General features: G+C 50.6%; 57 protein-coding genes, 5 tRNA genes, 2 rRNA genes, 1 riboswitch and 1 other annotated feature (1 of these 66 running past the window's edge). Of the genes, 49 read left to right on the top strand and 15 right to left on the bottom strand.

Annotated elements, in window-relative coordinates:
* The 12 genes from K7397_RS04185 to K7397_RS04240 form a co-directional block, all read left to right on the top strand.
* Positions 1-125: ribosomal RNA gene (locus tag K7397_RS04185) — 23S ribosomal RNA — on the top strand; the annotation flags it as partial.
* Between the two features lie 156 nt (positions 126-281).
* Positions 282-398 (top strand): 5S ribosomal RNA (gene rrf, locus K7397_RS04190).
* A gap of 33 nt (positions 399-431) precedes the next feature.
* Positions 432-506, top strand: a tRNA-Glu gene (locus tag K7397_RS04195).
* Between the two features lie 16 nt (positions 507-522).
* A tRNA-Asp gene (locus K7397_RS04200) sits at positions 523-599 on the top strand.
* A 32-nt stretch (positions 600-631) separates the two neighbouring features.
* Positions 632-719: transfer RNA gene (locus K7397_RS04205), tRNA-Leu, on the top strand.
* Between the two features lie 9 nt (positions 720-728).
* A tRNA-Pro gene (locus tag K7397_RS04210) sits at positions 729-805 on the top strand.
* 10 nt (positions 806-815) lie between these two features.
* Positions 816-889, top strand: a tRNA-Gly gene (locus K7397_RS04215).
* Positions 890-1,284: 395 nt separating this feature from the next.
* On the top strand, positions 1,285-1,566 hold the full coding sequence (locus tag K7397_RS04220; RefSeq protein WP_223066699.1) for a holin: 282 nt from the start codon (positions 1,285-1,287) through the stop codon (positions 1,564-1,566).
* Between the two features lie 279 nt (positions 1,567-1,845).
* Entirely contained in the window at positions 1,846-2,607 is a 762-nt protein-coding gene (locus K7397_RS04225) for a DeoR/GlpR family DNA-binding transcription regulator (protein WP_223066700.1), read from the top strand.
* A gap of 15 nt (positions 2,608-2,622) precedes the next feature.
* Positions 2,623-3,564: a 1-phosphofructokinase gene (gene pfkB / locus K7397_RS04230; protein WP_223066701.1), complete on the top strand. Its 942-nt coding sequence runs from the start codon at positions 2,623-2,625 to the stop codon at positions 3,562-3,564.
* Positions 3,565-3,591: 27 nt separating this feature from the next.
* The gene (locus K7397_RS04235) at positions 3,592-4,959 is read left to right on the top strand and encodes a PTS fructose transporter subunit IIC (protein WP_223066702.1); all 1,368 of its coding nucleotides are present in this window, start codon (positions 3,592-3,594) and stop codon (positions 4,957-4,959) included.
* A gap of 24 nt (positions 4,960-4,983) precedes the next feature.
* Positions 4,984-5,439 (top strand): PTS sugar transporter subunit IIA, encoded by a 456-nt coding sequence (locus K7397_RS04240; RefSeq protein WP_223066703.1) that lies wholly within the window; start codon positions 4,984-4,986, stop codon positions 5,437-5,439.
* Positions 5,440-5,530: 91 nt separating this feature from the next.
* Here the strand turns inward: K7397_RS04240 and K7397_RS04245 are convergent, their stop codons facing one another.
* Both K7397_RS04245 and K7397_RS04250 read right to left on the bottom strand, forming a co-directional pair.
* Entirely contained in the window at positions 5,531-6,502 is a 972-nt protein-coding gene (locus tag K7397_RS04245; protein ID WP_223066704.1) for a DMT family transporter, read from the bottom strand.
* A gap of 119 nt (positions 6,503-6,621) precedes the next feature.
* Positions 6,622-6,768: riboswitch (FMN riboswitch) on the bottom strand.
* Positions 6,769-6,859: 91 nt separating this feature from the next.
* A complete protein-coding gene (locus K7397_RS04250) occupies positions 6,860-7,171 on the bottom strand; it encodes an ArsR/SmtB family transcription factor (RefSeq protein ID WP_223066705.1) in 312 nt (103 codons plus the stop codon).
* Positions 7,172-7,411: 240 nt separating this feature from the next.
* Between K7397_RS04250 and K7397_RS04255 the strand changes: the two genes are divergently transcribed.
* Together K7397_RS04255 and K7397_RS04260 are read left to right on the top strand one after the other, a co-directional pair.
* Positions 7,412-7,855: a MarR family winged helix-turn-helix transcriptional regulator gene (locus tag K7397_RS04255; protein WP_223066706.1), complete on the top strand. Its 444-nt coding sequence runs from the start codon at positions 7,412-7,414 to the stop codon at positions 7,853-7,855.
* A 6-nt stretch (positions 7,856-7,861) separates the two neighbouring features.
* Entirely contained in the window at positions 7,862-9,379 is a 1,518-nt protein-coding gene (locus tag K7397_RS04260) for a DHA2 family efflux MFS transporter permease subunit (protein ID WP_223066707.1), read from the top strand.
* Positions 9,380-9,442: 63 nt separating this feature from the next.
* Here the strand turns inward: K7397_RS04260 and K7397_RS04265 are convergent, their stop codons facing one another.
* Positions 9,443-10,351 carry an extracellular solute-binding protein gene (locus K7397_RS04265; RefSeq protein ID WP_223066708.1) on the bottom strand — a complete coding sequence of 303 codons (909 nt, stop codon included), beginning with the start codon at positions 10,349-10,351 and terminating at the stop codon, positions 9,443-9,445.
* Between the two features lie 189 nt (positions 10,352-10,540).
* Here K7397_RS04265 and K7397_RS04270 point away from each other — a divergent pair, with 189 nt between their 5' ends.
* On the top strand, positions 10,541-11,170 hold the full coding sequence (locus K7397_RS04270; RefSeq protein ID WP_223066709.1) for an SGNH/GDSL hydrolase family protein: 630 nt from the start codon (positions 10,541-10,543) through the stop codon (positions 11,168-11,170).
* Positions 11,171-11,212: 42 nt separating this feature from the next.
* Here the strand turns inward: K7397_RS04270 and K7397_RS04275 are convergent, their stop codons facing one another.
* Positions 11,213-12,115 carry a C40 family peptidase gene (locus K7397_RS04275; RefSeq protein ID WP_223066710.1) on the bottom strand — a complete coding sequence of 301 codons (903 nt, stop codon included), beginning with the start codon at positions 12,113-12,115 and terminating at the stop codon, positions 11,213-11,215.
* Between the two features lie 180 nt (positions 12,116-12,295).
* Here K7397_RS04275 and K7397_RS04280 point away from each other — a divergent pair, with 180 nt between their 5' ends.
* On the top strand, positions 12,296-13,288 hold the full coding sequence (locus K7397_RS04280) for an aldose 1-epimerase (RefSeq protein WP_223066711.1): 993 nt from the start codon (positions 12,296-12,298) through the stop codon (positions 13,286-13,288).
* A 101-nt stretch (positions 13,289-13,389) separates the two neighbouring features.
* Here the strand turns inward: K7397_RS04280 and K7397_RS04285 are convergent, their stop codons facing one another.
* Positions 13,390-13,716 (bottom strand): hypothetical protein, encoded by a 327-nt coding sequence (locus K7397_RS04285; protein ID WP_223066712.1) that lies wholly within the window; start codon positions 13,714-13,716, stop codon positions 13,390-13,392.
* A gap of 253 nt (positions 13,717-13,969) precedes the next feature.
* On the opposite strand from K7397_RS04285, the gene K7397_RS04290 reads away from it, so the two are divergent.
* Together K7397_RS04290 and K7397_RS04295 are read left to right on the top strand one after the other, a co-directional pair.
* Positions 13,970-14,968, top strand: a complete 999-nt coding sequence (locus K7397_RS04290; protein WP_223066713.1) for a Gfo/Idh/MocA family protein — start codon at positions 13,970-13,972, stop codon at positions 14,966-14,968.
* 115 nt (positions 14,969-15,083) lie between these two features.
* Positions 15,084-16,169 carry a lactonase family protein gene (locus K7397_RS04295; protein WP_223066714.1) on the top strand — a complete coding sequence of 362 codons (1,086 nt, stop codon included), beginning with the start codon at positions 15,084-15,086 and terminating at the stop codon, positions 16,167-16,169.
* A 68-nt stretch (positions 16,170-16,237) separates the two neighbouring features.
* Here the strand turns inward: K7397_RS04295 and K7397_RS04300 are convergent, their stop codons facing one another.
* Positions 16,238-17,323 (bottom strand): bifunctional 3-deoxy-7-phosphoheptulonate synthase/chorismate mutase, encoded by a 1,086-nt coding sequence (locus tag K7397_RS04300; protein ID WP_223066715.1) that lies wholly within the window; start codon positions 17,321-17,323, stop codon positions 16,238-16,240.
* A 54-nt stretch (positions 17,324-17,377) separates the two neighbouring features.
* Positions 17,378-17,617: a binding site (T-box leader), on the bottom strand.
* Positions 17,618-17,831: 214 nt separating this feature from the next.
* On the opposite strand from K7397_RS04300, the gene K7397_RS04305 reads away from it, so the two are divergent.
* Complete coding sequence (locus K7397_RS04305; protein ID WP_223066716.1) at positions 17,832-18,914, top strand: AI-2E family transporter; 1,083 nt, start codon at positions 17,832-17,834, stop codon at positions 18,912-18,914.
* Positions 18,915-19,044: 130 nt separating this feature from the next.
* Here the strand turns inward: K7397_RS04305 and K7397_RS04310 are convergent, their stop codons facing one another.
* A complete protein-coding gene (locus K7397_RS04310) occupies positions 19,045-19,584 on the bottom strand; it encodes a hypothetical protein (RefSeq protein ID WP_223066717.1) in 540 nt (179 codons plus the stop codon).
* 210 nt (positions 19,585-19,794) lie between these two features.
* Between K7397_RS04310 and K7397_RS04315 the strand changes: the two genes are divergently transcribed.
* The 4 genes from K7397_RS04315 to K7397_RS04330 all read left to right on the top strand — a co-directional run bounded on the left by K7397_RS04315 (position 19,795) and on the right by K7397_RS04330 (position 24,969).
* Complete coding sequence (locus tag K7397_RS04315; protein ID WP_223066841.1) at positions 19,795-20,814, top strand: FUSC family protein; 1,020 nt, start codon at positions 19,795-19,797, stop codon at positions 20,812-20,814.
* 216 nt (positions 20,815-21,030) lie between these two features.
* A complete protein-coding gene (gene helD / locus K7397_RS04320; protein ID WP_223066718.1) occupies positions 21,031-23,418 on the top strand; it encodes an RNA polymerase recycling motor HelD in 2,388 nt (795 codons plus the stop codon).
* Positions 23,419-23,781: 363 nt separating this feature from the next.
* Complete coding sequence (gene rpiA / locus K7397_RS04325; RefSeq protein WP_223066719.1) at positions 23,782-24,456, top strand: ribose-5-phosphate isomerase RpiA; 675 nt, start codon at positions 23,782-23,784, stop codon at positions 24,454-24,456.
* A 72-nt stretch (positions 24,457-24,528) separates the two neighbouring features.
* Positions 24,529-24,969, top strand: a complete 441-nt coding sequence (locus K7397_RS04330) for a GNAT family N-acetyltransferase (RefSeq protein ID WP_237690670.1) — start codon at positions 24,529-24,531, stop codon at positions 24,967-24,969.
* Positions 24,970-25,044: 75 nt separating this feature from the next.
* Here the strand turns inward: K7397_RS04330 and K7397_RS04335 are convergent, their stop codons facing one another.
* Positions 25,045-25,719 carry a tetratricopeptide repeat protein gene (locus K7397_RS04335; protein ID WP_223066720.1) on the bottom strand — a complete coding sequence of 225 codons (675 nt, stop codon included), beginning with the start codon at positions 25,717-25,719 and terminating at the stop codon, positions 25,045-25,047.
* 76 nt (positions 25,720-25,795) lie between these two features.
* Positions 25,796-26,416, bottom strand: a complete 621-nt coding sequence (locus K7397_RS04340; protein ID WP_223066721.1) for a class I SAM-dependent methyltransferase — start codon at positions 26,414-26,416, stop codon at positions 25,796-25,798.
* A gap of 292 nt (positions 26,417-26,708) precedes the next feature.
* On the opposite strand from K7397_RS04340, the gene K7397_RS04345 reads away from it, so the two are divergent.
* From K7397_RS04345 to K7397_RS04360, 3 genes are all read left to right on the top strand, one after another.
* Positions 26,709-27,809: a glycerol dehydrogenase gene (locus tag K7397_RS04345; protein ID WP_223066722.1), complete on the top strand. Its 1,101-nt coding sequence runs from the start codon at positions 26,709-26,711 to the stop codon at positions 27,807-27,809.
* Positions 27,810-28,151: 342 nt separating this feature from the next.
* Positions 28,152-28,865 (top strand): hypothetical protein, encoded by a 714-nt coding sequence (locus tag K7397_RS04355; protein ID WP_223066723.1) that lies wholly within the window; start codon positions 28,152-28,154, stop codon positions 28,863-28,865.
* Between the two features lie 200 nt (positions 28,866-29,065).
* Positions 29,066-30,493: a sensor domain-containing diguanylate cyclase gene (locus tag K7397_RS04360; RefSeq protein ID WP_420488751.1), complete on the top strand. Its 1,428-nt coding sequence runs from the start codon at positions 29,066-29,068 to the stop codon at positions 30,491-30,493.
* A gap of 89 nt (positions 30,494-30,582) precedes the next feature.
* Here the strand turns inward: K7397_RS04360 and K7397_RS04365 are convergent, their stop codons facing one another.
* Positions 30,583-31,254 (bottom strand): SOS response-associated peptidase, encoded by a 672-nt coding sequence (locus tag K7397_RS04365; protein ID WP_223066725.1) that lies wholly within the window; start codon positions 31,252-31,254, stop codon positions 30,583-30,585.
* A 544-nt stretch (positions 31,255-31,798) separates the two neighbouring features.
* Here K7397_RS04365 and rsmD point away from each other — a divergent pair.
* Positions 31,799-32,392: a 16S rRNA (guanine(966)-N(2))-methyltransferase RsmD gene (gene rsmD, locus K7397_RS04370; protein ID WP_223066726.1), complete on the top strand. Its 594-nt coding sequence runs from the start codon at positions 31,799-31,801 to the stop codon at positions 32,390-32,392.
* A complete protein-coding gene (gene coaD / locus K7397_RS04375) occupies positions 32,389-32,931 on the top strand; it encodes a pantetheine-phosphate adenylyltransferase (protein WP_223066727.1) in 543 nt (180 codons plus the stop codon). Before rsmD ends, coaD begins: the two co-directional genes overlap by 4 nt.
* A 31-nt stretch (positions 32,932-32,962) precedes the next feature.
* Here coaD and K7397_RS04380 read toward each other — a convergent pair whose 3' ends face one another.
* Positions 32,963-34,180, bottom strand: coding sequence for a nucleoside recognition domain-containing protein (locus K7397_RS04380; protein ID WP_223066728.1), 1,218 nt, complete (start codon positions 34,178-34,180; stop codon positions 32,963-32,965).
* A 233-nt stretch (positions 34,181-34,413) separates the two neighbouring features.
* Here K7397_RS04380 and K7397_RS04385 point away from each other — a divergent pair, with 233 nt between their 5' ends.
* Positions 34,414-35,439 (top strand): SepM family pheromone-processing serine protease, encoded by a 1,026-nt coding sequence (locus tag K7397_RS04385; protein ID WP_337926670.1) that lies wholly within the window; start codon positions 34,414-34,416, stop codon positions 35,437-35,439.
* On the opposite strand, the gene K7397_RS04390 is transcribed toward K7397_RS04385, so the two are convergent.
* Positions 35,405-36,673 carry a nucleotidyltransferase gene (locus K7397_RS04390; RefSeq protein WP_223066729.1) on the bottom strand — a complete coding sequence of 423 codons (1,269 nt, stop codon included), beginning with the start codon at positions 36,671-36,673 and terminating at the stop codon, positions 35,405-35,407. The two genes, K7397_RS04385 and K7397_RS04390, sit on opposite strands and share 35 nt — an antisense overlap.
* Before the next feature lie 224 nt (positions 36,674-36,897).
* On the opposite strand from K7397_RS04390, the gene K7397_RS04395 reads away from it, so the two are divergent.
* The 20 genes from K7397_RS04395 (at position 36,898) to K7397_RS04490 (ending at position 54,861) form a co-directional block, all read left to right on the top strand.
* Complete coding sequence (locus tag K7397_RS04395) at positions 36,898-37,407, top strand: YceD family protein (protein ID WP_223066730.1); 510 nt, start codon at positions 36,898-36,900, stop codon at positions 37,405-37,407.
* 51 nt (positions 37,408-37,458) lie between these two features.
* Positions 37,459-37,632 (top strand): 50S ribosomal protein L32, encoded by a 174-nt coding sequence (gene rpmF / locus K7397_RS04400; protein WP_082926944.1) that lies wholly within the window; start codon positions 37,459-37,461, stop codon positions 37,630-37,632.
* Between the two features lie 276 nt (positions 37,633-37,908).
* Positions 37,909-38,505, top strand: coding sequence for a transcription factor FapR (gene fapR / locus K7397_RS04405; RefSeq protein WP_223066731.1), 597 nt, complete (start codon positions 37,909-37,911; stop codon positions 38,503-38,505).
* Entirely contained in the window at positions 38,489-39,487 is a 999-nt protein-coding gene (gene plsX / locus K7397_RS04410) for a phosphate acyltransferase PlsX (protein ID WP_223066732.1), read from the top strand. Before fapR ends, plsX begins: the two co-directional genes overlap by 17 nt.
* Positions 39,487-40,473, top strand: coding sequence for a beta-ketoacyl-ACP synthase III (locus K7397_RS04415; protein WP_223066733.1), 987 nt, complete (start codon positions 39,487-39,489; stop codon positions 40,471-40,473). Before plsX ends, K7397_RS04415 begins: the two co-directional genes overlap by 1 nt.
* A gap of 122 nt (positions 40,474-40,595) precedes the next feature.
* Positions 40,596-41,534 carry an ACP S-malonyltransferase gene (fabD, locus tag K7397_RS04420; RefSeq protein WP_223066734.1) on the top strand — a complete coding sequence of 313 codons (939 nt, stop codon included), beginning with the start codon at positions 40,596-40,598 and terminating at the stop codon, positions 41,532-41,534.
* Positions 41,535-41,772: 238 nt separating this feature from the next.
* Positions 41,773-42,522, top strand: coding sequence for a 3-oxoacyl-[acyl-carrier-protein] reductase (gene fabG / locus K7397_RS04425; protein WP_223066735.1), 750 nt, complete (start codon positions 41,773-41,775; stop codon positions 42,520-42,522).
* A gap of 82 nt (positions 42,523-42,604) precedes the next feature.
* A complete protein-coding gene (gene acpP / locus K7397_RS04430) occupies positions 42,605-42,838 on the top strand; it encodes an acyl carrier protein (RefSeq protein WP_068694558.1) in 234 nt (77 codons plus the stop codon).
* A 135-nt stretch (positions 42,839-42,973) separates the two neighbouring features.
* Complete coding sequence (gene fabF / locus K7397_RS04435; protein ID WP_223066736.1) at positions 42,974-44,212, top strand: beta-ketoacyl-ACP synthase II; 1,239 nt, start codon at positions 42,974-42,976, stop codon at positions 44,210-44,212.
* Positions 44,213-44,226: 14 nt separating this feature from the next.
* On the top strand, positions 44,227-44,925 hold the full coding sequence (gene rnc, locus K7397_RS04440; protein WP_223066737.1) for a ribonuclease III: 699 nt from the start codon (positions 44,227-44,229) through the stop codon (positions 44,923-44,925).
* A gap of 125 nt (positions 44,926-45,050) precedes the next feature.
* On the top strand, positions 45,051-48,620 hold the full coding sequence (gene smc, locus K7397_RS04445) for a chromosome segregation protein SMC (protein ID WP_223066738.1): 3,570 nt from the start codon (positions 45,051-45,053) through the stop codon (positions 48,618-48,620).
* Positions 48,621-48,754: 134 nt separating this feature from the next.
* The gene (ftsY, locus tag K7397_RS04450) at positions 48,755-49,768 is read left to right on the top strand and encodes a signal recognition particle-docking protein FtsY (RefSeq protein ID WP_223066739.1); all 1,014 of its coding nucleotides are present in this window, start codon (positions 48,755-48,757) and stop codon (positions 49,766-49,768) included.
* Positions 49,769-49,800: 32 nt separating this feature from the next.
* Positions 49,801-50,448, top strand: a complete 648-nt coding sequence (gene trhA / locus K7397_RS04455) for a PAQR family membrane homeostasis protein TrhA (RefSeq protein WP_223066740.1) — start codon at positions 49,801-49,803, stop codon at positions 50,446-50,448.
* Positions 50,449-50,579: 131 nt separating this feature from the next.
* Complete coding sequence (locus K7397_RS04460) at positions 50,580-50,933, top strand: putative DNA-binding protein (protein ID WP_223066741.1); 354 nt, start codon at positions 50,580-50,582, stop codon at positions 50,931-50,933.
* Between the two features lie 54 nt (positions 50,934-50,987).
* On the top strand, positions 50,988-52,373 hold the full coding sequence (ffh, locus tag K7397_RS04465) for a signal recognition particle protein (RefSeq protein ID WP_223066742.1): 1,386 nt from the start codon (positions 50,988-50,990) through the stop codon (positions 52,371-52,373).
* 58 nt (positions 52,374-52,431) lie between these two features.
* Entirely contained in the window at positions 52,432-52,704 is a 273-nt protein-coding gene (rpsP, locus tag K7397_RS04470; RefSeq protein ID WP_223066743.1) for a 30S ribosomal protein S16, read from the top strand.
* A gap of 22 nt (positions 52,705-52,726) precedes the next feature.
* Positions 52,727-52,957, top strand: a complete 231-nt coding sequence (locus K7397_RS04475; RefSeq protein ID WP_223066744.1) for a KH domain-containing protein — start codon at positions 52,727-52,729, stop codon at positions 52,955-52,957.
* 149 nt (positions 52,958-53,106) lie between these two features.
* Entirely contained in the window at positions 53,107-53,625 is a 519-nt protein-coding gene (gene rimM, locus K7397_RS04480) for a ribosome maturation factor RimM (protein WP_223066745.1), read from the top strand.
* A 2-nt stretch (positions 53,626-53,627) separates the two neighbouring features.
* On the top strand, positions 53,628-54,398 hold the full coding sequence (trmD, locus tag K7397_RS04485) for a tRNA (guanosine(37)-N1)-methyltransferase TrmD (RefSeq protein WP_223066844.1): 771 nt from the start codon (positions 53,628-53,630) through the stop codon (positions 54,396-54,398).
* Positions 54,399-54,498: 100 nt separating this feature from the next.
* Complete coding sequence (locus K7397_RS04490) at positions 54,499-54,861, top strand: YkvA family protein (RefSeq protein ID WP_223066746.1); 363 nt, start codon at positions 54,499-54,501, stop codon at positions 54,859-54,861.
* A gap of 87 nt (positions 54,862-54,948) precedes the next feature.
* Here the strand turns inward: K7397_RS04490 and K7397_RS04495 are convergent, their stop codons facing one another.
* The 3 genes from K7397_RS04495 to K7397_RS04505 form a co-directional block, all read right to left on the bottom strand.
* Entirely contained in the window at positions 54,949-55,860 is a 912-nt protein-coding gene (locus K7397_RS04495) for a DUF4097 family beta strand repeat-containing protein (RefSeq protein WP_223066747.1), read from the bottom strand.
* 233 nt (positions 55,861-56,093) lie between these two features.
* A complete protein-coding gene (locus K7397_RS04500) occupies positions 56,094-56,309 on the bottom strand; it encodes a hypothetical protein (protein ID WP_223066748.1) in 216 nt (71 codons plus the stop codon).
* Between the two features lie 99 nt (positions 56,310-56,408).
* A protein-coding gene (locus K7397_RS04505) for a hypothetical protein (protein WP_223066749.1) crosses the window boundary here: on the bottom strand, positions 56,409-57,491 show its 3' portion. 78 nt of this gene lie beyond the right edge of the window; only the last 1,083 of its 1,161 coding nucleotides appear in the window; its start codon lies beyond the right edge, outside the window — the gene reads right to left on this strand; its stop codon occupies positions 56,409-56,411.

Below are 57,491 nucleotides of genomic sequence, written 5' to 3' on the forward strand. Positions count from 1 at the left end.
CCCCCCTCAAGATGAGATTTCCCAAATCGTAAGACCCCTTGAAGACGACGAGGTAGATAGGCTGGGGGTGGAAGTGCAGCAATGCATGGAGCTGACCAGTACTAATCGGTCGAGGGCTTATCCAAAAGAACCCCAAAAAGTGAAGCGGAGGCTTCGAAGAGTATGCCGAATACTTTTCGGGGACCCCGGGGATCAAGTAAGGGGATAAGACGCAAATGAAGTTTCGTATCCAGTTTTCAAGCGATCAAGCTTGAAACAAGCATTTGTGAAGCAAATGCCCGTTTGGTGGCGATGGCGGAGGGGTTCCACACGTACCCATCCCGAACACGACCGTTAAGCCCTCCAGCGCCAATGGTACTTGGACCGAAGGGTCCTGGGAGAGTAGGACGCCGCCAAGCGAACCCTTTTGGGATTACATATTATTTTAGCAAGGCCCGTTGGTCAAGGGGTTAAGACACCTCCCTTTCACGGAGGTAACAGGGGTTCGAATCCCCTACGGGTCACCATTCTTATTTTTCTCTTGGAACCGTGGTGTAGAGGCCTAACATGCCTGCCTGTCACGCAGGAGATCGCGGGTTCGAATCCCGTCGGTTCCGCCATTTAAATATGAAATGGCTAATTAATTGCATATGCGGTCGTGGCGGAATTGGCAGACGCGCACGGTTCAGGTCCGTGTGGGCTAACCCCCCGTGGAGGTTCGAGTCCTCTCGACCGCACCATCTTTTTAACGGGACGTAGCTCAGCTTGGTAGAGCACCTGGTTTGGGACCAGGGGGTCGCATGTTCAAATCGTGTCGTCCCGACCATTTATAAAATGCGGGTGTAGTTCAATGGTAGAACTCCAGCCTTCCAAGCTGGTAGCGTGGGTTCGATTCCCATCACCCGCTCCATACTAAAAATGTGTTAAACCCTTGCTGTGCAAGGGTTTTTTTGTTTGTGTGAATTTCAGCAAACGGCCGATTTGTTTTAAACATATGGGGCAATCCCAAGAACTCTTGTATCTAGCTGCCCAGCGATTTTCTACTTAAAATCAATTGAAAGACAGTAAGCCCCAATTTAATAGCGCAGAAAGTGCATTTGTTCGATCATGGGCTGAAGCATGAGCTCCGCTTGGAGTCGTTACTTGGACAAGAAGTCTAAGCCTTTAGCAGAACAACCTGCAGTTTAAAATGTTCAAATCTATGAAGAAACAGCATATGTTCAATTACAGACATCTTTGAAACCAGGTTGTTTTGGAGCCCGGATGAATCAGCAGCCAAACTGTAATAAAGGAGGGTATTTGATCATGCAAAATGAAGTATTTCAAAATGTTCTGACCTTTGCATCAACGCTTTCCGTCATTATCATGGCGCTCGTTCAACTCATCAAAAATACATGGCCGATTCCCAAAAATTATGTGCCGATGGTAGGCGTAATTGTAGGTTTACTGATCGGCGCCGCCGCTTATCCCTTTACGGAGCTTACCCTGGTTCTTCGTCTTTGGTCCGGCGGATTAGCCGGCCTTTCTGCTACGGGTCTGTTCGAACTGGCGTTTAATAAACGTGAGGGCACGACCAAAAATAACTGATTCCTCGTTCTGCTGACCTGGGTCGGCAGATTTTTTTTTGCGTGTCTGTATAAGCTGAACAAATGATGAATCATGTGTTTTCTTTGAATGGGCTGATTAGTTATGGAGAAATCTGAGAACAAAGGCGAACGCTTCGTTTTTTCGGAATCCATATTAACAGATTTCTATTTACAATTCATGAAAGCGCTGTTATAATCATAAATGAGCAGAGATGATCACAAATGATCATGAAATCATTTAAATAACGGTCAAACTCGCTCACTTACTGGGGGAATACAAATGTTTGAGGAAGAAAGAAAACAAAGCGTTCTTCAGTATTTGCAGAAAAATCAGCGTGCTTCCGTACAAGAGCTAAGCGAAGCGTTTGAGGTGTCCGAATCAACCATTCGCCGGGACCTAAAGGAATTGGAAGAGGCAAGACTGCTGAAGAGAACCCATGGCGGGGCTGTAAATCTGCAGAATGCGAACTTCGAACCGAATGTGCTGGTGAAGGAGGACTATTTTCGGGAGGAGAAGGCTAGGATTGCCCGCAAGGCTGCCGAGATGATTGAAGAGGGTGATACAATTCTGCTGGATTCGGGAACAACGACTTTGCATCTGGCCAGAGAACTGCGTCACATGTCCAATATTAAAGTTATAACAAATTCTTTGATTGTTCTGAATGAACTAAGGGAATGCAGAAATGCAGAGGTTTCTTTGTCCGGAGGGATTTTAAGGCCTGAAACACTCGCTTTTGTCGGACCGATGACGGAAGCTTCGCTGGAAATGATCAGAGTAGATAAATCCTTCATTGCCGCCAATGGAGTAGATATACGCAATGGTCTGACAACGCCGAATCTGCTTGAAGCCTCAACCAAACGCAAAATGATCGAGGTGGCCAAGGAAGTCATTCTACTTGCTGACCGCAGCAAAGTTGCCCAAATCGCTTACGCCAAATTTGCCGAAATAAATCAAGTGAACCGGCTGGTTATAAACCTGGAAGCCCCTGTCTCTTTTACAGATGAGCTTGGCAAAATGGGAATAGCCGTGACACTTGTATAGATTGGAGCAATGATCATGAAAAAGTCTGTTTTGACCGTTACTTTAAATCCCGCACTCGATAGAACGGTTACGTTGCCTTTCTTGCAGGTCGGGGGATTGAATCGTATCAAAGAAATGCGAACCGACCCCGGTGGAAAAGGAATTAATGTGACCAAAGTCCTTCAGCAATTTGGCGATCAAGTGACAGCCGTGGGTCTGGCAGGAGGATATGCGGGAAAACAATTAATCGCCTATTTGAAAGCGCTTAATATTAATTGTGAGTTTATTCCGATCCAGGGTGAGACAAGGACCAACCTCAAAATTGTGGACGAAGACCAAGGACTGACCACAGAAATAAATGAACGGGGCGCGGAGGTAAATGATGCGGAAAAAGAACTGCTGCTAAGCAAAATGGATCTGCTGCTGGATCAAGCCTCTGTTCTTGTACTCGGAGGAAGCCTGCCGCCGGGATTGCCGGTGTCCATTTACAAAGAGCTGATCGAAATGGCGACAGCCAAAGGAGTCAAAACGATTCTGGATGCCGATGGCAGCGCTTTGTCCGAAGGATTGAAAGCGAAACCTTTTGCTATAAAGCCCAATATCCATGAGCTTGAGGAACTGCTGGACATGAAGCTTGAAACCGATCAGCAAATTGTCGAAGCGGCAAGAAGGCTCCTCGGCGAAGGCACAAAGTGGATAATTGTATCTATGGGCGGCGCCGGCTCCATTTTTATAAGCGAGGATCAAATCGTTAGAGCGAGACCGTTCCCGATTGTGCCGCAAAGCACAGTGGGAGCCGGGGATTCCATGGTTGCAGCGATCTCCTCCTGCTTGCTCAGAGAGCGCAGTCTGGAAGAAACGGCCAGGTGGGCAACCGCGGCGGGCTCCATTACGGCATCCAAACCGGGAACGGAAGTATGCAGTTTGGAAGAGGTTAACGCTCACTTGAAGGATGTTATCATCTCAGATGGATACTAATTTGTAAAATTAAAGGGGAAGTTAATAATGAAAAAATTGCTTGCTGTTACCGCTTGCCCGACCGGAATCGCCCATACGTACATGGCAGCCGAATCAATAGAAAAAGCAGCAAAAGACAGAGATGTCCCGATCAAAGTGGAGACCCGGGGCGCCGTCGGAGTCGAAAATGAATTGACACCGCAGGAAATAGCAGAAGCTCACGCTATTATTATTGCTGCTGATACCGATGTGGATGAAGCCCGTTTCGCCGGGAAACCGGTCGTAAAAGTTGCCGTATCCCAAGGGATCCGCATCCCGGGTGAGCTGATTGAACAGGCGCTGGCCAAAACACCGTCCGCAGGCAGCCCGGCAGCTTCGTCCGAGGCACCGGTGAAGGAGAATGCTGCAAGAAGAGGCGTTTACAAGCATTTGATGAACGGTGTATCCAATATGCTTCCGCTCGTCGTTGCAGGCGGCCTCATCATTGCGATCAGCTTCCTGTTCGGCCTCCATCCAGCAGAAGGTTCAATTGGAGCGAAGCTTGCCTCCATTGGATCCGCAGCGATAAGCATGATGGTACCGATTCTTGCCGCTTACATTTCATATTCCATCGCAGGCGGCAAGCTTGGGCTTGCTCCGGGGCTTGTAGGCGGCCTTTTGGCTACGCAAGTAGGCGGCGGCTTCCTGGGCGGCATTATCGCCGGCTTTCTGGCCGGGTATGTGACCAAATGGATGATCAAATATATCAAGCTTCCAAAAGTAATGGAAGGCCTGAAACCGGTTCTTATTATTCCGCTTCTGTCTGTGCTCATTGTCGGATTGCTTATGGTGTTCGTCATCGGCACGCCGCTCAGTTGGCTGATGAACGGATTGACATCCTGGCTTGAAGGCATGGGTCAGGCCAACGCAGTTATTCTTGGCGGCGTCCTTGGAGCGATGATGGCTATCGATATGGGCGGACCTTTCAATAAAACGGCTTACACGTTTGCCACAGGACTTCTGGCAAGCCATATCTATGGACCGATGGCCGCAGTAATGGCGGCCGGAATGACTCCGCCGCTTGGCATTTGGCTGGCAACTGTAATCGCCAAGAAGAAATTTACGAAAGAAGAACGTGAAGCCGGTAAAGTTGCTTCAGTCCTCGGATTGTCATTTATAACGGAAGGAGCCATTCCTTTCGGGGCTGCGGATCCGCTGCGGATGATCCCGGCCTTCATGATCGGATCGGGTGTAACGGGTGCGTTGTCTATGCTGTTCAAAGCTACGCTCATGGCGCCACATGGCGGAATCTTCGTTCTGCTGATTCCAAATGCGATCGGCAACCTGCTGATGTATGTGCTGGCGATTGCGATCGGTACAGTCCTGACCGCCATCCTGGTAACATGGTTCAAAAGAAACAAACCAATCGAAGAGTAAATTACAAAACTGGAGTGAACGATAATGAATATACATGATCTGCTTACGGAGCAAACAATATTTCTGCCGCTTGAGACAAGCGCGAGCAAAGAGGACATTATACGCCAAATGGCTGCTGGGTTTAAAGAAGCCGGCGTGGTTGAAGATACCGAGAAATATGTACAGGCCGTTCTTGCCCGGGAACAGTCGAGTTCAACGGGAATCGGTTTTGGAGTAGCGATTCCGCATGGGAAATCCGCCGGAGTTGTGAAGGCAGGGCTTGCCTTTGCAAAACTGGCGGAACCCGCAGAATGGCAGTCTCTTGACGAACAGCCGGTTTCGATCGTGTTTATGATCGCCGTACCTGAAGCGAACGTCGGGAACGAACATTTGCAGATTCTTGTAGCCTTGTCCCGAAAATTGATCCATGAGGATTTCAGAAACAAGCTGCTCCATGCCAGTTCTGCAGAAGAAGTGATCGATACGATTAAAAATATGTAACGCAAAAAAGGGGGTTGCTCCAAGGTTCAGTGAAACCTTGGGCAACCCCCTTTGGTTTGAAAAGGACAGCACCATGGCCGAAAACCGTTTCTTAAAAGGACGGACTCGCCGTGTCAATTTGGGCCTTCGCGCTTTGCTGGCGGGAAATCATAAACAATACAATCCAGATCAGCAGGAATCCGATGAGCTGGGTGAGCGTAATGGCCTGGTCGTATAGAATCCAGTTAATCAGGACACTTACCATCGGGAAGCTGAGTTCAGCCAAAGTGGCGAGCGATGCTTTTGTATTCATCAGGCCTTTGTAATAAAGAAGAAGGCTTAATAGTCCAGGCAGTACGGCTTGCAGGATGATGTTAATGGTTAAGCCGGCAATCACACCTCCGTCCGAGGGGATATTCCACCCCGATCCCTGGGTTATGGTGATCACAAACAGAAGTGGTAGAGCAAGTATAAACCGCAAGGAGGTTACCGTCCCGTATTCCATCTTGTCTACCATCATACGGCCCATAACCGTAGAACCGCCCCACAGGGCAGCGGCGCCAAGGGACAGCAGACTGGCAACCTGAACGAACTCATTCATCTGGGTAAAAGGAATTTTCCAACCGAAAGTCAGCAGGTAAGTACCAATAAGAGCTACAATGAGCAGCCACCCAAACCGCTTGGGTAGTGTCTCCTTAAGAATCACTCTGGCCAGAATAATGGCAAACAGCGGCTGAACCTTTTGGAGAAGCAATACTGAGTTGAAGTTAACGGCTGTCGCCAAGGCTTGCGTGAACATAATGGTAGCGAGTGCGGAACCGCCCCAGGAAATAAACAGCAGCGCTCCAACATGGCGCGGATGAAGTCCGCGTAGCTCCGCGCGGTGAGTCCAAAGAACAGGAGCGGCGAACAGGAACAGAATGAGATGTTCCAGAAGGACAATTTGCGACGAAGTGAGGTACTTCGAAAGCAGAATCCGGAACACGGGATCGACACCCCAAAGGGCGGCACCGAGAACCACGAGCCAGAATCCGGATTTTGCGCGTTCTTGCGGGTAAAGTAAAGCTTGGTTAATACTTGTCATTACAGCCTCCTCACGGATCTTGAAAAGGAAAAACCCCCGAATGCCTGATAAGGAAGACGGGGGCTGATCATATAAGCATGAATGAACATGGCAAAAAAACCATGGCGAACATGTTTATGTATGATCTTCTACCATCCGGACTTTACCGTCGGCCTTGGAATCGCACCAAGTCAGTCGCCGCAAGAAATAGAAGGCAGCGAGTCGCGGGCTTAGCTTCTTCAAGCATCACCGCCGGTCAGGAATTTCACCTTACCCCGAAGATCCTAAATATGATATATGGTAAATCAAGAATACACGATTTGGAGAAAAAAAGATGCCAACAAAATCACTGGCGATTCAAAAAAGGAAAAGACTTGCTTAAAGCTCTTTTCCGATCCAGTCTGACAATTGCCTTAAAGTCTCTTGATTTCTCCGATAGTACGTCCATTGTCCAACTCGTTTGGCTTCAAGCAGTCCGGCTCTCTGAAGCAGAGACAGGTACTGGGAAGTTGTAGACTGGGATAACCCGGCTTTATCCTGTATTTTTCCGACACAAACGCCATCAGTGAATTCCGGGTCCGCGGACGTACCCGAATTCTTTGGAAAATGAACGTCCGGTTCCTTCAGCCATTGCAGCATTTGAAGCCTTATCTCATTGGAAAGGGCTTTGAAAATTAAAGTATAGTCCATACGTACATTATATCGGCCTTTTTCGATATGTCAATGAAAAGTCATGCCAGCAGACGACATTTATATTTTGAAGATCTGAATTGTCTTCTGGAGCTGGAATACAGCTTGGGTCATCGCTTCGGTTTCGCGGGCCACGTTCTACAGATTGCCTCATATTGACAACTGGTTAAAAAAGGTCTTTAATATTTCGTGTGCGAAATGTTAAAGAACATAAATTTTCGGAAGGGAAGAAGTAGGTCTTTGGAACAAAGGAAAATATACCACGAGCTTTTTGATACTTTTCGTGAGTTAAGAAGAAGCTTTCATCAGGTCATATCCAAAGAAGCCGAGAAGTCGTGCATAACAGCGGTTCAATTTCACGCAATGTCTGCGCTCAGGAAACAACCCGACATCGGCATGTCTGAACTCGCTGAACAGCTGCATCTTGGAAACAGCACCTTAAGCGGCGTTATCGACCGGATGGAAAAGGCCGGATATGTGGAGCGAAGACGTTCCGAGGTTGACCGCCGTACCGTAACCCTTCAGCTTACGGAGGAGGGAAGGGAGGTTGAGGAAAGAACCAACCAGCTTTACAAGCAGGCCATATCAAGGCTGGATGCAATTCCGGAGGAAGAGTTCGAACATTTAATCAGGACCTTCAGGCAAATGATTCATTTACTGGAAACAGAGAGAGAAGGAGAATAAATCATAATGAATTGTGCACAATCACAGACAGCAAAGCCCGCATACAGAAGGGGGCCATTGGTCGCAGCGATCCTGATTGCGGCTTTTGTTGGTTTTTTGAACCAGACGCTGATGAACGTTGCTTTACCGCAAATGATGGATGATCTTGGGGTCGGCGCAACGACGATTCAGTGGCTTACGACCGGATTCATGCTTGTGAACGGCGTCCTGATTCCGCTCAGCGCTTATTTGATGGCGCGGTTTACAACCAAACAATTGTTTCTCGCCGCTACGATTCTTTTTTCTATAGGTACGATTATATGCGGTATAGGCAGCGACTTTACGATTGTTTTGGTGGGCCGTTTAATTCAGGCTGCCGGCGCCGGCGTACTTATGCCTTTGATGAACGTTATTTTCCTGACGATATTTCCGATTGAAAAGCGCGGTCAGGCCATGGGGATGATGGGGGTTGCCATGATCTTTGCACCGGCGGTAGGACCGACCCTGTCCGGCTGGGTGATTGAGCATTATAACTGGCACCTGCTGTTCTGGATTATTCTGCCTCTTGCCCTTCTTTCGGTGCTGCTGGGCGTTCTCTTCATGAAGAGCGTACTCGATACCTCAAGACCGAAAGTGGATATGCTGTCCGTTATTCTTTCCACGATCGGATTTGGCGGAATTTTGTATGGCTTTAGCGAAGCCGGCAGCGACGGCTGGGGATCAAGCCAGGTTGTGATCAGCATTATAGTTGGATCCGTGGCCCTCGTCTTGTTCCTGTGGCGTCAGATGGTTTCCACAATACCGCTGCTCGAACTCCGGGTCTTTAAATACAGCATGTTCTCTTTAACAACCGTGATTAACGTTATTGTAACGATGGCTCTGTTTGCCGCCATTATTCTGCTGCCGATTTATTTGCAGCGCATCCGCGGATTTTCACCGCTTGAGTCTGGCCTGCTGCTGATGCCTGGCGCCATTCTGATGGGGATTATGTCCCCGATTACAGGTATTATCTTTGATAAAATCGGTGCAAAATGGCTTGTTGTGATCGGCTTGGCGATTACGGCAATCACGACATGGGAGTTCAGCACTTTGTCCGAAACAACGACGTATACGCACTTGATATTGATCTATACAGCCCGCATGTTCGGGATGTCGATGGTCATGATGCCTGTGCAAACGGCCGGCCTGAATCAGCTTCCCGCCCGTTTGAATGCCCACGGTACGGCGATGTCCAACACGCTGCGGACAATAGCCGGTGCACTTGGCACCGCATTGCTGGTGACGATTATGTCAAACACGGCAAAAGATCGAGCAGCAGAGCTTTTCATGAGTCAAGGCGTTAATCCGAATGATCCGAAAAATGCACAAACTGTGCTGCAGCTTACGAAGGATGCGACTATTTACGGTATTGATCATGCCTTTGTAGTGGCTACCTGGATCACAGTGGCAGCCCTTCTGCTTGCCTTCTTCATCCGGCGAGTACAGATCAATAGGGAACCTTCACGAACGGAAGCCAAAGCGGCACAGGTTACCGCCGAGAGCTGACGGATTTCCATGAGAAAAACGGATATCCCGTACAAAAAGGGATATCCGTTTTTTGTTTGCGGCTTATTGCCTCACTCCCGCTTCAAGATAACGCTTCAGGAACAACAGGGTTTGATCGGATACGTTGTTTCCGATTCGGATTCCCGCAATCATATCGGTTTTGGCAACAGGCAAATTTTTCGCAAGACTGCTGTTCGTAAGGTCAATGCCGTAAATATGCGATGAAGGTTCTTTTTCCGTCTTTTCCTGCAGTGCGGCTGCCTGCGGCAGAACGGACTTGAGCTCGCCTTCGGCCAGACTGTCCAGATTTTGAAGGGCTTCGCCTTTAGCCAGCCAGGCGAAGGTCGATTTGTCCATCATATAGAGGTCCGGCTTCTCGGTCATGAGCTCAAGCTGAGCCTTTTGCTGCAAGGCTATGCCCATCTGGCCGGACTGGCTGATGTCCGACGGCAAGTAGGTCACCTTGACCGAGACGCGTTTCCATTCCGGGAACGAAGCCAGCAGTGCCTTTTCAAGTTCAGCGTTCGCCTGGGAGCGGTCAGGAAGGGAAAAATCGCCGATGAACATCACGGATAAATCGACGGGAGGGAGCTTGGCAAGCCTTTCCTTCTCTTTCTGATGATTCACAAACATGGTGATACCGGTAATAATCAATATAAGAGCGATAACGGAAACGATGATTTTGATTTTGTGTATCCGCAGAAAGTCATCCATTTTCTCGACAGGCCCTGCCAGCGTTCCCCATTTCCCGTAGTGCTCCTGTCTCTTCTTCTCGATCAAAAGCGTATGTTCATATTCGATAATTTGCCTGTAGGCACGATTGATATTCTCGAAACCGGCCTGTTGATCCGGCGAGCGCCCCCGGGAACGGGACTGCCGAATCAGCAGGTCAAACCTTTTGTCGACCTCTTCCCGCGAGGCTCCTTCTTTCAGCCCCAGCGTTTCATAGGCCTTTTTTAAATCTTCCTCCATACCCCTATTCTCCTCTGTGTATAAAAAGTAGCCTTACATCTATTATAGTGGCTCCCAATTTATAATGAAAATTGGTTTTGTCACGGCAGGCTAATATTTTTCCAAAGCTATTTACCAATGTAGAACATAGTATTATGATAAACAATTAGGAATGCGTTTTCAAACGACAAGTGAGGGAGATGTTGGATAGTGACGATACTGGAGGATCAAGCGGTCGTTCTTTTTCAGGGAGACAGTGTGACGGACTGCGGCAGAAACTACGAGGATCCAAGGAGTCTGGGAACAGGCTACGCATTTGCGGCAGCAGCCGAGTTCGGACGAAAGTATCCGGACAAGAACGTCACGTTCATTAACAAAGGAATCAGCGGCAACCGTGTGGCTGAATTGGAGCAAAGATGGCAAAGGGATTGCCTGGACATCGCTCCGGATTATGTCTCCATTCTGATTGGCATTAACAATACATGGAGACGGTATGACAGCAACGATCCTACGTCAACCGAACAATATTATGAGTGCTATCGGAGACTCATTTTGAATACGCTTAAGCTGGATATTAAAGGGCTTATTCTGTTGGAGCCGTTTGTTGTTCCCGTTAACGAGGAGCAGAAGGGCTGGTATGAGGATTTGAATCCTAAAATTTTGGCCGTTCGCGAGCTGGCCCGCGAATTCAAAACGTTATATGTGCCGCTTGACGGTCTGTTTAGTTCTGCAAGCACCCAAACAGGTTCCGCATACTGGGCGCAAGACGGTGTCCATCCGACTCCGGCAGGACACGGCCTGATTGCGGATGCCTGGTTGAAAGCGGTAGGAGCGAAATAGCAGGGCATTGTAAAGAGGCAGCTGCTAGAAGGGGAGAAAAGTCTAAATGACTCTTCTCGCCCCCAGCATCACTTTGCTCCAGTGTCCGCTTTCCAGACTGCTGATCTCGACTCCTGGATCTCCCCAGGTATGAATGAAGTTGCCGTTTCCGATATAGATGCCGACATGGCCGGCAATTTTATCATCCTTAAACCGTCCGGGTACGGTAAAGAAGACGAGGTCGCCGGGCTCCAATTCGCTTTTCTCGACGGGGTTTCCCGTGTGAGCCTGGTCCCTGGCGAGTCTTGGAAGGCGGACATTAAACTCTTTAAATACATGCTTGGTAAATGAGGAGCAGTCAAACGTGCCGCTCTTCTCATAATTTTCGGCCCCAAACTCATATTTGGTGCCAAGGAATTTTTTGGCATAGTCAATCAGTTGATCCGAATCGACCGCGCTCTTCACGCTTAATCTGGAATTATAACCGGGTATGAGCTTATCGTCAGCCAGAGTGCCTGGGAACGGGGACAGACTGACAATATGCCCTAGCGGATCCCAACCGACTTGGGTGCCGAGAAGGTCGCCTAAAGCGCTAACCGTAAAATACAAATCGGACTTTCTGGCCTCGGGGGCATGGCTGAGGACAATAGGGCGATTCATGGATAGGGCCTTTGCCTCGCCCGGTTTGACACGGTACATAACATCGGTATAGCCGATCAGATACTCATCGCCGCGTTTTTCCACCCGAAGTCCGAGTTCTTTGGCAGCGAGCGAAAGCGGCACCGGTTTGAGCGTGGATTTGCTGTCCGGGTAGCCCTGCTTGTTATCCATGGATAGCGAGCGGGTACCTTGAGCAGAAGGTTGCCCATCTGTGTTATTCGGGGCTCCGCAGCCGGCGCAGACCGTGATCAGAAACAGGAGCAGGACAGTCAAAGATAGGGACCGGGTGAAACAGGTTAATTTCATAAGGAGCACTCCAATTCTGAAATGTAAGATACATCATGAAGTGTGTGAATTTTGGGATTGATTTATGTAAGCGCCCGGAGCAAAGCGTCAAAGTATTCGAATGCGTGATGCAGGCAGCAGCGATATGGGCCAGTGATCCTGGGAAATATAAACCGATAATGGAAGGGAGCTTAGGAAAATATGAGCCAATTTCAAGCTTATGAGGGAACTTATCAGGGAGAGAGAGCGGTATGGCTGAAGGCGTATTCGTACGAGGCTGCAATGCTTCCGGACACCGGCGGCAATCTGATTGCATTCAGGGACCCGGCAAATGGACACCGCTTTTTGCGCGAGCCGGAAGAAGGCGGAATGGAGCAGTTCAAACAGACGCCTGGGGTATACGGCATTCCCGTACTGTTTCCGCCGAACCGGTATGAGGATGGTAAATTTCCGTGGGATGGAGATGTGCTTGAACTGCCGGTCAACGAAGAGGCTGCGGGCAATCATCTGCACGGTTTTTTACATACCGTTCCCTGGGAGGTTGAGGAGTTTGGAACTACCGGGTATGAAAGCTTTGTAACCGTCAAAATTTCGGTGAACGAGCAACATGACGTATATCGTTATTTCCCGTTTGAGTTTACGGTCAGGCTCCGCTATTCGCTCGGCAAAGACGGTCTGTTCCAGAAGCTGTTTGTGAAAAATGACGGAAAGCGCTATATGCCGCGACTTCTTGCTTTCCATACCGCGATCAAAGCGCCGTTCGCCAAGGGCAGCAAAGCAGAGGATTATGTGCTCAAGCTGACGATTGGAGAACGATGGGAAATGACAGAGCGAATGCTGCCGACAGGCCGGTTTCAGGAGCTTTCTTCGTTTGAACGGAAACTGAAAGCAGGAGGGGCTTATCCGTTCTCCGAATCCATGGATAACCATTACACGGCAGTGCCACAGCAGGGCAGAAACCGAATGGAGCTGACGGATCGCCGTCTCGGAATGACTCTGGTTTACGATGTGGGATGCTCCTACAAGCAGTGGATGGTTTGGAACAATGGGGCGACGCCTGGATTTTTCTGCCCGGAACCGCAGGTGAATTTGGTGAATGCTCCCAATACAGGGCTTCCACCCGAAGAAATCGGTTTGTTCGGTTTGGAGCAGGGCGAAATTTGGGAAGAAACGGCCCGGATTTATGTAAAGTAGAAGAACAGTCAAATACGAAAGACGTCCCCTCAGCCTGAATAGTGAGAGGACGTCTATTATTTTGAACAAGGTGAATTTCCAGTTGGGCTGACTATTTCTCGCTAGAGGGACAGCTGTTTCTTGACATAACGCTGCAGCCAAGGGGAAACGTTCAGCGTTTTGGGATAGGATTCTTTGTCTTTGAACAATATCATCAGGTTCTCCATCGCCGATATTTTATCCTTGTTGGCGTAACATTGGTAGGTTACCCGCAAAAAGCTCGGGTGGGAGAGAAGCGCGGATTGCTCGTCGGCAGACAATCTCTTCTTTATTGTATAATTTCTGCCGTAAAAACTGATCATTCCGCTGCTTCCGATTTTAAAGAAATAAGCATCTGCCGCCGGATCAAAATCCGCATAAACATCCTTTTCAAGATATGCCACATTCATCTTTCCAAATCCCCCTTTAGAAGATGGTTTTGTTAGCGCTTTCAATTATAACATATTCTCCCTTCGGCGATAAGGTGTTTGTAAATTTTTTTGAAAGGCAAAAATGGATACAGGCTGTTTGAGCGGCGGCGAGGCGTACTTGGAATGCAGCTCCCGAAATGTTGTATGTGCGGGACTTAAGTAAACGGCTTGAAAAAGCGGTTTGTTTCACCCGGGTATCGAGCCGTTTAAGGGCTTAATAAAGGAGGCATGAATGGTGAAGCCAAAATTGAGATGGGGCGTTATCGGCTGCGCAAGCATTGCGCAGGAATGCGTCATGCCGGCGATCCGGAAGTCGGAAACGGGAATTCTGGCCGCTTTGGCAAGCCGGAGCCTGAAGAAGAGCAAGGATATTGCCGAACAGTTTGGCGTGGAGAAGGCCTACGGCAGCTACGGTGAGCTGCTCAGCGACCCGGATATTGATGCCGTTTACATTCCGCTTCCCAACCATCTGCATTGTGAGTGGAGCATCGCCGCTGCGCAGGCAGGCAAACATGTCCTGTGCGAAAAACCGGCCGCACTGAACGCGGGCGAAGCCGCCGCAATGGTGAATGCAGCCCATAACGCGGATGTCAAATTCGCGGAAGCGCTGATGTACCGCCATCATCCGCAGCTTAAGGAGATTCGCGAACGAATTCAGGCGGGAATCATCGGTGAACTGCGGCTTATCCGTGCTTCCTTCACCTGCAGCAGCGTAAGCCAGACCGGGAACATCCGCTTTCACAAGGAAACCGGCGGAGGCGCCCTGTATGACCTGGGGGAGTACCCGCTTAGCGCCGCGCGATGGATGACGGGAACGGAGCCGTATGCAGTGACCGTGTATGCCCAGTATTCCAAAGCGCATGGCGGGGTGGATATGATGGCCTCCGGGCTGGTTGAATTCCCGGGTGGCCTATCGCTGCTGTTCGACTGCGGACTGTGGGCGGAAGAAAGACGGAGCATAGAGCTCGTAGGCAGCAAGGGCCGGATCGTGATGCCTTTCGCTTTCTCCGGGATGGAGCAATCCGGTTATGAGCTTTATCGGGATGGCGAACAGGTTGAAAGCCGGGAGCTGCCGATGAACGCTTATGTACTGGAAATCGATCATTTTGGGAAGAGCGTTCTGGAAGGTAAGCCTCTTGATTTTCCGCCTGAGGACGCGGTGGCCAACTTGCGTCTGCTGGATGCCTGCCGGAGGTCAGCGCTTGAGAATCGCCGGGTAGTGCTGTCCTAAGACCTCCCTGAGAGGACAAAGCTGTTCTTCTCTCAAATTAGATTTGTTTGCAGGGAAAGTGAAGTGATATGATGTAAATAACGTCATATACATAACGATTCAAGGAGGTCTACCTGTGACAAATTCCGATCAGAAACTGTATCTGTTCATCGGCTCTTATGCGGAAGCGGAGGGGCCGGGGGTATATGTATACGAGCTTGATGAATCATCCGGAGGTCTGAATCGTCTCCAGGAAGTAAAGGGCTTGAAAAATCCGACCTTCCTGAACGTGGATGCGAAAGGCAAAAAGCTGTACAGCATCTCCGAAACCTTGTCTGAAAGCGGCAAAAGGATTGGCGAGTGCGTTGCCTTCTCCATCAATGGTTCAACCGGACAGCTTGCCGAGTTAAACCGCGAAATCAACCTCGACAATACTTTATGCCATATTCAGCGGGATGAACCATATGATTATGCAATTGTGTCCAGTTATCACGGCGGCAAAATCGGCCTAATAAAGCTGCAAGAAGACGGCAAACTTGGAATCCTTACGGATGCCAAGCATCATGAAGCTGCGGAGCGGCATGCCAAGGACGCCGTTTCCCATGTGCACTCCGCATACTTCAGCCCGGACAAGCGTTTCCTGTTCGTGAATGATCTGGGGCTGGATTTTGTACGCGCCTATAAGCTTGATGCCGAACAGGGCAAGCTGGTATTTCACGGCGATACCGTAACGGCGGAGGGAGCGGGCCCGCGCCATCTTGTCTTTCATCCGTCTGAACCCTATGCTTTCGTCATTAACGAGCTGAATTCGACGATCGCGTCTTATCGTTACGACGGGGAAGCAGGGACTTTAACGGAAATCCAAAGCGTCTCCACGCTGCCGGCCGGCTATGAAGGGGACAATGCAACCGCCGAGATCGCGGTATCCAAAGACGGACGTTTTCTGTACGGCTCCAATCGCGGCCATGACAGCATTGTTATTCTGTCAATCGATACGTCAACTGGCGGACTGAGTGTGGTGGACTGCGTCTCTACCGAAGGCAGCCATCCGCGCCACTTTGCTCTGACTCCCGATGGAGCATTCCTTGTTGCGGCAAACCGGGACACCAACAATTTGACAGTGTTCCGCGTGGATCAAGCCTCAGGCAAACTGCAATATACGGGTGTGTCCGAGACGGTATCCAAGCCTGTTTGTGTCCAGCCGGTTTATATTCAGGCGTAATTTAACTGGAAAATAGGGACAAAACAACCAGTCCAACACTTGGATCGTGTTTGGACTGGTTGTTGTTGCTACTTCTGAACGGTTTCTTTCAGGAGCCCGGATTCCCGAATGCCTTTCATCAGCGAGATGAACTGCGGGATATCCAGCTGCTGGGCTGCGTCTGACAACGCCGTTTGCGGATCGGGATGAACCTCAACCATGACGCCGTCAGCCCCTGCGGCAAGCGCAGCTTTGGCGCATGGCAGCAGAATGTCCTTGCGTCCGGTAGAGTGGGTGACGTCCACAAGCACCGGCAGATGGGTTTCCTGCTTAAGAATAGGCACGGCGGAAATGTCCAGCGTATTGCGGGTCCATTTCTCATAGGTCCGGATTCCGCGCTCGATCAGCATGAGGCGGGAGTTGCCGCTAACGGCGATATATTCCGCCGCGTGAATGAACTCTTCCAGCGTAGCGGCGATGCCCCGCTTCAGCAGCACAGGCACCTTGGCCTTGCCGGCCTCTTTCAGAAGCTCGAAATTTTGCATATTGCGGGCGCCAATCTGGATGATGTCAATATATTCGGCAGCAATATCGATATGGGCCGGGTGGACGATTTCACTGATCGTGGCAAGGCCGAACTCATCGCCAACCTCTTTGAGCATTTTCAGACCTTCAACACCAAGTCCCTGAAAATCATAAGGCGAGGTTCTCGGCTTAAAAGCGCCGCCGCGCATCACTTTAACGCCCGCTTCCTTCAATGCGGCTGCAACAGTACGCAGCTGTTCGTATGATTCGACGGAGCAAGGTCCGGCAATCATCACCTGTGCGGTTCCGCCGATTACTGTACCTTTAATGTCCAGAACGGTATCGTCAGGCTGTTTGTTGCGGCTGACAAGCAGCTTGGGCTTGTGGTCTTCTTCCTGAAGGTTCAGGGAAGCTTTAAAAATTTCCTTGAACAGCTGCCGGATTTCCGAATCCTTGAAAGGTCCGGGATTGTGATTGACCAGATCATCAAGCATTTTACGTTCACGAATCGGATCAAATTTGGAAAGGCCCTGTTTTTCTTTAATTTCACCAATTGACCGGACTACTTCCGCACGAGCGTTCAGCAATCGAAGCAGCTCCATATTGATGTCATCCAGACGATTTCGCAGCTGTTCCAATGTATCGTTCATCTTTGAATCTCTCCCTCATAAAAATTTTGCGGTAAAAATAAAAAAAGCCGTCCCCCAAGGGACGGCCGACAGGCCGTGGTACCACCCTTGTTGGACAACTTGATCAAGTTTCCCGCTCATGCCGCGGATAACGGTGCGAAGCCGGACTTTCCTAATGAGGCCTTATAGGCCCGTTCAGAAGTCTACTCGGGAGTGAATTTCCTGCAGCGCATTTCCTCAGCGAGCTCTCAATCTTCGGCTCCACTGTCCCTGTAAGGAAGCTTCTGCGGTACTTGTCTCCGTCAACGTATTTATCAATTAATCGGATTATAGGACGATCATTTGGACGATGCAAGTTCACTCTGGACCGTTGCATTACGTTAAAGCGCTTATGTGAGGGGCGGAATGCTTCGGAGCTTGGTACGATTTTGAAGCAGATATTTTTTTCGAAAAAAGTTGAGACCATTTTCTTTTTATAACGTAAAATACTTTAAGTAGATATTTCGATGTTTAAAGGAGCAAACAAGGTATGACATTTAAACAGTTTTTTTACTTGCCTGGCATAAGGCGAGTCATCGCTTTATTATTCGTCCTGTTTATCCTATACATATCCAGGAGCATGCTCAACCTTATTCTGATTACGTTTATCCTGACTTATCTGGTGAACCGTCTTCATGGCTTTATCCTAAAAAAAAGCAGCAAGCTGATCAAATTGAGCCGTCCTTTGGTGGTTGTGATCATATATGCTGTCTTGATTTTGCTTCTCGCCACCGGAATTTATAAATATTTGCCCCTGTTTATTTCTGAGCTAAGCGATCTGGTGAACCAGGTGATTTCTTTTTACAACAAGCCGCCTTTAGATCTGCCGGACAATGTGATCGTCAACTACTTGATGGAATCGCTTGAAAAAATTGACCTGGCCAGTTACATTTCCGACGGATTCAACTTTTTGTACCATACGCTTACAGACATCGGAAAGCTGAGCCTGAATTTGTTTATCGCCATTATTTTGAGCCTGTTCTTCATGCTGGAGAAGGAGAAGGTGACCCGTTTCACCGCGAATTTCAGAAACAGCAAGGCGTCATACCTGTTTGAAGAGCTTGAATATTTCGGCAAAAAGTTCGTTCATTCTTTTGGAAAAGTGATCGAAGTGCAGTTTCTGATTGCGCTCGTAAACGCCGTCCTTTCCAGCTTGTTTCTCTGGATTTTGGGCTTTCCGAATTTATTTGCGCTCGGAATCATGATCTTTTTGCTGGGACTGATTCCGGTGCTGGGCGTCGTCGTGTCGCTCATTCCGCTCTGTGCCATTGCCTTTAAGATCGGCGGCATCATCAAAATCGTTTACGTGCTCGTCATGATTGTTGTGCTGCATGCTTTGGAGGCCTATATCCTGAATCCGAAGTTTATGTCGAACAAGACTCATTTGCCGATCTTCTATACCTTTATGATCTTGATTGTGTTCGAACACTTTTTCGGAGTATGGGGATTAATCGTTGGGGTTCCGGTGTTTATGTTCTTCCTCGACATTCTGGATGTTCCGATTGCCGTTAGCTCCTCTCCGCCGGCAAAGGAGAACCCGCCGAAGGACGACGGATCCGGCACGAAAGAGTGACCTTCAATCTGAACGGTACTTTTACGGCTGTCCCGTACCAGGGGATGGCCTTTTTAATTCGAAGAAGGGACAAACAAAAGCTGCCGCCAATCATGAATATCAGCGGCACTCTTATTTGTTTGTTAACCCGTTATTTTATAAACAGGGCTTCATGCTGGCGAAAGATTCCGTTTGGAACCCCCGTTTTGGCGTCAGGCTTCTCGGAATGATTAGCCCAATTGCGGTGAATCGCCTCTTTGAGCCTGAGAGGCAGTGAAGCTTTAATACGGCTTGCATGTTCGGCATCGAGCTTGCCGTTCTGAACGGCCGTATCAATCTTTTTCGAGGCGGCATCGGTCAGCTTGGCTATATATTCACTCTCGGACCAGCCTTTCTTTTCCTGGACGATCTGGAGAAGTGTACGTCCCGCCCTGAGCTGGGTGATCAGGTCTTCCTTATCCATGCCGATCAGTTCTGCTGTCGTTTTGACAGCATGGCCGCCAAAGAAATGTCCGCGCGGATGACGCTTGAAATGGCCGTCATGGGACGGCTTGGGGCTGTCTTCCCGTACATCGGCCGCCAAGCTTTGTGTCCCTTCGCCGTGAGTGGGAAGCGGGCCGGAGAACAGGGAACAGCAGAAGATGAAACCCAGAGTTCCTGCGGCTATGCTGCTTTTTTTCAATGCACTCATGGATTTTTCCCACCTTTTTTTCTAAAAATTTTGCGTTTCCTGTACTAGTGTTGACAAAATTCGGGTTTGTTACCTAAGGGAAAGCTTAAAATTTGATAAATTTTGTCTTGAATGTTCAAGCCGGTTTATATTTATCCATTAGGGTAAAATATGGTTAATTGTTAGACATAGCATCTTTATCGATTTCAGGCAGGAGGGGTTTCTTTGACTTTGACTTTTGGCGCCAGAATGTTAAAAACAGGCCTAGCGGTAACACTGGCCTTGTATGCATCCCTTTGGCTCCAAATGGGTTCGCCGGTTATTGCGGCCGTTGCCGCCATTTTTGCCATGCAGCCCTCCATTTACCGTTCCTGGAGGCATCTGCTGGACCAGCTCCAGACCATTACGCTGGGAGCGGTGCTGGCCATGCTTGCAGGTCTTGTCTTCCCGAAAGAGCCGTTTGCCGTGGGAATTGTATGCATTCTGGTCATCATGATTTGCATAAAGCTCAAAATGGGGGATACGATAGGCCTTACTCTGGTTACCGTTGTCGCTGTCATGGAGGCGTCGGGGCAATGGGAGTTTGCCGTAAACCGGTTTGTCCTGAGCTTGATAGGCATTTTATCGGCATTCGTTATCAATATATTGGTATTCCCGCCCAAGCCGAGAGTACAGTTTGTTGAGCAGGTCCGCAGTACCTTTGACCGTTTATCCTTGCTGCTGAGAACAGCTATATCCGATGAAATGAAAGAATCGATATTCCGGGATGAACAACGCTCGCTTGAGAACAACATCAATTCAATCGGCGATAAATACAAGCTGATGGAAGAAGAGCAGAAGAAATTGAAGGCGCCGAAATTCAGCGGCATCCGGCAGCTCGTCGTGTACAAGCAAATGCTGAATACGCTGCGGAAAGGGTATGAAGTGCTTGAGGCGATTGAGGAGCATTATTTTCAGGCTTCCCGTTCTCCGGAACTAAATCTGATTTTCGATCAGCATTTGGAGAAAATGATCAAGTATCATGAACATATCATCCTGAAATATGAGCAAAAGCTGAAGCCGGGGGCGGTGGATGCGGAAACGATTAAGGAGGAGAATGACAAGTTTCTGAAGCATATGCTGGATCGCTACAAGGATCATGAGGACGGGGCGCTTCGCCTTTCTATCGTGTCGGCTGTCATGTATGATTACGGGCATCAGCTGGACCGCCTGAACCGGCTTACCGGCCACTCTTCCGAGCTTGCCGAATAACTTATTCCCGGAAAATCTAAAAAGTCCCGCCATAATGGCGGGACTTTAATCATCATAACCTATAGAAAGAATGGAATTGATAAAAGAGCCGTAAACTGGTAAAATAGAAAACGGACTGACAAATTATATTATAGGCGCACAAATTTCTAAATTAATTTTAGCACAAGTAATATCATTTGTCAACAGGTTTATTCATAAAAGGGGAGTTGAGTTCATTTGAGCAAATCCGAACAATCCTGGCAGGAAGAACAGAACCGGGTTGATTATGTCACCAGTGTCATTGACAAACGGATAACAACACTTGAACGGGAAGTCGGCAGCGTCCGTTCCGACGTTGTCGAGATGCGGAGGGATTTCTGGGAGGATGTGACGATTAACTTCAGCGAAGCCGATGATGTCGGCGAAACATCCACAAGCTTGCGGCAGCAGTCGGAAGTGCTGTCCGAGCGCGAAAGAAGCCACAAGCATTCTTATGCGGCGCTCTCGAAAATGAAGCGGCTGCATCAGTCACCTTATTTTGGAAGGATTGATTTCGCCGAGAATGGAGAGCCTGCGGAACAAATTTATTTGGGGATCGCTTCCCTTCTGGATCGGAATGAGGAGACATTCCTCGTATACGACTGGCGGGCGCCGATATCGAACTTGTATTATGACAGCACGCCCGGTCCGGCTTCTTACAAAACGCCTGTTGGACTAATCGAAGGGGAAATGCTGCTCAAGCGGCAGTATGTCATTCGGGACGGTCAAATCAAGCTGATGTTTGATACGGGGGTAACCATTGGCGACGAACTGCTTCAAGAGGTGCTGGGCAGAAGCTCGGACGCGCAAATGAAGAGCATTGTAGCCACGATTCAAAAAGAGCAGAACCGGATTATCCGGAACGACCGCAGCCGGATGCTGATCGTGCAAGGGGCGGCGGGAAGCGGCAAAACATCAGCCGCACTGCAAAGAGTTGCTTACCTGTTGTATAAATACCGCGAGCATCTGCAGGCCGATCAGGTGATTTTGTTCTCCCCGAATCCGATGTTCAACAGCTATGTTTCAACGGTACTGCCCGAGCTGGGCGAGGAAAATATGCGGCAGACGACCTTCCAGGAATATCTGGAGCACAGGCTTGGACGCGAGTTTCAGCTGGAGGACCCGTTTTCCCAAATGGAATACGTGCTTTCCAGCAGCGGCGAGCCCGGCTATGAATCGCGAATCGAGGGGATCCGCTATAAAACTTCAACCCGGTATTTGCAGGCTTTGATACGCTACCGAGAAATGCTGGAACGAAGTGACATGCTGTTCAAACCGCTGCGGTTCCAGGGGAAGGAAATCATCGGACAAGAAGCGATTCGGCAGCGCTTCTATGATTATGATCCGTCGATTACCCTTGCCAACCGCTGCGACCTGCTGAGGGAATGGCTGCTAAAAGAGCTGGCCGATTTCAGCAAACATGAGGTGAACGAGCCCTGGGTCGAGGAGCAAATGCAACTGCTCGATGTCGAGGACTACCAAATTGCCTATCAGCGCATGCGCCGGCAGAACCGCAAGAAAGGGCGGGAATTCAGCGACTATGAGGACGAAAAGCTGATTTTGGCCAAAATGGTGGTCAGCGATCGCCTCAAGCCTTTGCGCAGATGGGTAAAATCGCTTCGCTTTGTCGATGTCAAAGGCTTGTACGGTCAATTGTTCGCGAACAAGGAGCTGATGCTGGAAGCAAGCTCGGGAGAGCTTCCTGAGCATTGGGACGAGATTTGCCGGTTTACGCTGGACAGTCTGCAGAAAGGTGAGCTTGCTTACGAAGATTCGACCCCTTTTCTGTATTTAAAGGAGCAGCTTCTGGGCTTCAGATCGAACGGCAATATCCGTCATGTCTTTATTGACGAGGCTCAGGATTACTCGCCGTTTCAATTGTTCTTTCTGAAAAGATTGTTTCCGCGAGCCCGCATGACTGCGCTTGGCGATTTAAACCAAGCTATTTATGCCCATGCTTCGATTCTGCAGCAGACCTCGTCGTTGTCGGAATTATACGGAAGGGAAGAAACCGAACAAATTACGTTGACCCAAAGCTACCGCTCCACCCGGCAAATTGTGGATTTTACCCGGCAGATGATTGAAGGCGGCCAGCAGATCGTGCCGTTTAACCGGGATGGAGATATGCCGGAAGTTCGGATCGCCGCAAGCCGGAGCGAGCTTCTTGAAGCCATTTCCGCGGATCTTGCCGACCTTAAGGCGCAGCAGTATGAAACGATCGCCGTCATCTGCAAAACGGCGGAGGAGAGCCGGAACGCATACGAAGCGCTGAAAGAAAGCCATGATCTCAAACTGATAAAAAAGACCACATTGTCTTTTGAAAAGGGAGTGCACGTTATTCCTTCCTACCTGGCTAAAGGCGTGGAGTTTGACGCTGTTCTGATCTATGATGGCTCTAAGCAACGCTATCACCGTGAAGCGGAACGAAAGCTGTTTTATACGGCGTGTACGAGAGCGATGCATTTGCTGCATATTTATAGTCAAGGCGATCCATCTCCTTTCATAACGGGTACAGAAGCTGGATCGTACCGGAAAATTACCGTATTAGGACCCATTTTGAACAAGCGGGGGGCGGCAAAATACTGAGCCTATCTACGCCCTGTTCGGATAGGCGTATGCAACAAGAAAACAGCTGTTTTGATCCGGGCGGATTCAGAACAGCTGTTTTGTCATGCTTTTCGAATTCATTCTGACAAAAGATGTAACATGGTCATAAAAAACAGTTTTGCGACCGGTCCGGTTTTGGTATGATAGTACAGGCAAGTGATCCGGACGCATCATCAAAGCTTGAATAACATCCAAAGCGGATGTTACATATGGCAGCTTCCGGAGGGGGGGTTCAGCACCCATTCCAGCATCATGATCATATCATCCAGCGTTCATGCTAAGATGATTATAACAAATGACAGGGGCGCAATAACCGTCCTGAACTTTGATGGAGGTCTAACAATGAAAGGGAAACAAGCGGCGGGTTACCGCGCTGTTGATTGGGTAGAGGACGGCATGACCATTGGACTCGGGACGGGTTCAACCGCGTACTGGGCTATTCAGCGCATTGGCGAGCGTGTAAAGGAGGGGCTCAAGATCCGGACGGTGGCCACCTCGAAGGCTTCGGAGAAATTGGCAAGGGAGCTGAATATTCCTTTGTTTTCGGCAGCGGACATACCGTGGATTGACTTGACCATTGACGGCGCGGACGAGGTCGATCCTCAAATGAACCTGATCAAGGGCGGAGGCGGAGCGCTCTTCAGAGAGAAAATGGTTGCGCTTCAAAGCGATCGGCTAATTGTCGTGGCCGACGACGCCAAGGAGATATCCGTGCTTGGGACGTTCAAGCTGCCGATTGAAGTGGTTCCTTTTGCCAGTGAATGGACTTTTCGGAACCTGCAAAAGCGCTATGATGTCCCGCTTGAATTTCGCCGGCAGGAAGAAGGTATCTACATCACGGATAACGGAAATTATATTATTGACGCCGCATTTGGTAGAATTGACGATCCAAAAAAGCTTGCTGCCGAGCTTAAGTCAATAACGGGAGTGGTCGATCACGGGTTGTTCGTTGAGATGGCCGAAACGACGGTAATTGGCCATGAAGACGGCACGGTGTCGATTCGCCATAAGTCCTAAAACCGGCCTGTTACCGCTCGGGAGGGTGCGCCCTAAGATGTTTTGAAATCAAAGTACTCAGGAGGGATTCCATTGCTTATCGATGCAAAACCAAGCCTTACAACTCTTGAAGTTCGTGAACTGCTCCAGTTGGCTGTACATGAAGATGCAAGTGCTCTTGCTGCCGCCACAGAAATGTATGGCTCCGAGGAAAGCGGTTGTCTGCTCCGCCTATATCAAGAAGAAGGCGAAACGATCGGGCTAATCGGGTTCGAGATGAATGCTGCCGGTACGTTGATTATCCGCCATATTAGCGTGTATCCCGAGTTTCGCAATCAAGGATTTGGCCGCGGTTTGATTCTTGAGGCGCTCATGGAGCAATCTCCCGATACGATTGCGGCAGAAGTGGATGAAGAGGCTGCGGACTTTTATCGGAATATAGGCTTCACTGTAACCAGTGTGGGTCCGGATCATTCCGGCAACGAGCGGTTCAAGTGCATGTACCATGCCGTGGAAAGCGAAGATGAATACTGACCCGGCTTGAACATAAATAATGAAAATAGATCCAGCCCGCAGATACGGGATGGATCTATTTGTGTGCAAATACGATTAAAGCGTCAGTCTCTTGAAAAAGCTGCGAAGCGCCCAGCCTCTTTCCTGGCGCTTTTTGTATTTCGGCAGCAGCCGGTAAACGGTAATGGATTCGGTAAAGGCTGCCCGGGCCTCGTTCTTCTGGCTCAAAGCGTGATACACCGTGCCAAGCAGATAATAAGCTTCACTCGAGGAAGATTGGATACGGCGGAACTGCTCGGCGTACTTGATCGCTTTCGCCGAATCTTTGGCCTTGAAGGCGGCAGCCAGCTTCAGATAGGGCTGCCCGTATTTCACCCGGTCATTCAGCTGCAGCGCCTTTAACATGCGTTGTTCGCCCTCCTGCAGATCCCCCAAACCGATGGCAGCTTCCCCAAAGTCCGCCCAGAACTCAGCGGAATCCTCGGAGTAAGCCAGCACCTCTTCCAGCAGAGCGGCTGCTTCGCGATATTTTTTGCGTTCCATCAGCAGCCTTGCCAGCTCCCGCTTGGAAGAAACGTCATGCGGGCTTAAAGAGATTTGCTGTCTTAATCTCGATATGCTGCGCATTCTTTTGAGCGGCTTGCCCAGACTGGGGAAGATGCCGACAAATCTTCGGTCAAGCGCGTACAGAATAACCAGAAAAATGATAATCGCAAGGAAAGGGTTGCCTACAAGCCACCAAATAAAAGTGAAAATCAGAATCTTGGTCATTCAGATCCTCCGAATACATAATTTAGTAGCTATTATATCATATTTTGAAAGCTCGGCGCTTTTTTAGCTCAGAGCTTTAAGGCCGAATGAGCAGAACGCCTGCACATGATGATTTCTGGACATACTCCACATTAAGCCCCGCTCGAATTAATGGCGGCACCATATCCTCTGCTGTCATATAGTATTCGTCACGATCCCAGCTGTCTCCGGCCGAACGCTTGCATTCGTAAAGATCCTGCCTGGTTTGAAAAGCGATATCCGCAACGATCAACAGTCCGCCCTGTTCCAGCAGCCCTGCAAGCTCGCGGATAAGCTCTATTTTTCGTACATCATCTACATGATGAAGAGCATAGGAGGATACAATGAAGCGAAATCTTTGGGTCAGCAGCGGTTCCGGCAGACTGCCGCTGAAATCGCCTATGAAGAAACGGCCTTCAGGCATTCGTTCCCGCGCGATGCGGATCATCTCCTCGGAAAAATCAAGTCCAAATATCGTATGCCCCTTTTGATACAATTTATGGGTCAATTTCCCCGTTCCAATACCGATATCCAGGATTTGAACTTTATCATCTTCCGGAATCAGGCTCTGAACAAAAAGAAGCACATCATCATATCCGTCAAACGGATATCCTTTGTTTGCTTCAATCGTCTCTTCATATTTTTCCGCCCAATTGTCAAATCCTTTGTTGTCGAGCATGGTCATTCTCCTTCACTGCAAAATTTCTAAAATCAATATAGCATAGTGAGTTTTAAGCGGCTTTGGTAGAAAACGATTATATTCAAAATAGGTCTCCCGATTTTGTCTGAATGAACGCAATTTATCTGCCAATTCCGGAATTCCGCCTAATCAATAGTATTCATAGTCACTTGATGGAGCTTGTAAAAAAAATCCTTTAGATTTAAAATGAGCAAGTATTAGATTTTAAAATTTGGAATATGTCTTCGTCAGACGATTCTACACACTTGCACTCGTAAAGGAGTTTTGTACAATGGCAAACTTTGCAAGATCCGTTACTTCTCCAAAGAAATTCATTAACGGTCACGATTTGCTCAGCAATTTGAACGAGCATATCAAAGATTATGGCGATAATGCCTATGTAATTTGCGATGAATTCATTCTGGAACGCGCGAAGAAAGAAGCGGGGGATTCCATTACGTCAGCCGGGAATAAGGCGACCTTTGAAAAGTTCAACTATGAATGCACCAAAGAGGAAATTGAACGCAACCGCGAACTGGCCCGCAAGGCCGGAGCAAATATTATTGTTGGCATCGGCGGCGGTAAAACGCTGGACACAGCCAAAGCGACAGCTTACTATGAGAAGCTTCCTGTCGTCATTTTCCCTACTATTGCTTCCACAGACGCGCCATGTACAGCCCTTGCTGTTATTTATAAAAAAGACGGTTCTTTCGATGAATATCTGTTTCTGCCAAGCAACCCGGATGTCGTGCTGGCGGATACGGGTATTTTGGCGTCCGCACCTTCCCGTTTCTTCGCTGCAGGAATCGGTGATGCTCTCGCTACATATTTTGAAGCGCGCGCATGTTACGCCTCGAACGGCGACAATCTTGTCCTGATGAAGCCTTCGACAACCGGTCTGGGGATTGCCCGCCTCTGCTATGAAGCTTTGCTCGCAAATGCCGCCCATGCCAAACGCGCGGTAGACCAAAAGGTGTACACCCGCGCAGTGGAGGAAACGATTGAAGCGACCATTTATTTGAGCGGCGTTGGCGCGGAATCCGGCGGTCTGGCTGCAGCTCATGCCATTCATAACGGGATGACTGCGGTTCCTTCCCTCCACAAAGCGCAGCATGGAGAGAAAGTAACCTTCGGCCTTCTGGCTCAACTGGTGCTGGAAAATGCGCCGACGGAAGAGCTGGAAACGGTCATTAAACTTGTCAAGGATGTAGGACTTCCTCTGACGCTTGAAGATCTGGGCTGCACGGAGTTTATTGAATCCGAATGGCGCCAGGTAGCCGAAGCGGCATGCGCGCAAGGGGATACCATGGGCAATATGCCATTCCCGGTTACCCCTGACGATGTTTACAATGCGATTGTTGCCGCCAACGCGATTGCAAAGAGTTATAAATAAAATTAAGCGCACCTTAACAAGGGGGCCCTTTAAGCCGGTATTATACCGGGCTATAAGGGCCCTTTGCTTTGAGAGCTGTGTATTATGCTTGAATTTCCGCCTGTACGTCACGGATAATACGGTATGAGGAGGGACTTATATGGTTAACATTCGCGGAATCAAGCCGGAACGAGTAAAGGCGCACGAGTTCTACAAGGCAAACGGTTTTGAAATCACGGGATACCGATTTGTAAAACGGCTGTAAGATGAGCAGGCCATCAGTTAATATTTGCTATATAAAGACGATAATTGAAGATCATATTATAATAGTAATAGATGATTTGTAAAAGAACAGGCGGACAGGTGCGAAGTACAGTCAGTGATTTGCGAACTAATGACGAGGAGAGGTTAGCTATCCTTATTTCTTTTTTGTTAAGCCTTTTATTTTACCGCGATCCGGCTGTTCCGTTCAGCAAAGAAGAGGAAGCAGCCTACCGAAAAATATGGGAAGAAGCCGTAAGCCGGAATGGCGGGCAAATTTTATATGAAAGCCCATTTCCCAAGCACCGTTTTCTACAATACCTTTCGCACAGCAAGCCGGTTTTGTTTCACGGTTCCAACTATAAAGAGATCGCTCAGTTTGAACCGCGGCGGCAGACGCTTTACAACGGTGAATATGTGGATGCCGTATTCTCCACCAGCGACGGAATCTGGCCCATATTTTATGCGGTGTTTGATAGACATAAACTTGTTGGAAATTTCCGTAACGGCTGCCTTGAAGCAGGCCGCACTAACCATCGGTTTTATTTCTTCTCATTGAGCGATGAATCCATACATCAAGAGCCTTGGACGGAGGGCATGGTTTACATATTGCCGAGAGAGCCGTTTGACAAAGCGGGAAGAGGGCTTGTATTCTTTGATGAATGGATCAGCAAGGAACCCGTCCGGCCTTTGTTTCGGCTGAAGGTAAGTCCTGACGATTTTATTTTTCGCGATAAAGTATCCAGCCATGAAAGCCGGGAACCGCTGATTAAGACAATGATTCTTTACAAGCTCAGAACGATATGGAATCGTTAATGAAATACTACTAAAGGTTGAATTGCATGAACAACAAGAATCGGAATCCCGGAAAGATTCGTCTCACTACGCTTTTTTCAGGTGTTGTCGCATTGGCAGTGATTTTAACTTCGGTTACAGCAGTAGCGGCTTCTTACAAAACGCAAAGAGAACATTTATATGCCAGAACACTTGAGATGGATTATTCTGCGGCTAACAGAATGAGCATTACAATGAATACATTATTTAGTTCCATGAAGAAAGGCCTCGAAACGCTGGCCAATGAATTCAGTGAAGTCGACCCTGCGAGGCAATCGCAGGAGATTCAGAGCAAACTTGATTTTTTTAATAGCAGCAATAATTATTTCAACTCCGTAACGTGGACGAGCGAACAGGGATATGTGCTAAAGACTACTCCTTCCAATCTGAACCTTGAAGGCAAGCGGCTTCAAACTGAGCCGACCAATGAAGCATTGACTTCTAAAAAACCGACTCTTTCCGTGCCTTATATCGGTGCAACCGGCCGTCTGATTGTATTAATGACTGAGCCCGTCTTTAACAAGCAAGGGGTCTATAAAGGATTTATTGGCGGCACCATCTATCTTGAGGAAAATAATATTCTGGACAGCATCTTCGGAGTGAATAGGATCGACCGAACAGGATCTTATTTCTTGATTGTGGATTCAACCGGAAAACTGATCTATCATCCTGAGCAAAACCTGCTAGGCAAAGATCTCAGCGATAATCAAGTTGTGCAAAAATTGATTCAAGGGCAAAGCGGCAAAGAATCTGTAGTCAATTCTTTTGGAGTTCCTTTTTTGGCGGGGTATTCCACGGTCGCTCACAACCAATGGGGGATTATTGTCCAGACTCCGATCAGCATGGTTATAAGGCAGCAAAACGAGCAAGTCTCCAAAATGCTCATGATCATGCTCCCCTCCTTTCTATTTCTGATGTGTTTAACAATATTTATGGCCCGCAAAGTTGCAGCACCGTTTGTATTCCTGGCCAATTTTGTCGGCAAGGCCGCAAGCAGTAAGGAAAAACTGCCTATCCCGCTTGAAAAAAATCATTGGAACTGGGAGGCTGATCTATTAACCAAAACCGTATTGCATTCAATCAGCGAAATGCAGCAGCAAAGCGAGCGCTTGAATGATTCGGCCAGAAAGGATCCGCTTACCGGTTTGATGAACAGAAGGTCTTTTGAAGAGTTTTGCGCTGTTTTTGATCAAAACGGACAGCCCTTTTCTCTGTTGATTCTCGATATAGACCGGTTTAAATATGTGAATGATACTTTCGGTCATCTGGCCGGTGATGAGGTGCTGAAATTTTTATCGCAGAAGATTCTTTCGTCGGTTCGGGCTGAGGATTTATGCTTTCGCTTCGGCGGGGAAGAATTTATTGTCATCCTTCCGAATACCCGATTAAGCAAAGCCTTTCTCACCGCGGAACGCATTAGAAAAGATGTCGAAAGGTCGGATACTCTCCCAATCGGCAGACCAGTCACAGTGTCCATAGGCATAGCCGAATATCCGGCTCAGTCCAGCGATTTCCAGGAGCTGTTTGAAATGGCCGACAAAGCTCTATACAGAGCGAAAGAGGAAGGAAGAAACAGGACGATTGTTTCGAACTGTGGGAATTCGGATTAAGCCCCGGGTATCTCGTTAACAACTGGGAAAGAGAGTACAAATCGGCTGCGACGGTAAATAGGCCCGCTAACCTTTAATGGTAGACGGGCTTATTTTATTTCCGCAAGCAATTCCCTAGAGTCATTGTTCACGTTGCCTACCATCTGCGATACCGGGTAAGCTCTCATCTTGCTAGCATTATAGGGCTTAAGCAGTTGCTTAAGCGAAAGTACATCATTGTTCCCTCGATCGAGCCACTCAGCCTCGTCCTCCGGCCGAAGAATGACCGGCATGCGGTCATGGATGTCAGCCATAAGGCTGTTGGGCTCGGTTGTGATGATCGTACAGGTGCTCAGTTTGTTTCCTTCCGGACCCATCCAAATGTCAAAGAGCCCGGCCAGAGAGAATATACCTCCGTCACGCATCAGGATTCTGAACGGTTGTTTCTTGTTACCTTCCTGTTTCCATTCATAGAACCCGTCTGCCGGAATGATGCAGCGTCGAGAGGATAGCAGTCTCTTAAATGCCGGTTTTTCTGTCAGAGTCTCGGCCCGGGCATTTATCATCTTGCTGCCGATCTTGTCGTCCTGAGACCAAGAGGGAACCAGCCCCCAGCGGAGTACACCCAGGCGGTTTCCGCCCGAACTGCCAATGGCTGCGGGGATTTGCTGCATTGGGGCAACATTATACCTTGGTGCAAAATCCAATATAGTCGATACCTGAATGAGATACCTTAGCCTGATTTCTTCAACGGGAACTGTTACAGTAAAACGTCCGCACATACTAAAGTCTCCTTAGAGTGTTTGTTTATATTCTAAGACAAAGATCGATTTATATAAAATAAGAGGGGGCATATTTTGCTCGAGAGGGATTATTAACGTCTATGATTGCTAGAATTTGAAGATAGCTTTTTTCGATCCGGTGCCGCGCGCATCGGATTTTTTATATGCGCATAGAGCGCTGTTGTTTCGTCCCGATTAAGTACGATAACAATTGGTCATCAACGCACAAAAAAAGGACAAAAGCCTTTGTAAAAATCCTTGATACAAAGGCTTTTGTCCGGGCGCCCCTTGCGGGACGCCCATCATGGGAGAGGAGAAACCGGATGAAGAGCTTATGGGGAAACGTAAGTCTTCTCCGCGGTTGTCTACGACATTTGGTGATGTCGATACCTTCATTATGTCCGGGAGCATCCGAAATATACACTGAGCGCCAAAAAAAGGAGGGCCGCCCGGATTCTATTTTTCAAGCGGCACCTGATGTGGTACGATAACGACATAAATTACGGACACGGCATGTGGCGAATGGACAAGGAGAGAAGCAGATTTGCGTGTAATTTCAGGAAGCGCCCGGGGAAGGGCGCTTAAAGCCGTCCCCGGCATGGGGACAAGGCCGACTACGGATAAAGTAAAAGAGGCGATTTTCAGCATAATCGGTCCGTATTTTGAGGGCGGAAATGTACTCGACCTGTTCGCCGGAACCGGCGGACTCGGGATCGAAGCGCTTAGCAGAGGCATGACGAAAGGCATTTTCGTGGATCTGGAGTACAAGGCCATCGAGACGGTCAAGCACAATCTTAAGCAGGCGGGCTTCTCAGATAAAGCCGAAGTGTACAAAAATGAAGCGGAGCGCGCGCTGCGCGCCTTGGCCAAACGTGAAATAGGCTTTGATCTTGTGTTTCTGGATCCCCCTTACAGGCTAAAGCATGGAGACAAGCTTATGCTCCAGATGGAGGAGCTGGGACTGGTCTCGATTGGCACCGCTATAGTGCTGGAATATGAATCATCTTATGAGTATCCCGAAACGGTCGGAGGGTTTACGCTTACGCGTAAGGCCGTTTATGGCGAAACCGCAGTTTCCATCTATCGGTATGAGGCTGCGGAGGCAGAAGGAGCAAGCAGTGGAGAGGAGATTTTATGAGCAGCGAAGTAAGGAATGTTACAGAGAAAACAAGTGCCTTGAGGGTGGCCGTATACCCCGGAAGCTTTGATCCGGTGACCAAAGGGCATATGGATATAATCCAGCGGGCAGCCCGTCAGTTCGACCATTTGATCGTGGCCGTGCTGAACAATTTAAGCAAAAACCCGCTGTTTAGCGTTGAAGAAAGGAAAGAACTGCTGAGGCAATCCACCCGGCATTTGCCTAACGTCGAGATTGACGGCTTTCGGGGATTGCTTGTCGATTATGTGCGTGAGAAACAGGCCAACGTGATCGTGAAAGGGGTAAGATCGGTTACGGATTTTGAATATGAGCTTCAGATGGCGTCGATCAATCACAAGCTTGACAGCGAAGTGGAAACGATCTTCATGATGACGAATCCGAAATATTCTTATTTGAGCTCAAGCGTCGTCAAAGAGATCGCGATGTTTGGCGGAGATGTTGTCGATTTGGTTACGCCGGAAGTGGAAGCCGCATTGAAGCTCAAGATGGAAGAGCGGGCTAAAGGCTCCAATCAATAAGAAGCTTTTTTGGCTTTCTGCTGGTTTCCGATTAGTGCTGATGCGCAATGCGGCGCCACAGAAGGGCGAAGGCAATAAGCGCTCCGAGAAGCAGGACGAACAAAATCGTTTGCCAGCCGAGCATCGCAAAGGACTGGTGCCAGTTTGGAAACAGCAATCCGCTGTTTGCGGGATGGATGCTATTTTGATCTTTGTAGGCAGCAACCGTGTTCGGGAAAAGCGCGGTTACGGGATTCCAGACCAGCAAGGTGAGGATGTAGGCGTAAGAACCGTGCATCATTCTGGTGAACAGAAAGCCGCGGCTCGAAATTCCGGCAGGCTTCAGGGCGGCTCTGACTTGAAAATAGCTGCAAAGCCCGCCCCAGCCGAGTCCCGCACCCAGAAATGCGGCTTGCATGGCGGGAGAAGACAATCCGGCTTCCGCGATTCTAAAGCTTCCAAGGTGAACTTCCAATAAGGCAGGGATGATGAAATCCGGAAACCATCCGGGCAGACCGCGGGAAATGACCTGAACGACCAAGGCGAAAATAAGGATATAGCCCCCAACGCCCATCAAGGTTTGAACGGAAGACGAGACAGTGTCGCCGAGAAGCTTGCCAAAGCTTCGACCGTCAAGCCGCCTGGCGTCTTCCATGCTGCGGAAGGTTCTCCGAAGCAGGGAGGCGTTAGAAGCAGAACGCCCGGGGAGAGGGAGGTCATTTTTTTCGGAATGGTCAAAAAGAGCACCGGTGACTCCTGCGGCAAGGCCTGCCGCAATATGGATAACGGCAAGCAGCACGCCGAGAGCCGGCGTATGTAAGAATCCCGTGCCGATGACGACAATCAGCAGCATCGGATTGCAGAAATGGGCCGCTGCGGCCAGCCTGGACGCCGAAGCCGCCGACAGGCGCCCCTGCCCGTGCAGCTTGGCGGCAGCTTCGGCGGCAGCCGGAAAGCCGGCGATCAAACCGAGAGGAAGAATATATCCGCCTTCCCCAGGGATTCGAAGCGCCCGGCGCAGCAGCGGGTCCAGCAGTGTGCCGAGGGCGTGAACCAGCCCGTAAGCGACAAGCAGCTCGGTCAAAACCAGAAAGGGCAGCAAGGCGGGAAATACAATGTGCCACCAAACCGAAAGCCCCTGCAGAGTGGCGTCAAAGGCCCGCCCCGGATCGTAGATGATGCAAATGACGAGAGAGGCAGCGGAGAGACCCAGCCAGACGGTATTCCAAAGGGAAGCTTGTTTGAGGGGGCGTTCAGCGAATTTATTCATGTTCAGCACCTCTTGAATAATGAATGGGATATGGACGTACTATGGATAAGGCGTTTCTTTTTCAGGCGGGAGGCAGAAGATCCAGCAGGGCTAGTACGATTTTATGCGACCGGCAGGGTGAACAGACCAGACCTTTCGAGGAGCGGGCGAAAGCGGATAACGTCCTTAATGGTAGTACAGACTTTTTTAGGTTGACTATCATACCCGGCTTTAGACACGGAGGAGAGAGCGGCGTGAAAAGAAAGGGATGGAAGTTTTTACGGCCCACGATTGCGGGAGCAGCGTTTATTCTGATTGTGTATGTGCTCGTGTTTATGCCGTTGCCTTATATCATCTATCAGCCCGGAACGGCTGAGGAGATCAAGCCGATGATTACGATTGCGGATGGGGATACGGAGGAACAAGGGGCATTCATGCTTACGACGGTTTCTTCCAGGTATGCGAACGCAGCCTGGTATCTGGCGGCGAAGCTGGATAAAAATGCGGAGATTGATCCAAAGCCAAAGCGCAATGAGAAGGAATATGCTACGGAGCAAGTGTTTTACATGACAGGTTCGCAATCGAATGCGATGGAAGCCGCGTATAAAAAAGCGGGTGTAAAATACAGCATTGAACCGCAGTATATTTTTGTCATAGGCCATGTGAAGAATGTAGCCTCCAAAGGCGATTTCAGGGCCAATGACGTGATTGTCAGCGTAGACGGCACCGAAGTGAAGAGTCTCGACTCCCTCGTCAGCCTGCTTGGAGCCAAGAAGCCCGGCGACCATGTTCAGGTCAAGCTGAAAAGGGACGGCACCGAGCTGGATGAGAACGTGGAGCTCATTACGTTAAAGGACGATCAGACCGGAAAGACCAGGGCAGGACTTGGCATTACGATCGGGGAATTTAGAAAGGTGGTCAGCGCGGACGGCGGAAAACAGGTTCAATTCGCGAAAACCGATATTGGAGGTCCTTCCGCAGGGCTGATGTTCACCCTCGAAATTTATAACAGGCTGACCCCGGGTGATTTAAGCAAAGGCCACCGGATTGCCGGAACGGGAACGATGTCGCCGGACGGAACCGTAGGCCCGATCGGCGGAGTCCAGTTCAAGGTGGTAGCCGCTGACCGCGAAAAAGCGGAGATTTTCTTTGTGCCTGAGGACAATTACGAAACAGCCAAGCAAAAAGCAGACAGCATCGGAACAGCGATGAAGATTGTTCCCGTTCAAACCGTTGACGACGCGCTTAAGTATTTGAACAATCTTGAGCCTGCACCCTGATCGGAGCCTGTCGGAAATCCCGGAACAGCTCATACGTTCCGGCTCCCGGCAAAGCGTTGGCGTAAAGGGATGCGGCGCGGATGTCGAGGGCTAAGCCGACATAAGGCTGACCGGCCGCTCGGGTTACAACCGGCAGGGTGGCCGACTGTTTCATCTGTTTCAGCAGCTCGCGGCCCTTGGGGCCAAAGCCCAGCACTCGGATACAGTCAGGCCCTTTGGCCAGAGCGGCCGGGGACATAACTTCACGCTTATGGCCGAGCAAAATGTGCGCAAGCATGCGCTGGAGCTTGGTCCGGGTGTAGCGCCGCGTCTTCAGGCCTTCCAGCAGCGCTACGACCGTCGGCTCGCGCAAAGCCGGCAAAACCTTGTGGAGGCGGTACTCGAGCCCTTCCGTCACTTCATGCAGCTCTGCCAGCTCCCGGGGGGAGCGCTGCAGCAGGGCATGGAACAAGGGAGCACGAAAGTGCTCCCACGTCACCGGACCGCGGCCGGCCGCGAATTCGCGGGCGAGCACATCCGCGGTGAAGGCGGGGATGTAAGGCCGGGCGGCGTCCAGCCCGCCCGGGGAGAGAAGCAGCCGGCGGACAGCGGTCGCGCTGGCGAGCGCGCCTTCGCCGGGCTCCGCGTCGTGGTACCCGGCCCCCAGGCGCGGGATCGACGCGGGGTTGATCGCGCTACTCAGCCGCTTTAGCGCGATCAGGTAATGCAGCCCGAGAGTGTTGTTGGGCTGCATCAGCATTTCGCGCGCGCTGCCGCCGGCCGGCGCGCCAGGGTTCGCGGCGGCGAGCCGTTCCGCCGCCGCGGCAAAAGCGGCGGGGTAGCTTGCCCCGCCGGCCAGTTCCCCCGAGAGCGCGGCTTTCAGCTCGCCGCGCTCGTCTTCGAGCATCTCCGCCAGCGGCAGGAGATGCTCGAGGCCGCCCGCCTCGGTGCCGAAGCACAGGTGGGTGACGGCGCCGGTCGCAGCCAGCAGCGACACCGCTCCGAAAGCGAACCACTCGGCGGGCTGCACCGCATAGGACACGGGCAGCTCGAGCACGAGATCCGCGCCCATATGCAGCGCCATCTCCGCGCGTGCCCATTTGTCCACAATGGCGGGCTCGCCGCGCTGCAGAAAGCAGCCGCTCATGACAGCAATCGCGCTGTCCGCGCCGGTGACGCGCTTCGCTTCATGGAAATGATGGATATGCCCGTTGTGAAGCGGGTTATATTCGACAATCAAACCGACAGTGCTCAAGTTCATGACATCCTTCCGGTTAGGGACCTTATAGACCGCTTGTTTTGCTGCGGTTTTCCCGATCTTTTGAGGTATTTGTACTATAGCACGATAAATCGGTACCTGGAAATACGTCTAGAGCGCAGCTCTTTGCGGCATGCTATCATAAGTCATATCAAGAGAAAATCTTGACAAAACTTTGATGTGATCGGTATAATTATTTTTGTTTGTTTGGAGTGATGACTATGCACTTTCAATTCCGAAAAGCAGCATCCGCCGAAGGGCCGATAAAGTTCCGTGAGTCTTTGGATGTTTCGGAGATGATCAAGGGTCGTAAAGATATAACCGGAATCAGTCCGCTAACCGCTGATCTCCAGGCTTTTTCAGCCGGGGAAGGTATGGTGGACGTGAAAGGCGCTTTGACCGCGGAGCTGAATGTGGCCTGCTCAAGATGCCTGACTCCTGTGAATCGAAAGATCGACATCGACTTTGAGGAACGTTTTGTACATGGACAGGAACCCGAGGAAGAAGAGGACATAGATGACGATGTCAATTATGTTTCTGACGAGAGTGTGGATCTCGTTCCTTACTTGGAAGAAAGTCTGATGCTGAATCTTCCTTTGGCCGTTGTCTGCAAAGATGACTGCAAAGGGCTTTGTCCGGTATGCGGAGTCAATCGCAACGAGCAGGATTGCAGCTGTGATACGGCTGTAGTCGATCCGCGGCTGGCAGCACTCAAAGATTTTTTTAAATGAAAAATGAATGACAGACACCTATAGGGTTGACTTGAATAAGGAGGTGGGAACATGGCAGTACCTCAACGGAGAACGTCCAAAACGCGCCGCGACAAACGCCGCACGCATTTCAAATTGGCTGTACCGGGTATGGTAAAATGTGAACAATGCGGAGAATTGAAGCTTGCTCACCACGTATGCAAAGTTTGCGGAACATACAAAGCAAGAGAAATTATCAAAGCGTAAAGCCTGGCAAGTTTGAAAGATCGGGCTTTGCTCCCGCTAGTGCAATCGGCATAAGTCCGGGTATCATCCCGCGCACCTTTGCGATGCTATTTAAAGTAGTACTTCATCTTTGGTGGAGTGCTATTTTTTTTGCCGGGCTGTCCCCTTTCTTTTTGGGAGCGGATGTTTTATACTACTCTTAGTACCTGGTTCTAACATTGAGCGGAAAAATAGCAGCATGCCGACTGAAGGCCATGCAAGCCTTTGCGAATAAAGGAGGCGGCACCCATCGAACGATTGCCAAAACGGGCTCGGCAGCAGAAGCTCGCTTTAATTATAGAAGAGAATCCTTTCGTTACCGACCAGGAATTAACCAGACAGTTAAAGGTAAGCATACAAACGATCCGCCTTGATCGGATGGAGCTTGGCATTCCGGAACTGCGGGAAAGGCTGAAGCTGATGGCGGAGCGTTCCTATGATCAGGTACGATCCCTGCCGCTGGATGAAGTGATTGGTGAAGTTGTGGATCTTCAACTGGACCGCAGCGGGATATCCATATTTGAAATTCGTGAGGAACACGTCTTTTCCCGGACAGGGATTGCGCGTGGACACCATGTGTTTGCGCAGGCCAATTCGCTTGCGGTCGCCGTCATCAACGACGAAATCGCGCTAACCTTCTCCGCAGAGATTCGATTTGTAAGGTCCGTTCACCTTGGGGAAAAGTGTATTGCTAAAGCATACGTCCGCTCGGGGCAAGAAAGCAAGGGCAAGGCCAAGGTGGAGGTATTCACTTATGTAGGTGAAGAAATGGTGTTTCATGGACATTTTGTTATATACCGTTCCGCCGGAATCGAGCGGGAAGGAAGGGGGACTATGCATGCGGATCGCCATTGATGCCATGGGCGGCGACTTTGCTCCAGGATGCAATGTGGAAGGAGCGATCGCTGCTGCGAGGCAGTGGAGCGATATCGAAATTGTGCTTGTCGGTGACAGTTCTGTTTTGAAACCGCTGCTTGCGAATAAGCCATCCAACCTGTCGGTTCATCACGCCGGCGAGGTGATCGGAGCCGAGGAAGAGCCTGTCAAGGCGGTGCGCCGCAAAAAGGACGCCTCCATGGTCGTTGCTGGCCGGCTTGTACGGAGCGGAGAGGCCGACGCGATGATATCGGCAGGAAACACCGGAGCGCTGATGACGACAGGCCTGCTCGTCGTGGGCCGAATGGAAGGTATTGAGCGTCCTGGTCTAGCCCCGATGCTTCCTACGATGGACGATCGGGGCGTTCTGGCGCTTGACCTTGGCGCCAATATGGATGCGAAGCCCGAGCACCTGGTTCAGTATGCGCTCATGGGCAGCGTTTACCGCGAGAAAGTGCATGGAATGGAGCGCACGCGCGTCGGCCTGCTTAATGTGGGGACCGAAGCGCTCAAGGGGAACGAGCTTACGAAAGCGGCCTACCCGCTGCTGAAGAAGCTGCCGATAAATTTCATAGGAAATGTCGAATCCAGGGATGTCCTCAGCGGAGCCTGCGATGTGCTCGTGTGCGACGGATTTGCGGGCAATATCATGCTGAAAGCCCTGGAAGGCACGGCCGGCGCTCTTTTTTCGATATTAAAGAAGGAATTCACGAAGTCGCTAAAGACCAAATTGGCCGCAGCTGTGCTAATGCCGGAGCTTAGAGGGCTCAAGAGTAAAATGGACTACAAGGAGCACGGCGGTGCGCCGTTGCTTGGCCTTAACGGTTTAGTGATCAAAGGGCATGGCTCTTCGGATGCGGGGGCCATCAAGAATGCCGTCCGCCAGGCGCGAGCGGCGCTGCAAAGTCAGCTGATTCAGAGCATAACTAAGGAAATCACTGGGAAGCGAGTGACAGATTAATGAATTTACGGCCGGTTGGAATTATCGGGACAGGCATGTATGTGCCGGAGAAAGTATTGACAAATGCCGATCTGGAAAAAATGGTAGAGACGAGCGATGATTGGATCGTATCCCGGACAGGGATCCGGGAGCGGCACATCGCCGCACCGGAGCAGGCGACATCCGATCTCGCTTATGAAGCTTCGGTTCGTGCGCTGGAGTCGGCAGGTCTGAAGCCGGAAGAGCTTGATTTGATCATCGTAGCAACGATTACTCCGGATATGGCCTTTCCGTCCACGGCATGCATTCTGCAGGAAAAGCTGGGAGCGAAAAAAGCGGCAGCATTTGACTTGTCCGCAGCTTGCTCCGGATTCGTATACAGCCTGGCGACAGCGACCAACTTTATCGGCAGCGGCATGTATGGCAATGCACTGGTCATTGGCGCGGACACATTGTCCCGCATTACGGATTACACCGATCGCAATACCTGTGTGCTTTTCGGCGACGGTGCCGGCGCTGTTGTGCTTGGTCCTGTTCCGGAAGGACGCGGCTTCAAATCCTTTGACTTGGGCGCGGAAGGATCGGGCGGGCCTTTGCTGAATCTGGAAGGCGGGGGCTCCAGACTCCCCGCATCGGAGGAAACGGTCAAAGGCGGCAAGCACTTTATCTATATGAACGGCCGTGAAGTATTCAAGTTTGCCGTACGCGTTATGGCTAGCGCAACCGACGAAGTGCTGCGCAAAGCGGGATTGAGCAAAGAGGATATCGATCTGTTTGTCCCGCATCAGGCCAATATTCGGATCATCCAGTCCGCCATGCAGCGTCTGAATCTGCCCGAAGAGAAATGCGTCATTAACGTTGACAAATACGCTAACACCTCGGCTGCTTCGATTCCGCTTGCGCTTGTAGAAGCGGCCGAAGCAGGACGCATTCAAGAGGGAGATACTGTTCTGCTGGTTGGTTTCGGCGGAGGACTGACATGGGGCGCGGCAACGCTAGTTTGGTAAACGACGTCAATCAATAGGAATTGAACGCCGATTTTCCTGCAGGGCACTGCCGCCTGCAGGGGCTAGGCTGCCCACTGCGGGAGCCTGACAGCGTTTGCCGATTGTTTAAGGAGTGATTGTACTTGGGTAAAATTGCATTTATATTTCCGGGACAGGGTTCCCAAACGGTTGGAATGGGCAAAGATATATATGAAGCTTCTCCATTTGCTCGCGAAGCGTTCGAAACAGCCAACCGCTCGCTTGGCTTTGACTTAACTGGCCTGATCTTTGAAGGGCCTGAGCAGGATTTAAAGAGAACGGCAAATACGCAGCCTGCTCTATTGACTACAAGCTACGTGCTGTATCGCGAGCTTGCCTCCAGAGGCGTGCAGCCTGACTTTGCGGCTGGCCACAGTCTTGGCGAATACTCGGCGCTGACAGCAGCCGGCGTTTTGTCCTTTGAAGATGCCGTCGCTTTGGTGCGTGCGCGCGGCGAATTTATGGAAGAGGCTGTGCCGGGGGGGCAAGGAGCGATGGCGGCCGTGCTTGGCGGCGAACGCGAAGCCCTGGCTGACCTGTGCGCGGACATTACCGCATCAGGTCAGCTGGTCGAGCTCGCGAATGTGAACTGCCCCGGGCAAATTGTCGTTTCCGGCAGCAAGGAAGGCGTGGCGGCAGTAGCCGAACGTGTGAAGGAGATCGGGGCCAAGCGGGCGATCATGCTGGAAGTCAGCGGACCGTTCCACTCTTCGCTGATGAAAGGGGCTTCAGCCAAGCTGGAGGAAAAGCTGGCTTCGGTGGAGTTCCGGCAGGCCGCTGAGCCTGTTGTATTCAATGTGACGGCAAAACCTTTGGATAGCGGTGAAGACATTCCATCATTGCTAGTGCAGCAGGTATATTCTCCTGTGCTGTGGGATGACAGCGTTCGCTATCTGATCGGCCAGGGCGTCGACACCTTTGTCGAAATCGGTCCGGGAAGCGTGCTGAGCGGACTGATCAAGAAGATCGACAAGTCGGTTCGAACGATAAATGTAAGCAGCCTGGAAACCCTGGAGCAGGCAGCAGCCCTGCTGAAAGGATAAATAGCGGGAAATCCGCGTTTTTTGTACAGGTTGTACTTTAATACGTACATTTTTGCGTAAGCGGTGAAACGGCATTTCTGTTTTATCTTGCTCCCGGTTAACTCCCGGGATAGCCATTTCCTGCTGCAGCGGCACCTTGGTCAAGCGCCGAAGGAGCAGGCTGTCCGAATGACAAAGACAGCGTGGAATCATATAAATGTATATAACATCCGTTTTTTTGCGAAAGGGGACCTTATTCATGACAAAGTCTCTTGAAGGCAAGTCGGCGCTCGTTACCGGTGCTTCCCGAGGAATCGGGCGGAGCATTGCTCTGTCTCTCGCTGCGGCCGGCGCGAACGTTGCGGTGAATTTTGCCGGCAATGAAGCCGCTGCGGCCGGTGTAGTCAGCGAGATTGAAGCGATGGGCGGCAAGGCTTTTGCGGTGAAGGCCCATGTCGGAGACAGCAAGCAGTTTGAAGATATGGTCAGCCGTACTGTTGAGGCCTGGGGCAGCATCGACATTCTTGTGAACAATGCCGGTATTACCCGTGACAATTTGATCATGAGAATGAAAGAAGAAGAATTCGACCAGGTTATCGAAACGAATCTGAAAGGCGTGTTCAACGGCATCAAAGCCGTTGCCCGTCCGATGATGAAGCAGCGCTCCGGGCGGATTATCAACATTTCTTCGGTGGTTGGCGTGCTGGGGAATGCGGGCCAGGCGAATTACGTAGCGGCTAAAGCCGGTGTAATCGGTCTTACCAAGTCATCGGCCCGTGAGCTGGCATCGCGGAATATTACCGTGAATTGTGTCGCTCCCGGTTTTATCGAGACGGACATGACGGAGCAGCTGCCGGAGGATCTTCGGGCCAAGATGCTAGGTGACATACCGCTGTCGCGGCTTGGCAAGCCGGAGGAAGTAGCGAAGGTCGTTCTGTTTCTGGCCTCGGACGGAGCTTCCTACATGACGGGCCAGACGCTTCATGTAGATGGCGGAATGTACATGTAGTGCCGTCATGGAAGTATGCACTTAACAGACTATGGCATTTTAACTTTAATTCTCGTATAATACCATGGAGGAGGTGAACCGGATGTCCGATGTATTTGAACGCGTAAAACGCATCGTAGTCGACCGTTTGGGTGCCGACGAGGCTGAAGTTACGCTAGAAGCGTCTTTCAAAGACGACTTGGGTGCTGATTCGCTCGACGTAGTAGAATTGGTAATGGAACTCGAAGACGAATTCGATCTGGAAATTTCAGATGAAGATGCAGAGAAGATTACGACCGTAGGTGAAGTTGTGAATTATATACAATCTCATACCTAAGTCATCAAAGTCCCGTACCTCCTTATTGTAGGCGGGACTTCTCCTCATCTTTATCTGTTTTATAAGCGCTTAAGTGTGTTCAGTGTAATGATTCACGACGATATTGCACATGAAGTCTATACGAGGTGAGTGTGTTTGAAGCATAGAGTAGTTATAACAGGAATGGGTGCAGTAACCTCGCTGGGAAAAGATCTAAACACGTTCTGGGATAACCTGATGGCAGGCAAATCCGGCGTAAGTTTGATCGAGGCCTTCGACGTTAGCGAGTACCCGACGCGCATCGCCGCTTCTGTGAAGGATTTTAACCCCGAAGACTACATGGACCGCAAGGAAGCCCGCAAGATGGATCGTTTTGTTCAGTTCGCGGTTGCCGCCGGATCCATGGCTTTGAAAGATAGCGGAATTGAAATCGGAACCAATACGGATGCCGAGCGCATTGGCGTCTCAATCGGTTCGGGGATTGGCGGACTCGGAACCTGGGAAGACCAGCACAATATTTTGCTGGAGAAAGGACCCAAACGGGTCAGTCCGTTCTTTATTCCGATGATGATCGCCAATATGGCTTCCGGCCAGATGTCGATCATGTTCGGAGCTAAAGGACCCAACACGACACCGGTGACCGCTTGTGCCACGGGCAGTCATTCTATCGGCGATTCTTTCAGGCTGATCCAGCGCGGAGATGCGGATGTGATGATCTGCGGCGGAGCGGAGGCAACGATCCGTCCGACGGGAATGGCCGGCTTCTGCTCCATGCGCGCCATGTCTACCCGCAATGACGAGCCCGAGAAAGCAAGCCGGCCGTTTGATGTAGACCGTGACGGATTCGTCATGGGTGAAGGCGCCGGAATATTGGTGCTGGAATCCTTGGAACATGCCCAGGCGCGCGGAGCTCGTATTTATGCCGAAGTAATCGGTTACGGCCTCAGCGGGGATGCGCACCACATGACAGAGCCTGATCCGGATGGAGCTGCCCGCTGCATGAAGATGGCAATCCGCGATGCCGGCATCAAGCCGGAAGAAATCGATTATATCAACGCCCACGGCACTTCGACGCCTGTCGGCGACCGCTCCGAGACGCTTGCTGTCAAGAAGTCGCTGGGCGACCATGCCTATAAGGTCGCTGTAAGCTCGACCAAATCGATGACCGGACACCTGCTCGGAGCGGCTGGCGGCGTAGAGGCGGTCATCTGCGGTTTGGCCTTGACTCGCGGCGTCATTCCGCCGACGATCAATTTGGACAATCAGGATCCGGAATGCGACCTGGATTATGTGCCGAACAAGCCAAGACCAGCGGACATCAAGATAGCCATGTCGAACTCCTTCGGTTTTGGAGGCCACAACGCCACCATTATTCTGAAAAAATATGATGCATAAGGGAGTTTAGTCTGTTGAGTGGAGATCTGAAGCAATTACAGCATAAACTTCATATTCAATTTCAGGACCGGCAATTGTTGAAGCAGGCTTTTACCCATGCTTCGTATGTGAACGAGCACCGCTTCAATCAGCATTCGGACAACGAGCGTCTGGAGTTTCTCGGCGATGCGGTGCTGGAGCTTACGGTCTCGGAATTTTTGTACCGTTTGTTTCCAGATCGTCCGGAAGGAGAATTGACCAAGCTGCGGGCCGCAATCGTTTGCGAGCCTTCACTGGTCAAATTCGCCGAAAACCTGGAATTCGGCCATTATGTACTGCTTGGCAAAGGTGAAGAGCTGACAGGGGGACGAACAAGGCCGGCGCTTTTGGCGGATGTTTTCGAGTCGTTCATTGGCGCGCTTTACCTGGATCAAGGCCTGGACAGCGTCAAAGCATTTCTGGAGCGGTATGTATTCCCGAAACTTGAGCTCGGCGGTAAAATGCAGATTACGGACTATAAGACGGAGCTGCAGGAGCTGACACAGCATCACAATCTCGGGGTGCTGGAATACAGGATTGTAGAGGAACGGGGGCCTGCCCATGAGCGAGAATTCGTGTCCGAAGTGTATATGGAAGGACGAAGCCTCGGCAGGGGAACAGGACGTTCCAAAAAAGAAGCGGAGCAGCAGGCTGCTGCTGTTGCGCTTAGAGAGCTTAGTTCGATTGAACAATAACAAAAGGCGCCTTCTCTTCGCGGGATGGCGCTCTTTTTGTAATAGACGTTCCCCGTTTCTGCAGGTAATGGTAAAAAGACGATAAAACCTGTGATACAATAGGCGTTAGAGGTGATTTGGAACGTATGTTTCTGAAGAGGATCGAATTAGCCGGATTTAAATCGTTCGCCGATAAAACCGAAATGGAATTCGTACGCGGCATAACCGCCGTTGTAGGCCCGAACGGAAGCGGAAAGAGCAACATTTCCGACGGCATCCGCTGGGTGCTGGGGGAGCAAAGCGCAAAATCGCTTCGCGGCGGCAAGATGGAAGATATCATTTTTGCCGGCAGCGATGCCCGCAAAGCGGTCAACTACGGCGAGGTTTCGCTGACGCTGGATAACGGCGACCAGGCGCTTCCGCTGGATTTCAGCGAAGTAACGGTTACACGGCGGGTTCACCGCAGCGGAGACAGTGAATACTTGATCAACAAACAACCTTGCCGGCTTAAGGATATTACAGAGCTGTTCATGGATACGGGAATCGGCAAGGAAGCTTATTCGATTATCGGACAAGGCCGGATCGAAGAAATTTTAAGCACCCGCTCGGAAGACCGGCGCGGTATTTTTGAAGAAGCTTCAGGTATTGTGAAATATAAATCCCGGAAGAAGGATGCGCGCAAGAAGCTCGACGATACCGAGCAAAATTTGCTGCGGATCCATGATCTGGTGAGCGAGCTTGAGGACCAGATCGGGCCGCTGAAGGAGCAGTCGGAGAAAGCGCTGCATTACAAGGAGCTCCGGGAGCAGTTGAAAGATAAAGAGATTTCGCTGTACATTTACCAGATTGAGCAGATTCACAAGTCCTGGAGCGAAGCAAACGAAAAGCTTGAGGCGCTGAGGGAGGAGCAACTGGCGCTGTCGACGGTCGTTTCGGCGCATGATGCGAAGCTGGAAACAGACCGTTCCGCCTTGCGGCAGATCGAAGAAGAGTTGGAGCAGCTGCAGCGGAATTTGCTCCTGTACAGCGAAAATTTCGAGAAGAGCGAAGGCCAGCGCGAAGTGCTGAAGGAACGCTACAAAAATTTGGTTCATAACCGCCAGCAGATAATGGAAACGATTGGCGCAGGTAAGCAGATTTATGAGCGCAGAATGGAAGAGTTTCGTCTGGTGAAAGAGAAATATGAGGCGGCGAAGAGCGCCCTTGAAGAGATACGAAACGTGCTCTCCGCGGAAGAAGCGAAGCTGATTGGCGTTACAGGCGGCATCAGCAGCGCGCAGGAAGAGGAACTGAAGGGCAGCCTGCTCCAGATTATGAACGACATGGCCCAGGCGCGCAATGACATCCGCAGCAGCGATCAGCAGAAGGAAGCCGTTCAGCGGCGAATGGCCCGGGCCGAGGAGGACGGCTCCAAATGGCGCGAAGAGCAGGCAAGATTGAAGCAAAGCAAAAACGAGCTGGACAACTCGCTGAAGCGGCTCGCCAAAGAAATTTCGGACTTGCGAAGCAGCTATATCACCGGCAGCGAACGCGTCCATTCCTTGCAGAAGCTTTCGGAGGAGAGCCGGGAAGGGCTGCGCCGCTGGGAGCAGAAACGGGAGGCGCTTGTATCCCGCCGGGATACGATGAAGGAAATGCAGGATGACTATGACGGGTTTGCGCATGGGGTCAAAGAAGTGCTGAAGGCTGCGCGCAAATCGGCGCTGCATGGGGTTCACGGTGCGGTCGCGGAACTCATCTCGGTTCCGGAGAAGCTCGAAATCGCCGTGGAAACGGCACTGGGTGCAGCCATGCAGCACATCGTCATGGAGAATGAAGCGGTTTCGAGACAGGCGATTGCCTTTCTGAAACAGCGCCAGCTGGGGAGGGCAACGTTTCTGCCGCTTGATGTCATCCGGCCCCGCCAAATTTCGGAATCGGACAAACGGGTTATGGAGCAGGCGGACGGCTTTGTCGGCGTAGGCGCCGAACTGGTGGGCTATGACCGGAAATATGCATCAATCGTCGGCAGCTTGCTCGGCAACGTCATATTTGCGGATAATTTGGAGCACGCCAACAAAATGGCGGCACGCTGCCAGTACCGTTTCCGGGTTGTAACGCTGGAGGGGGATGTCGTCAACGCGGGCGGCTCTATGACAGGCGGCAGCCAGCACCGCAAAAACAGCAATCTGCTTGGCAGAGGCCGTCAATTGGAGCAGCTGGACGCTGATATCAAGCAGAGCGAGGACATGATTCAGAAGCTGCGCCAGGGCCTGAACGATCTGAAGGCCCAGATTGTCGAAGCCGAGCAGGATCTGGAGAAGCTGCGCGAGGCGGGCGACCGCAAACGGGGCGAAGAACAGGCGGCTGCAGGCGATCTGAAGCAGCTGGAGACTTCGTTCCGGCATGTCACCGAGCAGTTTGAGCTGTATGGGCAGGAGAAAGGCCACTATTTGAAGGAAATGGAGGAACTCGAACAGGCCCGCAAAGAAGCGCAGCAGAAGCTGGCCGCTCTGGAAGAGGAAGAACAGAAGGTACAGCAGTCGATCCAGGCTGCCGAATTTGCGCGCAAAGCAAGCGAATCGGCCAAGGAGGAGCTCCAGACCCAGCTGACCGGACTGAAGATCCGGGAGGGCAAGCTCGAACAGGAGACGCTGTCGCTGCAGGATCAGTTCGTCCGTCTGGAGGAAGAGTGCACCACCAGAAAACGCGAGCTCGACCAAAATGGCAGCATTCTGCAATCGATTGAAGCCGATCTGAAAAATAATGAGAATGAGAGCGTGCGCCAGACCGAACAGTTGAATACGAACAAGCTGAAGAAAGAGAGCGCAAACGAACAGCTTGAGCTGAAGCGCGCTTCACGCGCCTCGCTTGCCCGCAAGCTTGAAGAAGGCGAAAGCGAAACGAAGGAGCAGCGCGCCGCGCTCAAGGCGGTAGACGAGAAGCTGCTCCAGACGGAGATCCAGGTCAACCGGCTTGACGTCGAGCTGGACAATATTCTGAAAAAGCTGTCCGAGGATTACGAGCTTACGTACGAACGGGCCAAGCAGCTTTACGCGGTCCCGGAAAATGCGGAAGAGACGCAAGGCGAGGTCAAAGATCTCAAGAAGCGGATTGCGGCCCTTGGAGAAGTGAATCTGGGCGCGATCGAGGAGTTCGAGCGGGTATCCGAGCGTTATCAGTTCCTCAGCGAGCAGAAAAATGATCTGGTGGAAGCGAAGACGACGCTTTACGAGGTGATCCGCGAAATGGACGAGGAGATGGCGAAGCGGTTCAAGACGACCTTTGACGCCATACGCAAAGAATTCGTAGTCGTTTTCGGGAAGCTGTTCGGCGGCGGACGGGCGGATCTCGTGCTGATCGAGCCGGACAACCTGCTCGAAACCGGCATCGATATCGTGGCTCAGCCGCCCGGTAAGAAGCTGCAGAACCTTCAGCTGCTCTCGGGCGGCGAGCGGGCTTTGACGGCTATGGCCCTGCTGTTCGCCATCCTGCAGGTTAAGCCGGTTCCATTCTGTGTGCTGGATGAAGTCGAGGCGGCGCTTGATGAGGCGAACGTTGTACGCTTTGCCGAGTATTTGCGCGAGTTTTCCGAACAAACCCAGTTTATCGTCGTCACCCACCGCAAAGGAACCATGGAAGAAGCGGACGTGCTTTATGGCGTTACCATGGAGGAGGGCGGCGTGTCCAAGCTTGTCTCCGTGAAGCTTGAGGATGAAGAGGCCGAAATTGCTTAAGGCTTTGGTGCGTGTCATAATGAAAGCATGCTGATTATACATGTGGCATAAGAAAAAATATGAACCATTCCGGCGACACCGAGGGGGGAATCCCCAGGACTCACATCCCGCCGGATTCATGTAGGAGGATTTACATGAGTTTCTTTAAGAAACTGAAAGAAAGCATCGCATCCAAGACGGAATCCGTAACCAAACAGTTTAAGGATGGTTTGGAGAAGAGCCGCAAAGGATTTGTAGAGAAGATGGCGGATTTGATGATCCGCCGCAAAAAGATTGATGAAGAATTTTTCGAGGAACTGGAAGAAATATTGATTGGTGCCGACGTTGGCGTCAATACCGTTATGGAGCTGATCGATGATCTCCGGAGTGAAGTGAAGAAACGGAAGATTGAAGACGCCGCGGATTTGCAGCCGATTTTGTCCGAGAAAATTACCGACCTGCTGCGGGGAGAGGAGGATAACTCGCTAAGGTTGAATCCGGATGGAATTACGGTCATTTTGTTTGTCGGGGTCAACGGCGTCGGCAAGACGACCACGATCGGCAAGCTGGCCCATCGCTTCAAGGAGCAGGGCAAGAAAGTGCTGCTCGCTGCGGGGGATACGTTCCGCGCCGGCGCGATAGAGCAGCTTGAGGTTTGGGGACAGCGGGTCGGCGTTGAAGTGATCAAGCAGCAGGCCGGCTCCGATCCGGCCGCGGTGATGTACGATGCCGTGCAGGCAGCGAAGCAGCGCGGCGCAGACATTTTGCTGTGCGACACAGCCGGACGTCTGCAGAACAAGAGCAATCTGATGGAAGAGCTGAACAAGATTTACCGCGTCATCCAGCGCGAAATTCCCGGCGCTCCGCATGAGGTGCTGATGGTGCTTGATGCGACGACCGGCCAGAATGCGCTGAGCCAGGCCAAGCTGTTCGGCGAGAAGAGCGGGGTTACGGGCCTTGTCCTGACCAAGCTTGACGGCACGGCCAAAGGCGGCATTGTGGTAGCGATCCGGCAGGAGCTCAGCCTGCCCGTGAAGTTGGTAGGCTTGGGAGAAAAGATGGGAGATTTGCAGGAATTCGATTCCGAACAGTTTGTGCACGGCCTGTTTGCGGGACTGATCTCCAAATCCGATGAGGCGGAAGAAAATGCGGCGAATGCGAACACCTAGGGAGTGCTCGGGAGCCGAAAGGAGCTGTTTAGATGGCTAATACGCATACCTTTTCGCGCAGGGAAGAGGTCGCAAGCGCGCTTACCCACGGAGTCGGGGTGATGCTGAGCGCTGCCGCCCTTGTTCTGCTGATTGTGTTTGCCAGCCTGAAGGGAACGGCGTGGCATGTTGTGAGCTTCACGATCTACGGCGTCAGCATGCTGGTGCTCTATTCCTGTTCGACCGTGCTTCACAGCTTGAAGGAAGGCAAAGCGAAGGATCTGTTTGAAATTTTCGACCATTCGTCGATCTACCTGTTTATAGCAGGGACGTATACGCCGTTTCTTCTGGTGGCGATGCGCGGAACGCTCGGGTGGACGCTGTTCGGCATTATTTGGGGCATTGCCGCGGCGGGGGTCGTGTTCAAAGCCTTTTTCGTCAAGCGGTTTCTGTTCATGTCCACGCTCTTTTATATCGGCATGGGCTGGCTGGTTGTGCTTGCATGGCCTCAGCTGGTTTCCGCGGTTCCCACTGCAGGCTTGACGCTCCTTGTCGCCGGCGGGATTCTGTACACGCTTGGCACGGTGTTTTATGTATGGCGGGCTTTTCCTTATCACCATGCGATCTGGCATCTGTTTGTGCTTGGCGGAAGCGTGCTTCATTTCTTCGCAATTTTGCTTTATTTGCTTCCGGTCCGCTAAAGGCTCAGCCGTTTTTGAGTGGCAAAGAGGATGTTAAGGGTTTGGGCTTGACATCTCCTTTGCCATTTTGTATCATAAGGAACGTTGATGCCTGTGTAAAGTGATTTTCCTTGACGGAGGGAGTGCCCGAATTGAGTCAGGAGAATAGGCTTGAGAAGACGAATCGGGTTAACTTGTTATTTGATTTCTACGAGCTGCTGCTGACCGAGAAACAGCAGACGTTCCTTAAATATTATTTTCACGACGATTTCTCCCTTGGAGAGATTGCCGCCGAATTTGAGATAAGCCGCCAGGCGGTATATGAACATATTAAGCGTGCCGAGCAAATGCTGGAGAATTATGAACAGAAGCTCGGGCTTCTATCCAAGCAGCAGAAGGCAAGCGAAGGCTTCGGCAAGCTGGAGAGACTGCTTGCAGAAAGCGGAATTTCTTCCGCGGACAAACAGCAGGCAATTACGATCATAAAAGAACTGCAGGAATTGTAGGAACATTCCTGCATCCTGAGCAAAGAAAACGACGGAAGCGAGGTGACCGGGAGAATGGCGTTCGAAGGATTGACGAACAGGCTGCAAAGTGTATTCAGCAAGCTGAGAGGCAAGGGCAAAGTATCGGAAGACGATGTTAATGAGGCTATGCGCGAGGTGCGGCTGGCACTGCTTGAAGCGGACGTTAACTTTAAGGTGGTCAAGGAGTTCATATCCAAGGTCAAAGAGAAGGCCGTCGGCAGTGAAGTGATGGGCAGCTTTACGCCAGGCATGGTCATTATCGACATCGTGAACAAGGAATTGACCGAACTGATGGGCGGTACCCAGGCCAAGCTGGCCAAAAGCAACAAGCCGCCGACCGTCATCATGATGGCAGGGCTGCAGGGCGCCGGTAAGACCACTACCTCCGCCAAGCTGGCCAAGATGCTCCTCAAAAGCAACAACCGGCCGCTTCTCGTAGCGGGCGACATTTACCGTCCTGCGGCGATCAAGCAGCTCCAGGTGCTTGGCGAGCAGATCAAGGTTCCGGTATTTACGCTCGGTGACGGCGTAAGTCCGGTGGAAATCGCCAGACAAGCACTGCAGCATGCGAAGGATAACGGCAATGACTATCTGATTATCGATACGGCGGGCCGGCTTCACGTGGATGAAGAACTGATGGAAGAGCTTAAGCAGATTCACGAAACGGTGAGTCCGGATGAAGTGCTGCTTGTTGTCGATGCGATGACAGGGCAGGATGCCGTAAATGTAGCCGAAAGCTTCCACAACCAGCTTGAGCTTACCGGCGTTGTCCTGACCAAGCTGGATGGCGATACCCGTGGCGGTGCGGCGTTATCCGTTAAAGCGGTGACCGGATGTCCGATCAAATTCGCTTCGCTGGGTGAGAAGATCGACGCGCTCGAGGCTTTCCATCCGGAGCGGATGGCATCGCGTATTTTGGGCATGGGCGATATGCTGTCCCTGATCGAGAAAGCGCAGTCCAACATTGATGCTGAAAAAGCGAAGGAAATGGAGCGCAAGATGCGCAATGCCGAATTTACGTTCGACGATTTTCTGGAGCAGATGGAACAGGTCAAAAAGTTGGGCCCGCTTGAACAAATCATGGATATGATTCCTGGCATGGGCAAAGTGAAGCAGATGAAGGATCTGAAAGTGGATGAGAAGCAGATGGGACGCGTCGAAGCGATTGTACGTTCGATGACGAAGGAAGAGAAACAGAATCCCGATCTGATCAACCACAGCCGACGGAAGCGGATTGCCGCGGGAAGCGGCAGCAATCTGGCTGATGTGAACCGGCTGATCAAGCAGTTTGATGAAATGCGCCGCATGATGAAGCAGTTCTCCGATATGATGGGCGGACCAAAAGCCGGAAAAGCCGCCAAAATGATGCGCGGTCTTCAAGGCAAAGCCGGCAAAGGCATGAGATTTCCTTTTCGTTAATTTATTAAAGTAAATATATACATTATGATTTGATTCTTGTAAGGAGGTGAATTTTTCAATGGCAGTTCGTATTCGTCTGAAACGTATGGGTGCTCACAAAGCTCCTTTCTACCGCGTCGTGGTTTCGAATTCCCGTTCCCCGCGTGACGGTCGTTTTATCGAGGAAATCGGTTACTACAATCCGGTAGCTGTACCGGCAGTAGTGAACATCGATGAAGAGAAAGCGCTGAAATGGCTCCAAAACGGTGCGCAAGCTTCTGATACGGTCCGCAACCTGCTCAGCAAAGCGGGCGTTATGAAGAAGTTCCATGAATCTAAATTGCAAAAATAATGGCTGATTCGGAGGGTCCTCTGTGGAACAATTAGTCGGCGTTATTGCGAAGGCTTTAGTTGATCATCCGGACGATGTCCGTGTGAACGTCGTGGACAAAGAGCACCTGATTGTGTACGAGCTGACCGTACATCCAAGCGATGTGGGGAAAGTGATTGGCAAGCAGGGGCGAATCGCCAAGGCGCTTCGCACGGTGGTTACATCAGCAGCTGTGAAGATGGATAAACGGGTCACCGTGGACATCATTTCTTAAAGATATACGAAAGAGGGTTAGGATGTATGTCCTAGCCCTTTTTCGTACAAACATAAGAAAGTGCAAGTTCACTTCAACCTTTTATATATTTGCCTTAGAGCGGATACGTTCTTTCGAATGAACGTTTGAAACCTATTTAGGAGGATCATATGTCGGATTCATTATTGTCAGTGGGCAAAATTGTTAATACGCATGGCATTCGCGGCGAACTTAAGGTGCTGGCCAGCACAGACTTTCCGGATATCCGGTTTGCCGATGGCAACCAACTCATTTTTGCAGATCCGGTGAGCGGACAGCAGGTGCATGCCACCGTACAATCCTCCCGCCCCTCCAAAGGAACGTATATCATCAAATTCAAAGAGTACGGCAATATCAACGAAGTTGAGAAATACAAGGGCTGGGAGCTTAAAGTCACCAAGGATCAGAGAGTGGAGCTGCCGGAAAACGAATACTATTTTCACGAAATCATCGGCTGCCGCGTTCTGACTGAAGCGGATGAAGACCTGGGAGAAATTACTGAAATTTTGCGACCGGGTGCCAATGACGTGTGGGTAGTTCGCATGAACAATGGAAAGCAGCTGCTTTTGCCGGTTATCGACGATGTTGTATTGGATGTGGATGTGAAATCAAAGATGGTTAAAGTTCATTTGATGGAAGGATTGCTGTGAACATGCGGGTGGATGTGCTTACACTGTTTCCGGAAATGTTCGCCGGGGTATTCGGCGCCAGTATTCTCGGCAAAGCTCAAGGGAAAGGCATTGTGTCCTTGAACGCGATTAACTTCAGGGATTTTTCGGACAGCAAGCACGGGACTGTCGATGATACCCCTTACGGCGGTGGAGGCGGGATGGTGCTGAAGCCTGATCCGATCTTCCAGGCGGTCGAATCGCTTCTCACCGGTGATGAAGCTGCGGGAACTCCGGAGGGAGACGGACAGAAGCCGCGCATCATTCTGATGTGTCCGCAGGGAGAGACATTTACGCAGGCGAAGGCGGAAGAGCTGGCCAAGGAAGAGCATCTGGTATTTATTTGCGGACATTATGAGGGATATGACGAGCGAATTCGTGAACATCTCGTAACCGATGAGCTATCGGTTGGCGACTATGTGTTGACCGGCGGAGAGCTCCCGGCTATGGTTGTTATAGACAGTGTGGTGCGGCTGCTGCCAGGGGTGCTCGGCAATGAAACAAGCGCCGTGACGGACTCGTTCAGCACCGGTCTGCTGGAGTATCCGCAATATACGCGTCCCGTTGAATTTCGCGGCTGGAAGGTGCCGGATATTTTGCTGAGCGGGCATCACGCTAATATCGAGAATTGGCGGCGCAAGGAAGCGCTCCGGCGCACGTGGCAGCGGCGTCCCGATCTGCTAGGAAAGCTTGAACTGTCCAACCAGGATAAGAGATGGCTTGAGGAGATTGAGCGGGAAGAAAAGTTGGATTAGCGCTTCGCGCTACATGGTACTAAATGCTTGAGACTCGCGACACAATCGGGGCAGTCAGCCGAAGCAGCTGAAATGACACCGTTTGGTCAGGAGGGATTACATGGGAACGTTTGATATCAAGAAGGCGGCATATGATCCGAAGCAGGAGGAGAAAGTTCGCAAAGGCTTTTTTCGGAAAATGAAGTCGGCGGCCGGTAAAATTCCGTTCACCAAAGATGTTGTTGCTCTGTATTATTGCGCCATGGATCCCAATACACCGCTGTATGCCAAAGGGGTCGCGCTCGCTGCGCTGGCGTATTTCATTTCGCCGGTCGATGCCGTCCCCGATGTGATAGCGGGACTCGGGTTTACCGATGACGCAGGCGCGGTTATTACGGCGCTTAAGGTGCTCGGCCATCACATTACGGAAGAGCACAGGGCGAAAGCGAAAGCTTTTTTTGAGGGAAAACAGGAAGAATTATAATAAATTTGGCCGCGTTTCGGTGCAAAAATCGGCACCTGGACACGGCCTTTAGCCTATAACTGGCAAGCAACAGAGTTGGCTCGCATATCAGGATTGGCTGACGTTGATGGCGCCGACATCAGTTGAAAGTGATAGTTCCGGGCCACCGCCATTGATCTTGCTTTCGCCTTTAGCTGCTCCTGTAATCTCCCCAACGTCTGTAGATACGTCCAGAGTGCATTTCAGTGCTTTGGCCAAATGAGCGTTAAGGGAGCCGATGTCAGTTTTTGCTTTCAGGCTGGCTTTGTCTGCCAAAGAAGCAATGTCCAGTTCAATTTCTCCGGTATTGGAAGTGACAACAGAGTCATCCGTAAAAGCGGTTTGGTCCATTTCGACATTGCCGACATCGGTCTTGATTTGAAATGCTCCTGCCAGTTCTTGAAGCTTGATGTTGCCTACGTTATTTTCCAGATTGTAAACGGTCAGCGATTCCGGAACTTCAATGATGTAGTCAATACTGAAGTCAGAGAAGCCGTATTTCTCCTCGGCCCAGTCCCATAGATCCTTGGACGGGTCCCCCTTGGGATGAACATGAACCCGGATTTCGTTGTCCTCGGCCGTAATGGAGACGGTTGCTTCCTCCAGTATAGCTTCCCGTTCTGCATGAAAAGCCTTTTTATCTTGAGATGAAATGACCGCCTCGGCTGTAAGGGCATTGCCTGTTGACGGCTTGATTTCAATCTGGCCCACCTGATTGTCTACCTCGAGGGCAGAGTCCGCAGCAACTTGGTCCATACTTGCCGACACACTCTTTTCCAGTCTGCCGCTTCGGCTTTGAAGCTCTTCTCCCACGTTTGAAGCAATGTCCTGAATAGAATGGCTTATGGAATTTCCAGCTTCGTTCACCTTCTGTTTGATATCATCGCCTGTTTGGCTTGCTTCGCCCATGCACCCTGCCAGAAGCGCAAGCGAAGCGGCAGCGAGCAGGCTTGAGCGTAAACGCTTTTTGTTTCTGTCCAAATCTGATTCCTCCTGTTATTGGTATGAAGGCTTGTTATGTACGTCTGATAAACTGATGCTATTGTAACAAATGGATGAAAAAGGAAAAGGGTCTGCGGTCCAGAACCGTTACTGGACCTTTGGCGGGGCAAATTTAAAATCCGGAAATTGTAAAATTTAAGAAAAAAGACGCCCACAGCATGATCTATCATCATGCAAGGCGTCCTTATCCATTCAGAAAGCAGGAATGTTCTCTATACCGTTTGAAACATGGTCGTTTCCCGAGCGAAGTAAGACTTTCTGCCCGTTTCCACATTGCGGATTCGCACATAAGTTTCCGTATACTTCTCGACAACGCCTCGTCCTACTTCACAATAAACGCCGGCAGGATCTTCCTGCCAGGCCGAAATGACTTTCTGCGAAATAGCGGCAGTAAAAAATTCTATATTTGCAATAATCGTGTTTGGCATTGGATACTCCTTTAATGGCCAATATGAAATGTATGATAATTGCCGTTGTCTATTGTACCATCATTTCTTGTTCCGGAAAACAGGCTTACGCTGCTGTTATTATTTTTTGGTCATAACCGAAATATCGGTGTAACCGAGACTCTGAATTTGTTTTTCCGTTATAAACATCGTATCGTCTGCAATAAAGCTGTTGTCCGGCGTCAGTCTGATCCCGGAAGTTCCTACTGTGACCGAATACAGATAGGAAAAGGACGAAGCGGATTTGGTAGAGCGAATCTTCCAGTCAAGAGCTTTCGATAGAGGACGGAGAGGAATCCATAACGTTCCATTTCTATAAAAAGCATAAGGAACAGGAATGCTATGTCCATCAATCGTTACCGTGTGCTCGTAGATGGACTGAACGGGAATCTTCGTTTCGGGAACGGCGGCAATATCGAAATCGTCAGGCAACTTGAGCTCAGGTCTTTCCACTTCAGGATTGGTCACGCTGTAAAACAGATCATTCACTTCCTGATCATTTTTAGCCAGTCTTGTTTCTCCATTCGATAAATCGTAAATCCACAGCTTGCGAAGAGGTTCATTTTTGGCAAAAAGCAGCAGCCCCTTGTCCGCATTCACCGCATAAAGGCTGCCGAGCGTTAAGGATGTTGTGATTCCTTGTTCGGAATCATAGGCTACAATCTCGTTTTGTTTATGGGCGACGTTGTAGCCGCGCATAATCAGCCGGTGTTCGCCGGTCCACTGGGGAACTGCGGATATGCTTGATGAGGTAAATAGGTTGATGCTGCCTGTCTCCATATTTTTGATGTAATAATCGTTGATTTTGCTGATTCCGTATTGCGATCTCTTGTATTCGAAACGCTCGACAATCCCCCATTTGCCGTCAGGAGACAGATTATATACGCTGCCATGCAGGACGGTCCGGCTGGAAGGGTCGTAAACATAGGCACCATACGGGAATTCGGGGTCAAAGCTGTAGACGCGATATCGTCCCTCGCTGTCCAGATGGATTTCTTTCAGTTCTTTTTGCCATTTTACATATTGTCCGTCTTGCCGTTTCTCCAGGATCTGTCCCGCATACTGCTGCCCTTCGGTGTAATTAATGTTATAAAGCACAGAACCGTTTACCGAGTCGCTGTAATAGCTTTGGACGTTAACCTCAGGCGCTGCAAAAGAAAAAGC

The organism is Paenibacillus caui, from assembly GCF_019904135.1.
In the GTDB taxonomy this organism is placed as follows: Bacteria; Bacillota; Bacilli; order Paenibacillales; family Paenibacillaceae; genus Fontibacillus; species Fontibacillus caui.

Coding starts and splice junctions, on each gene's coding strand:
- K7397_RS04220 (WP_223066699.1), top strand. CDS start 1,285: ATGCAAAATGAAGTATTTCAAAATGTTCTGACCTTTGCATCAACGCTT.
- K7397_RS04225 (WP_223066700.1), top strand. CDS start 1,846: ATGTTTGAGGAAGAAAGAAAACAAAGCGTTCTTCAGTATTTGCAGAAA.
- pfkB (WP_223066701.1), top strand. CDS start 2,623: ATGAAAAAGTCTGTTTTGACCGTTACTTTAAATCCCGCACTCGATAGA.
- K7397_RS04235 (WP_223066702.1), top strand. CDS start 3,592: ATGAAAAAATTGCTTGCTGTTACCGCTTGCCCGACCGGAATCGCCCAT.
- K7397_RS04240 (WP_223066703.1), top strand. CDS start 4,984: ATGAATATACATGATCTGCTTACGGAGCAAACAATATTTCTGCCGCTT.
- K7397_RS04245 (WP_223066704.1), bottom strand. CDS start 6,502: ATGACAAGTATTAACCAAGCTTTACTTTACCCGCAAGAACGCGCAAAA.
- K7397_RS04250 (WP_223066705.1), bottom strand. CDS start 7,171: ATGGACTATACTTTAATTTTCAAAGCCCTTTCCAATGAGATAAGGCTT.
- K7397_RS04260 (WP_223066707.1), top strand. CDS start 7,862: ATGAATTGTGCACAATCACAGACAGCAAAGCCCGCATACAGAAGGGGG.
- K7397_RS04265 (WP_223066708.1), bottom strand. CDS start 10,351: ATGGAGGAAGATTTAAAAAAGGCCTATGAAACGCTGGGGCTGAAAGAA.
- K7397_RS04275 (WP_223066710.1), bottom strand. CDS start 12,115: ATGAAATTAACCTGTTTCACCCGGTCCCTATCTTTGACTGTCCTGCTC.
- K7397_RS04280 (WP_223066711.1), top strand. CDS start 12,296: ATGAGCCAATTTCAAGCTTATGAGGGAACTTATCAGGGAGAGAGAGCG.
- K7397_RS04285 (WP_223066712.1), bottom strand. CDS start 13,716: ATGAATGTGGCATATCTTGAAAAGGATGTTTATGCGGATTTTGATCCG.
- K7397_RS04290 (WP_223066713.1), top strand. CDS start 13,970: ATGGTGAAGCCAAAATTGAGATGGGGCGTTATCGGCTGCGCAAGCATT.
- K7397_RS04300 (WP_223066715.1), bottom strand. CDS start 17,323: ATGAACGATACATTGGAACAGCTGCGAAATCGTCTGGATGACATCAAT.
- K7397_RS04305 (WP_223066716.1), top strand. CDS start 17,832: ATGACATTTAAACAGTTTTTTTACTTGCCTGGCATAAGGCGAGTCATC.
- K7397_RS04310 (WP_223066717.1), bottom strand. CDS start 19,584: ATGAGTGCATTGAAAAAAAGCAGCATAGCCGCAGGAACTCTGGGTTTC.
- rpiA (WP_223066719.1), top strand. CDS start 23,782: ATGAAAGGGAAACAAGCGGCGGGTTACCGCGCTGTTGATTGGGTAGAG.
- K7397_RS04335 (WP_223066720.1), bottom strand. CDS start 25,719: ATGACCAAGATTCTGATTTTCACTTTTATTTGGTGGCTTGTAGGCAAC.
- K7397_RS04340 (WP_223066721.1), bottom strand. CDS start 26,416: ATGCTCGACAACAAAGGATTTGACAATTGGGCGGAAAAATATGAAGAG.
- K7397_RS04345 (WP_223066722.1), top strand. CDS start 26,709: ATGGCAAACTTTGCAAGATCCGTTACTTCTCCAAAGAAATTCATTAAC.
- K7397_RS04360 (WP_420488751.1), top strand. CDS start 29,066: ATGAGCATTACAATGAATACATTATTTAGTTCCATGAAGAAAGGCCTC.
- K7397_RS04365 (WP_223066725.1), bottom strand. CDS start 31,254: ATGTGCGGACGTTTTACTGTAACAGTTCCCGTTGAAGAAATCAGGCTA.
- coaD (WP_223066727.1), top strand. CDS start 32,389: ATGAGCAGCGAAGTAAGGAATGTTACAGAGAAAACAAGTGCCTTGAGG.
- K7397_RS04380 (WP_223066728.1), bottom strand. CDS start 34,180: ATGAATAAATTCGCTGAACGCCCCCTCAAACAAGCTTCCCTTTGGAAT.
- K7397_RS04395 (WP_223066730.1), top strand. CDS start 36,898: ATGCACTTTCAATTCCGAAAAGCAGCATCCGCCGAAGGGCCGATAAAG.
- rpmF (WP_082926944.1), top strand. CDS start 37,459: ATGGCAGTACCTCAACGGAGAACGTCCAAAACGCGCCGCGACAAACGC.
- plsX (WP_223066732.1), top strand. CDS start 38,489: ATGCGGATCGCCATTGATGCCATGGGCGGCGACTTTGCTCCAGGATGC.
- K7397_RS04415 (WP_223066733.1), top strand. CDS start 39,487: ATGAATTTACGGCCGGTTGGAATTATCGGGACAGGCATGTATGTGCCG.
- fabG (WP_223066735.1), top strand. CDS start 41,773: ATGACAAAGTCTCTTGAAGGCAAGTCGGCGCTCGTTACCGGTGCTTCC.
- acpP (WP_068694558.1), top strand. CDS start 42,605: ATGTCCGATGTATTTGAACGCGTAAAACGCATCGTAGTCGACCGTTTG.
- smc (WP_223066738.1), top strand. CDS start 45,051: ATGTTTCTGAAGAGGATCGAATTAGCCGGATTTAAATCGTTCGCCGAT.
- ftsY (WP_223066739.1), top strand. CDS start 48,755: ATGAGTTTCTTTAAGAAACTGAAAGAAAGCATCGCATCCAAGACGGAA.
- trhA (WP_223066740.1), top strand. CDS start 49,801: ATGGCTAATACGCATACCTTTTCGCGCAGGGAAGAGGTCGCAAGCGCG.
- ffh (WP_223066742.1), top strand. CDS start 50,988: ATGGCGTTCGAAGGATTGACGAACAGGCTGCAAAGTGTATTCAGCAAG.
- rpsP (WP_223066743.1), top strand. CDS start 52,432: ATGGCAGTTCGTATTCGTCTGAAACGTATGGGTGCTCACAAAGCTCCT.
- rimM (WP_223066745.1), top strand. CDS start 53,107: ATGTCGGATTCATTATTGTCAGTGGGCAAAATTGTTAATACGCATGGC.
- trmD (WP_223066844.1), top strand. CDS start 53,628: ATGCGGGTGGATGTGCTTACACTGTTTCCGGAAATGTTCGCCGGGGTA.
- K7397_RS04490 (WP_223066746.1), top strand. CDS start 54,499: ATGGGAACGTTTGATATCAAGAAGGCGGCATATGATCCGAAGCAGGAG.
- K7397_RS04500 (WP_223066748.1), bottom strand. CDS start 56,309: ATGCCAAACACGATTATTGCAAATATAGAATTTTTTACTGCCGCTATT.